The organism is Rhizobium phaseoli (assembly GCF_010668805.1).
Taxonomy (GTDB): Bacteria; Pseudomonadota; Alphaproteobacteria; order Rhizobiales; family Rhizobiaceae; genus Rhizobium; species Rhizobium phaseoli_A.
Map to the genome: position 1 here is coordinate 1 of NZ_WUFT01000017.1, position 55,418 is coordinate 55,418.

Genomic DNA, 55,418 nt, shown 5'->3' on the forward strand with positions numbered 1-55,418 from the left:
GGTGCTATGTTGCGGCGGCGCCGCCAATTCCGCAGGGTGATCGACCACCGGTTCGGCAGGCACCTGCTCGTGGTTCGACGGCGTACCGCCATTCGCGCTACCGGCAGCGCTGTCGAGCTCGGCCTGGGCTTGCTCGAACGTCTTGTTCTCGCCAACAAAGAACGTGTTCTGCGCGGCGATCGCCGCCGGCATCGTCAGCGTCAATACGTCGCTGTCTATAATATTATCATGGAAGGAGCCCGACGCAGGCCGGTCGACCTTAAGCGCCGAAGAGGACAGATCGTCAAAGACGTTGTCATGAACATCGATATTCTCGCGAATATAGACGGGGTTGCCGGCGGCGCTGACCAGAACTCCATACACCCCGCCATGGATATAATTCCCGCTGATGTCATAGTTTTTCGCATCGCCCTGATCGCCAAGGCCGATGCCATAGGACCAGCTGTAGCCGCCATATCCCGAGATATTGTTATCGTGGATGGCTATATTGGTGCCTGCCTGCGCACTCAAGCCGAAGCCGCCGCCGATGAGCGTGTTACCCTCGACCACGGCATCATGAGCTCGGATCAGCACCAGGACACCCTTGGCGCTATTGGTTTGCGTTTGCTCCAGATGATTGTCCTTGACGAGAATGTTGCTGCTGTCGTTGAGCTGAATGGCGTCTGCCGCGCTGCCCTGGGCGTTGGTGACGGTGTTGTTGATCAAGGTGACGCCGTTGACCTTTTCCATCCAAATCCCATCGGAATGGACGCCGGTCAGCGTGCTGTTCTCGATGGTGATGTTCTGGCTGCTTTGGAAACTGACCGATCCCGGCTTTCCGGCAAGGCCCGTATTCGTCACCTCGACATTCCGCACGACCCAGTTGGACACGTTCCCTGCATATATCGCGTTCGCGCCGGTATCGGCGATCTTGATATTCTCGATAACGATATTCGAGGCCTTGGAACCGTGGATACCGTCATTGCTGCTGTGAATGACCGGTGCGTCGCCAAGACCGTAGCTGCCGATCGTGATCGGAGCAGTGACGCTTCCGGAATATTTCAAATCGAATTGCTCATTGAACACGCTTCCGGCAGCGAGCAGCACACTATCGCCGGGGTTCAGCCTTAGGAACTCGACGGCGGACAATGTCGCAAAAGCCGAATTCTCCGCGGTTCCGCTATTGTGGTCGGATCCAGTCGCTGAATTCACGTAGTAGACGGTCATGCTCTGATCTCCCGGAGGTAATGGAAATCTTCTAAGCCCGCCTCTCTCTCCGTCAGCTAAAATGAAACACTAAAATTCTTTCTATTTGTCGATATTCTTGATCGCAGGAGGTACTTTCTTCGTCCTTAAGGTATTTTTCAGGGCGCAAAAGTTGCAACGCACAACAGAAATGTATTTTTACTAGAATTTAAGTTCGATAGCAGTCCATTTTGCGTAAGCCGGCGGGTTGCCGTGATCATGCCGCCCCAACTGCGAAGGTTCTCCCCAGCATATCCTACAATGGAAATGACAGTGATGAACTTGATATGATGTGAGATGGGTATCGAGACAACGCGACAAAATCACCAAAAGAGATTGCTAGCTCAATGTGATTATTTGACAATTTCATCTACGTGGAAGTGAATATCTGTATTCTCATTGATTGCCTCAGAATAAAATTCTGCACATTCCGAAGAAATATATGCAACCCGGCGTTTACGCCGCGTATTCACTTATTATTAATGCACCAAGATGCCGGTGTTGCATCCTATTACTCCGATAGTATGTGTGCCATTATTGCATATAGGGCACTCTAATGTTCATATCATGTTAATCTCAGCCTTGACTCTCTGTATTAATATATCCTTAATCCTACTCGCCGCTAAGGTTTAAATTGGCCAGCGAAGATCAATTCAAGGAGAGACAACAATGGCTATTCACGCAACCGACGATACTGCAACATTCCTGGAAACCGACGTCATCTCGGGAAACCTGCTGAGCAACGATTCATCTGACAACGGCCACCTGTTCCTTCGCGCATTCGACCAGCAGAGCGTTGGCGCCAAGCAAGGCAACAGCCAGGTTACTGAAATCCAGGGCGACTACGGCACCTTCTTCGTCAAGCCGGACGGCAGCTACACCTATGTTCTGAGCGCTGCTGCCAAGGTCAACTTCACCAATGGTGAATTGCTCCAGGAAAAGGTCTCGTACAAGATCTCCGACGGCAGCGGTCATACCGATGTCGGTCTGTTCACCCTGAATATTCAGGGCGTCACCCAGGTTAAGCCGATCGCTGTCGACGACCACTACAGCTTCAACGAAGGCAGCCCCATCGGCGGCAATGCTCTCGACAACGACATTCCCGGCGACAACGGACATCTCTTCCTCCGCCAGTTCGCGGGCACGAACGTCAACGGCAACCCCAGCGCAACCACCGACGTCGCCGGCACCTATGGCACGTTCCATGTCAAGGCCGACGGCTCATTCACCTATGATCTGGCAGCAGATATCGCCCCGGGCGAGCACGTCACGGAAACCATCCAGTATTATAAGATCTCCGACGGCCAAGGTCACACGGATGCCGGCGTTCTGACGCTCAATATCACGGGCACGGATTTTGTCTCGGGCGCCACCGTCTGATCGTATATAGCCGATCAATAAACAACGCCCGCCGCGCAAACGGCGGGCGTTTTTGCCCATCAAGCCTTGTATATGGCCGTCTTGAGTCTCGAACCGTCCTCACAGAAATCTGCCGACGGTTACTTGCTGCAGCGCTGTCGGAATCGCGCTGTCGCTCCGTCCCCAACGCCCGCCCAGGTTCGGTCGAAGATGGGGCGAAGTTGTGGGCTGATGACCTTAATGGTGGCATTGACCCTGCAACGGTCGCCAAGTTTCAGCATTGTCGTGAGATCGCTATCGAGCGCAGTCTTTGCCGCTGAAAGCGTAGCGTCAGTAAAATCGTTCCAGAAATAAAACCGGGTCAGAACCATCGACTCGTCGTAGGGCGCAAGAGCAACCGAACGCTTCATCATTCCGGCAATCGAAATCGGCTCTTCCGCAATCACAGACTGGACGGCGGCGAGACGAAGCCAAAAATTACTGTTCGTTGGCATGCACGAAACCGCATGCTGTAGAAAGTGACGGGCACCCGATGCTGCCGCAGCCCAGGCGTCATAGTCGACATTGATATTCTGCCGATCGAGGTGCGCCAGGACGAGAGTAACGCCAGGAGCCACGATGTCGGATCGGCAATAATGTCCGTCAACCACGGCGACGGTCCGCGCCGCGTATTTGGCGGTGACGTCATTCGCGACGGTATCACCACGCTCAATCCTTTCCGCGACGATCGAGATGCTGGCCGTTCTTATCGAAGCGTACAGCTCCCGACCGGCCAGCATCGCAAAGACGACAGTGACAACAACGAAAGCAATCCTGGCAACAGAAACGAACTGGCCGCGAAGCATCAGCTTTCAGTGTAGTATCGCGAGTAGCGCTTATAATAATACTCGCTGGAGCCGAATGTGCGGTAAAGCTTCATCTGCGACGGGTCGACCTTGGTCAATATCGCACCAACGCATTTCGCATAGAGTTCCGGCTCGGACAGCAGGGTGGACTGCACGACCTTGCGCGATGTTTTCCCCCACTCGATAACGAAAACCACCGCATCAAGCTTCGAGTTGATGGCGCGCGCATCCACAACCGGCGCCAGGGGCGGCAGGTCGACAATAATGTAGTCGAAGCTTTGACGCGCCGTTTCGAGAAGCTGATCCATGCCGCGTGAGGCGAGCAACTCAGAGGAATGCGGGACACGATACCTTGCAACCGTCGGCAGAAATGCAAGCTTGGTTCTCGGATCGAGAAGGATCAGATCCTTGAGCGGACGGCCATCGACGATCGCCTCGAGCAAGCCGGCCTCCGCATGACGGCCGATTGCCCGGGTTGAACCGGGATTCCGCATGTCGCCGTCGATAAGCAGGCAACGGGCGCCCTGCATTGCTAGAAGCTTGGCAAAATTGATGGAAGTCGTCGACTTCCCCTCTCCGGGCAGGCTCGACACCACGCCGATGACCTTGCAGCGCTGATCGGCCGCACTGAGGTCAATCGCGATCTTGGCGCTCCGAAGCGTCTCGGCAAACGCCGAGAGCGGGTGCTCCTCGACATAGGTCGTGGTCTTGCTACCTCTGGCGATGCTTCGCGGATTGCTCGGATCGACGAGGGAGGGATCATCGACGTTATCTTCAACCAGCGGCATGACGCCCAGCGACTCGACATCGAGTACTTCCTTGATGTCGTCGCCGGTGCGGAAGAACCGATCCCGGAATTCCCGGAAAGCGCCTATGCCGCTTCCGACCGCACATCCGAGGAACATCGCAAAAGCGACGACGAGGGCTCTCTTCGGCGCACTCGGCTTCGTTGGAGTTTCCGCCATCGTGATGATGCGGGCAGCCGTGATCGGGAAACTCTGCTGCTGAATTGCTTCCTGATAGCGCGTCAGGAAGCTCTGATAAAGATTCTTGTAGGTGTCGCGCGTGCGCTCGAGTTCGCGAACCTGCACCTGCGTTTCGCCAGCCGTCGCGGCAACGCCCGTCGCCTGTGTGACGCTGTCACGCAAGGAATTTTCCCGGGACTTCGCGACCTGCAACTCGCTTTGATAGCTCTCGGCGATGCGGTTCAACTCATCGAACATGAGTCTCTTATATTCTTCCATCTCGGCACGAAGCCGAACCGCCTGGACGTGATCGGGACCGAGCCGCGCCTCAATTTCGGTTTCGAGCTTGGAAGCCTCCAGATATTTCTTGCGCAATTCGTTCGAAATGGAGCTGTCGAGCACATCTGTGACGATCGCATCGGTCTGCTTGGCGTCGATGATCGATTTGACGCGGTTATATTTTGCCTCTGCCTTCGCTGTCTCGGCCTGGGCATTGATCAATTGCGTGTTTATCTCGGAAAGCTGCTGCTCGCTGATCAGCGTGCCAGCTCCGGCTTCGACAAGCCCATGCTCGCTGCGGAATTTCTGAACCGCAAGGTCGGTATCCAGCGCCTGCTGCCGGAGTTCTTCGATACGCTCCTGCAGCCATTGCCCGGCGCGGCGTGTCGCCTCATATTTCGAATTGAGTTTATCGACCATATAGACGTCGGCAATGGCCGCTGCGATCTCACGCGCCATATCCGGCGACTGCGAGGTATAACTGACATCGAGCACGTAGGATTTGCCGACACGCTCGACATCGATATTGCCGGCCACGGTTTCTGCTGCGTTCCGCCGCAGCATTTTCGGATCCGGCGCTACTGCCGCGTCATCGGCAAACCATGACCTGAAATTCACCAGGGATTTCAGCGTTGCGACCGAAAACAGCGAATTCCGCTGTGCATTGAACACTGGGTCGTCGACCAGTTTCAGCTTATCGACGACGGCATAGGCGATCGTGTCGGACTTCAACAACTCGACCTGACTGAGGACAGTACCTTCGTCATCGTCCATCTGGCCGAAATCGGCCAGCTGCTTGATCACCTGATTGTCGCTGCGGTCGATCAGCACGCTTGTGTCGGCGGTGTAGACCGGCACAGAAGTCAGCACATACACAATGCCGAGAATGGCGAAGGCGAAAGCGCAGGCCGCGACCATCCGCCACTGTCGCCGGGCAATGGCGATCAGCTTGTCGAAATCGATGATGTCAGCTTCGTTTCCCGTATCGCGGGAGGGGTCGATACGTGGCGTAAGTTTATCTGGCGATAGCAATTTCGATCTCCAACTAAGGCGTCAAGCGCCAAGATCTACGGGCAATTCCAGCTATTGTATGACGGGAGTGCTCGGACTGGTCGATCCCGTCGGGTCGGTGGACGACTGCCCTCCCCCATTTACGGTGAGGAATGTCCTTGTGGTCGTCGAGGACGAGTTATCGCCGTCACCGGCGTTCGAGACCAACGAACCGGCAGTCGTCGCGGCGCCCTCGAAGGGCGTGCCATCATCCGATCCAGGACCTGTCTGCCCAATCGACCCCGTATTGCCGATGCCGGCTGCGGCAGACGCACTTCCACCCGGGCCGAGCGCTGCAGTACCGCCTTCGGCGAGGACCTTCGCAAAGGCGGCGAGCAACGGCGCAAGGTTGGGATCGGCACTTGCCGCATCGGCGACAGCCTTTTCGATCGCCAGCTTGAACTGCGGGTCCGTCACCTGGCAGCTGTTTGCCGCCCGTCCGAGACCGGAGCCGATCGCCGCCATCTGTGCGGCATCGGCCTTCTTGGCCTGCTCGATCACCGGCGACAAAGCGTCGTTGCTGCTGCCGACCAGCGCGCGAACACGCGATGACAGAACCAACGGATCGGACATGTCGAGCAGAACCGCGGGGTTAGCCGTGAAACCAGTAACATCGACCGAAGTCAGATTTGCCGGACCCAGGCAAGCGGCCGCAAAGGCGCTCGAAGTCATGCCGGCAAACATCGCGACGACAATTCCGCTATACGCAAGCTTACGATAAACAGCTGACCTTGCCATAACACAGTCCTTCATCAAATCCGCTATATAGGCCGCCGGCATCGATCACTCGCGATCGATGCCGGCTTGCCTATTTCAATCAATTTCCGAGATCCTCGACCGCGTTGCGGGTATCTTTCGCATCGTCGGCCACGCCGGATACAGTGGACGATACCGAGTTTACGATGTCAAGGAACTTGACCAGTTCAACAGAGTCCGAATTGGAAATATAGATAATATCCTTGTCTTCCATCTTGAATTGCTGAACGGCAAACAAGGTTGCCGGATCGCGAAGATTCGCGCGGACGATCACCGGAACCGTCTCGCCTGCAAATCTCGTCGTGTCCACGTGCATCGCCTGAACCGTTTTCTTTGGAACAAGGCGATAGAGCAGGACCTGAGCCGGATCGGCGCGGTCGTCGCGCAGACCGCCCGCCTTGGCAATTGCCTCTCCAAGGGTCAGGTCAGACTCTTCGAAATCAAAGCGGCCACTGGTGCCTGCGGCGCCGAGCATAAGATAGGTGCGGCGCTCATGGTCGATCGAAATCGTATCATCCGGCGCAACATAGATATTTTCCACCGGATTCTTCAGCAGCGTGCTGTAGGCGACGGTTGCAGTCTTGCCGCGGCGCTGCAGCGTCACATTCGTTTCGATATTGTTGGTCGTCAAACCGCCCGCTGCGGAAATAACGTCGAGAACGCGCTCACCGGCCGGGCTGATCTGGACGCGCTGGGGATTATTGACGTCGCCGAGCACAGCAACCTGGCTGGAGCGACTGGTCGTTGTCGTGATAACCACCTGCGGCTCGATCGCACGGCTCGCCAGACGATCCTCGACGTCCTGCTCCACGGTCTCCTTGAGGCGACCGGCAGCCGGAACCCGACCCGCATAGGGGATTGTGATCGTTCCGTTTCTATCGATGGTCTGCTCCGGCAGAGAGATGTAATTGCCGGGTCGGCTACCAGCATCGGACGGAATGAAAAGACCACCGGACTGAGCTTCGAAGATGGCGACCTGAACGACGTCACCGAAACCGAGTGGAATTTCAGGCGCCCCGCCTCGGCCGCCACCAAACCCCTTGAATGAAGTCGGCTGAGGAGCGGTAAAATATGTCAGAACGTTCTTGCTGAGATCAATGAGAGCGTAGTCGATTCCGACACGACGCTCCTTCGTTGTCACTTTCACCGCCGCATCTCGATCAACGTCTTTGTGATCGGGACCGGATCTTGGCAACGAGGTGCAGCTTGCCAATATAGTCGTTAGCGCTACAACAATGGCGACGCGTGTACTACCGATACGAGAACAACCCATAGAATAACCTGTGTTGACGCCCCTGAAGCTACTGCCCCGCAATCTGACAAAATACAAGACAATCCCCGATCTACAATCACTGAAAGCCGATTAACATTCTCTAACTGTGGCAAGCTGGCAACGACCAGCACCTCAAGGAAGCGAAAACGGCCCAATCCCGGCTCTTCTGGCGCCGACAATAATCTAAAGGCTAGACCCGCTATAAAATCTCTTCCGTTTCAGAGTCAACAGCGCGGTACCCGCGCAATCGGCATTTTCGAAAAACCTTCATAAAAAACATCCATTTAAAAGAACCAGCTCATATTGCCGCATCCGCCTCCCCATGGTTGCGCCCAAGGCTAATCGCCACAACCGCACTCAGGAAGGCGGAGAAAAATACGGCGAAACCCGGTATTTGCAGCGAGAAATCGACCGCCGCGTGAAGAGCGACCAAAACCGTCGCCGCCAGGCCGAGAAGAACATAATGCCTGAGGCGTCGCCTTTGAGCGAGCCCCTGCCAGAACACCCTGGCAAGGACAGAGAAGACTAGGATCGCCGCAATCGGAAACAAGATCCCCAGCCCCAGAAATCCTTCGAGATAGAAATTGTGCGCTCGATCAAAGATCCCGAAAATTCCGCAGGCCGGATCGCGGTAGGCAGAAAATACGGTCCGGAAGGTTCCAAGGCCGGTCCCGGTTAACCAATGATCCGAGATGGCGCGCCATATGCCCGGCAGGATGCAGAAACGATCATCATCCTCGAGCCGCCGCTCTTGTGCGCGCAAAATCGCCTGACCGGCAAACACCGTCAGCAGCAGGACGACGAAAACAATTGCCGACAGGAGCTTCAGCATGGAATGCCATCTTGGCGCCGGTCTTAAATGTCGCCTCGAGGCGTTCCAATTGATGACAAGCCACGGAAAATAGATGAGAGCGGCAACAAAGGTCGCAAATATCCCAGCGCGCGAGCGGGTTAGCATCAGCGCGGTGAAACAGGCGCACAACAGCAGGACGTAGACCCACGATTTCAAGACAAGAGTGTTTCGGCCTGGCTCGCCGGGCGGGTGGTTTGTATAGGAACGGGCAATGTCTCTGACCAGGGTCAGCATCAGCAGCGTTCCAAGCCCAAGGAAGGTCGCGGCGGTGTTGCGATTGACGAAGACCGCGGTGAGGCTGTCGAGGTAGGCGTGTTTCTCCACGACAATCAATATTTTGGGAAACAGCGAAAACTGCAGCAGGCAGAAAACAGCAATGCCGCCCGCAGAAAGCCCGAGGAAGGTCAACACTTTCCTCGCGCGCTGATCGGTATCGCATAACAGAAGCCCCGTCAGGAACGTAACGAAGGGCAGCGCCACCGACAGGATCGACGCCAGCGTGTCGGCCGGTTCGACCGAGATTGCCGCGTACTCGACACCTGACAGGTCACGCGCAGCACTCCAGGCCGGATTTGCCAGCCAGTTGGAAGGCAGTTCGATGATCTGGATGAACGCCCAGCCTGTCACCACGACGAGTATCAACAGAGCGCTGCTGAAAACCCATCTGCTTTGTCTTGGCTCTCCGACCAGCAGTGCCGAAATGGCACCGAGGGTAAACATGCCGATCGCGGCAAAGGCAAAGGGAAAGGGCGTGACGCTTCCGAACGGAATGAGCGTCAGTATAACGAGGCCGATAAAGGCAAAGAGAAGAGCCTCTCGCAAGACCTGCCTGTTGATGAGGTTGGATAACATTCGATCTCTTCGCCAGCGAGCGGCAATGGCAGGATTACAACCCGAGCGGTTAATATACACGTACTAACATAAGTTGCATATCAACGGTTTGCGTGTTAAAGTGTAACAGAATTTCACATCGTTTAAAATTGTCCCGAAAGACTTAAGCCAATCGAGACAAGCCCCGGCTATGCTCCGTCAAGCAGCAAGAACGGGATAGACGTTCTGCAGTCAATACTTGGCAGATCACGAAATCGCCATGCCATTGACTGAGAAAAAAGGCAAGCCTGATCTCAATCGGTTGCCCTGAACGGGGATTTAACAGATGAAGAAAACACTCGTTACACTTCTGGCACTGGCCCTTACAGCGGGTAGTACTTGTTCGGCGTTTGCCGCCGGTCCAGCAGGTTTCGCCCGAGGTTTGAACGGCAGTTCGGCGGTCAGCTATATCTCTGAAAAAGGCAAGATCATTCCGCCCTTCGCCCAGGTGTTGTTCTGTGCTCAGAACCCGTCCGAATGCCGAGACAACAACGGTCTGTCGGTCGTCGCGCTCACCGATGAGCAAATGCTGCAGTTGAAGAACGTGAACGGCACCGTCAATCGTACGATGATCGGCCGAAACGATTCCCGCACCGAATTGAACGGTGATGTCTGGAAGGTGAATGTCCGTAGCGGCGACTGCGAAGATTTCGCACTCACCAAGCGCAGCCGGCTGATCGCGATGGGCTGGTCGTCACGCGCTTTGCGAATCGCGACGGCATTTACACCCTCCGGTGAAGGGCATGCCGTCCTGGTGGTCAGGACCGACAAGGGCGACCTCGTGCTCGACAACAGGCAAAGCAGCATCAAGAACTGGCGGGACACAGATTTGCGCTGGGACAAGATTCAATCGGGAACAGATCCCTATGTCTGGTATCGGCTGTGACCGCGGGCGCGCCAAAATAAACTGAACGCACCTTCTTCGAGATCGAAGTCGAGCCGCTCTGACGAACGGCTCGACTTGTCATATTGCCCCCACAGACCTATGTTTTTTGGCATCGACGGGGCCGCCGACAGAAAGCTGCAGTGCTCCAAGTTCGATCTCCGGTGTGGGTATCAAGCGATCTTCGATATTGTCTTTTCGCCCAGATTAAGTATGACGGTCGCCATGCTGCGACGCAGCATGACGTTCTACTCTAATGATTTGAGGGAAATATGCGCATCACGATGATTGGATCAGGCTATGTCGGCCTCGTTTCAGGCGTTTGCTTTGCGGATTTCGGCCACGACGTCATCTGCGTCGACAAGGATCTGAGTAAGATCGAAGCCCTTCGCGACGGCCGCATTCCGATCTTCGAGCCGGGTCTGGAGCAATTGGTCGCCGAAAATACCAGCACTGGCCGCCTGTCGTTTTCGACGGATGTCGGCGAAAGCGTCCGCAGCGCCGATGTCGTGTTTATCGCGGTCGGCACACCATCGCGGCGCGGCGACGGCCACGCGGATCTTTCCTATGTCTACGCCGCTGCGCGCGAAATAGCGACTTACGTGGAAGGCTTCACCGTTATCGTCACCAAGTCGACGGTGCCGGTCGGCACCGGCGACGAAGTCGAGCGCATCATGCGCGAAACCAATCCTGCGGCGGATGTCGCCGTCGTTTCCAATCCGGAGTTCCTGCGCGAAGGCGCGGCGATCGAAGATTTCAAGCGTCCCGACCGTATCGTCATCGGGCTGAATGACGATCGGGCGCGCGAAACCATGACCGAGGTCTATCGGCCGCTTTATCTCAACCAGGCACCCCTGGTCTTCACCACCCGCCGCACGTCGGAACTGATCAAATACGCGGCCAATGCATTCCTCGCCATGAAGATTACCTTCATCAACGAGATTGCCGATCTCTGCGAGCGGGTCGACGCAAACGTCCAGGACGTTTCGCGCGGCATCGGTCTCGATGGCCGTATCGGCGCCAAATTCCTGCATGCAGGGCCAGGTTACGGCGGCTCGTGCTTCCCCAAGGATACGCTTGCTCTTGCCAAGACGGCGCAGGATTTCGACGCGCCGGTCCGTCTCATCGAGACGACGATTTCGATCAACGACAACCGCAAGCGGGCGATGGGACGCAAGGTCATTTCGGCCGTCGGCGGTGATATTCGCGGCAAGAAGATTGCCATCCTCGGCCTGACCTTCAAGCCGAACACCGACGACATGCGCGACAGCCCGGCGATTGCCGTCATCCAGACCTTGCAGGACGCCGGCGCCCAGGTGGTCGGCTACGATCCCGAGGGCATGGAGAATGCCCGCAAGGTGATCGAGAACATCGAATATGCGAGCGGTCCCTATGAAGCGGCCGCTGGTGCGGATGCGCTCGTCATCGTCACCGAATGGAACCAGTTCCGCGCACTCGATTTCAATCGCCTGAAGCAGTCGATGCGCGCCCCGGTCCTGGTCGACCTGCGCAATATCTACCGCAGCGACGAGGTTCGCAAACACGGCTTTACCTATACGGGCATCGGCACCAATCTCTATCAGGAATCGACAAACGCCTGACAGGTTCCGATGAACCGGTAATTGTCCTGACGCCGCGGAGCAAAATCCCGCGGCGTTTGGTTTTTGGAGTACCGCGCCGAAAGCCTGAATGGTCGGGTCACGCCTGCAGATCTAATTGAGGATCCCGACCCGCGTCCCTTTTATCGTCAGCACGGTCAGCCGGCCCGTTGCCGAAACCGCGGTGTCGATACCGATTCGTTGCGGGCCGAATGTCGGGATTCGTGCCGGGGTATGCCCATGGATGACGAGGACGGGAAGCTGCGGTCCTTCATCCAGGAAGGGTTGACGGATCCACATCAGATCGCTGTCTTTCTGCTTCTTGAGGTCGATGCCCGGTTTGACGCCGGCATGGACGAAGACCACCCTTCCCATCCGCAGCATGATCGGCAGCGATTCGAGGAATTCGATGTGACGCTCGGGGATCATGTTGCGAATGACGCGGGCAATCATTTCGCTTCCGGCCGCCGACTGCAGCAGATGCTCGATATCGATACCGTATGAATGCAAGGTCTCCGTCCCGGCAAAACCCAGCCATTCAAGAATGCGCGCCGGTTTGCGATAAAGCTTCACCAGCTCCGCGTCGTGATTGCCGCACAGCGCGAAGCGCTGAAATCCCGGCGGCGGGGTCTTGCTCAGGAACTCCAGCACCGCGCTCGAATCAGGCCCGCGGTCGACATAATCGCCGAGCAAGAGGATAAGTTTCGGCCCCTGAATACGCGCGGCGTCGTCCTCGATGCGGCGATGCGCCTCGACAAGCTCGTTATAACATCCGTGAACATCGCTCATCGCGTACACCGCAGCGAAGTCGCCTTCGGCAAACGTCAGCCGAGCGCGCCCTTTGCGGTTAGCGGCCAGTATCGGTATCTGTCGTCGCCACGGCCCGAGATAGTTAAACATGTAACCCGTTTATGCGATCCGATAGCACACGAGGCTATCGGATAAGCTCCATTCCTTATCCATCCCTGCGTGGGATGAAGCTCAGTGTTCAAAAAGAAGTAGGCCTGATCACGGCCTTTTGGAAATTGTAACCGGAACCGGTTGCGATATTCGAAACGAAATAATCCGTCGCTATTTGCTGCGCCGGCTGGGCCGAGTTGGCGCCTCCATCGCTGCCGAAACCGCCTCCTCCGCACGGGACACCGCACCTTCGCATCGAATCAATCCTCACATCGCCACCTTTGCAGATCGGCTTTCCGAGGCACCCGTTCGCCGCTCACGCGACGCGCCTGCTAGAAACGCCAGTTGTAGTCGGTCATTTTAGAAGGCGTCACGGCTATTATTGCGCAGCATTTTGGTATGCGATGGTTAATTCAGCGTTAAATCAAATTACTGGTTCCGTAAGCGGCTGTGTCAATCACCGGCTCTCCAAGCGAGAGAACTTCTGGCAATCGGATTTCCACAGGCAATGCCGCCTGAAAAGCTGCAAAAATCAACTATAGCGAGAGCCGACGTAAAAAAATAAACGCTTAAGATTATCGTGCTTGACGCTGCCGCGGCGCCGCATAATGATGGCGCATTGCAGCGTGAATGACATCCTTCACCAAATCTCAGATCAAAAACTGCGGGGTGCGAAGTGGAAACTGCGGTTGATTCGAAACTTATCGAGGCGATCACCTACGACGAAGACAGCCGGCATCTACGGGTCTATCTGACAAACGGTCAGAGGCGAGAATATGAAGGCGTCCCCAAGGGCGTCGTCGTCGGATTGACGATGGCGGAATCCCCGGGAAATTTTTATATGACGGCAATCAGAGGTAAATATCCTCCCCGTCCCTAAGGATCTATCATCTCAGCCGAGATGCGGGACCGGCATTTACCGGCCCCGCAATCAGCACCACCGCGTAGCGGCACATTCCATCAATAGCCACTGAAGAAATCGCGAACTGCATTGATCTCGAGCGGCGTAATCTCATGGCCGCCGGGATGCCATACCGTCCTGACATCAGCCCCGCGATCTTTCAGATGCTCCGACAGCGCCTCGGTCACGGGGACAGAAGCGATCGGATCCCGCTGGCCGGCCGTCACCAGCACCTTTCTCCCCGCGAGCGTTGCCTGGGCTTCGGGCTGAAACGGAATGAGCGGGTGCATCAAAACCGCAGCATCGAAGATACCCTTCTCGATCAGCACATTGGCAAGAATGTTTGCGCCGTTCGAAAAACCCAGGCCGAGAATCTGGGAAGCCTGGTGCGCCTCAGCCAATGCCCTGACATAAGCGGCCATCTTCTCCGTCGCCCGTGAAAGGTCGGCCATGTCGTAGACCCCCTCCCCGGTGCGCCGGAAGAACCGCGCCGCGCCATGTTCGGAAACGTCGCCGCGCGGCGAGACAACCGTCGCTTCGGGCAGCAGGCGTCGGCCGAAATCGAAGAACTGGTTCTCGTCGCCACCGGTGCCGTGCAACACCAGCAGAATGGGTTTATCAGGTGCACCGGCATGCAGCCGGTGCACATATCCAGCTTCGGTCATGTCGCCTCTCCTTACGCTTCGAGCGGCTGCAGGTGTTGCTCGAGCAGCGCGCGAAGATGGGCGTGCTGCTGCGGCAGTTTCAGAGCTTCGCCGAGGTGGGCCGTATCCTCATCGCGGTCAAAGCCCGGCTCATTGGTCGCGACCTCGAACAGCACACCGCCCGGCGTGCGGAAATAGATCGCCCAGAAATAATCGCGGTCGATCACCGGGGTAACCTGATAGCCGGTGTCCATCAGCGCCTTGCGCACTTCGAGTTGCTTCTCGCGATTTTCGACGGCGAAGGCGACGTGGTGGACGGAACCGGCGCCCGGAAGAGCGCGGGCAATATTCGGCATGGTCTCGAGATCGATGAGATGCGCGCCGTTGCCGTCAGGCTTGATCAGCCGCTTGACGCCGTCCCGTTCCTCGCCGACCTCGTAGCCCATGAACTTCAGGAGTTCGGCGGTGGCGCCTTCATCCCGCAGGCGCATGGCGACGGAATGGAAGCCGCGAATGGCGTGGTCTTCGCTGATGCCGGCATGTGTCCAGGCTTGACGGGCATCGTCCCTGACCTCGACGAGCGCAAAACCGTCACCGTCGGGGCCGGAAAAATTCAGGCGTTTCTCGCCGAAGCTTTCCTCGGCCTTCAGCCCGCCGATGTTCAACGTGCTGAAACGATCGCTCCAGAAGCCAAGCGAGCCTTGCGGAACGGAAAACACCGTCGTGCCGACCTCCCCTGTGCCCGGACGGCCCTGCGCCATCTTCGGGAATGGGAAATAGGTCATGACAGTGCCCGGCGCACCGGTCTCATCACCATAATAGAGATGATAGACGTCAGGTGCGTCGAAGTTCACCGTCTTCTTGACGCGGCGCAAGCCAAGCGCATTGGTGAAGAACTGGTTGTTGGTACGGGCGTCCTCCGCCATTGACGTGACGTGGTGCAGACCCTTGATCTGATCGAGCATGTGAGACCCCTTTCTTGCCCGCGGTCCGCGGGCTTTCGATGAGGCTAAGATGCGCGCTGAGGCTCACTGCGAACAGACCCGTATACCAAAACGCATTGTCTTCTTTTAGTGAACAAAGACCGCCGCGCGTTCACAGTTCGGCATCGTGGGGATCGACCGGCAATTGCCAGTCGATCGGCTCGCGTCCCCGCGATTGCAGGAAGCCATTCGCCTTCGAAAAATGCCCGCAGCCGAAAAACCCGCTATGAGCCGAAAGCGGCGAGGGATGCGGCGCCCTGAGCACGAGATGCCGCGTCGTATCGACGAAGGCGGCTTTGCGCTGGGCATAAGAGCCCCAGAGCATGAAGACGACGGATTCGCATTCGTCGTTGATTTTGCGGATGACGGCGTCGGTGAAGCGCTCCCACCCCTTGCCCTGATGGGCCGCAGCCTGCCCTTCCTCGACGGTCAGCACGCTGTTTAGCAGCAGCACGCCCTGTCTTGCCCAATGTTCGAGAAAACCGTGACGCGCTGGCGCGATGCCGAGATCCGTCTGCATCTCCTTGTAGATATTGACGAGGGACGGCGGGATGCGAACGCCCGGCCGCACGCTGAAGCACAGCCCATGGGCTTGCCCCAACCCGTGATAGGGATCCTGGCCGAGAATGACGACCTTGACGCTGGAGATCGGCGTCAGGTCGAGGGCGCGGAAATACTCGCTGCCGCGGGGGAAAATCCGTTTACCGGCCTGCTTTTGCGTCACAAGAAAGGATTTGAGTTGCTGCATATAGGGGCTGGAGAACTCCGCCGCCAAGGCGGCCTTCCAGCTCTCTTCGAGACTGACTGACGTATCGCTCATCCAGCAAACCCTTCGCATATGACGAAACAACGGACACACGGTTCTAACAAAATCGATCTACGCTGCAATGCCTGCCCGCTCGGCAATGGGTCTACGCCTTTGGGATAGGCGAGAGAAGATTGCGAGAGGCTGTCCGAGGCACGGTTGTCCGTGTTTAACTATATGACGTCTTCGGTATTTACGCCGGCAGGCGGCCTGAGTAGAACCTTGATCATAAACCGGGGACATGTCTTCAAATGAAATTCGGCACGAGCGGCCTTCGCGGACTTTCAGTGGATCTCAAGGGACGCGCTTCTGCGCTTTATGCGACGGCGTTCGGCAAATATCTGCTGCAGACCGGCAAGGCGAAGGTCGGCGATGCCATTCTGATCGGCCGCGATTTTCGCGATTCAAGCCCCGATATTTCGGGAAATTGTGCCGGCGCACTCGCCACGCTCGGCTTCCGGGTATTCGACTGCGGCAATGTCCCGACGCCCGCCCTTGCCCTCTATGGTCTCGAGAGCATCGCGGCATGTCTGATGGTCACCGGTTCGCATATTCCGGCGGACCGCAACGGCATCAAGTTCTATCGCCCGGACGGCGAGATCGACAAATCGGACGAGGCTCATATCACCACATCGGCGGCCGAGATCGAACGAACAGGCGAGCCCGTTGCAGAGGCACCGGCCATGACCGAAGATCATGAAGCGATCTGCCGGCAGCTCTTTTTCCAACGCAATGCCGCCCTGCTGCCGCAAGGCGCGCTATCCGGTCTGAAGATCGGCGTCTACCAGCACAGCACCGTCGCCCGCGACCTGCTGGTTGACATTCTCGCCCATTACGGCGCCGAGATCACCGCTCTCGGGCGTTCGGAGAGTTTCATTCCCGTCGACACCGAAGCCGTTTCCGAGGAGACGGTGACACTGATGAAGCACTGGGTGTCCGAGCATAAATTCGATGCGATCGTCTCGACCGATGGCGACGGTGACCGCCCGCTGGTCACCGACGAAACCGGCACGCCGTTGCGCGGCGACCTTCTCGGCCTTGTCGCAGCCAATTTTCTCGGCGCCGGCACGGTGGTGACACCGGTTACCTCCAATTCCGGCATCGAGGCGGCGGGCTCGTTCACCGTCAGGCGCACTCGGGTCGGCTCGCCCTTCGTCATCGCGGCCATGGAAGAGGCCGTGGCGGCCGGCGAGGATCATGTCATGGGCTTTGAGGCCAATGGCGGGCTGCTGACCGCAACCCCTTTCGATATCAACGGCCAAAATGTACGCGCCTTGCCGACGCGCGACTGTTTTCTCCCGATGCTCGCGATCCTGTCGCTGGCCGCCGTTCGCCGGCAGCCGCTCTCGGCCATTGCCGCCTCCTATCACCTGCCCTTTGCCGCTGCCGATCGCCTGGAGAATTTTCCGGTTGAGACGAGTGCTGCGCTGATGGAACATCTGCGCGCCTCCAATGAAAACCTTGCCGCCTTCCTGCAGCCGGTCGGCGAAGTAGCGACGAAATCCGACGTCGACGGACTGCGCGTGACGCTGAGAGACGGCAGGATCATGCATTTCCGCCCCTCCGGCAATGCGCCGGAAATGCGCTGTTACGTCGAAGCCAGGAGCGAAACTGCGGCCCTGGATCTGCTGAAGACAGGGCTCACCCAAATAACGGACTGGGCAGACGCCCGCTAAAACATGCCACGAACAAGCTTTTTTTAAGGAACCCGCCTATGACGCAGAAAATCGTTCCCGTGATCATGGCCGGCGGCAAAGGCACGCGGCTCTGGCCGCTTTCCCGTGCCACCGCCCCGAAACAGTTCATCCAGTTCGTCGGCAACAAGACGCTGTTTCAGGAGACGCTCGAACGCGTTTCCAACCCGGAGCTCTATGAGGCCCCGATCATCGTCACCAATGAGGAATTTCGCTTTCTGGTCGCCGAGCAGGCCCGCACGCTAGGCGTCCCGCTCGCCGCGGTGCTGCTTGAACCGGTCGCCCGCAACACCGCCGCAGCGGTGGCCGCCGCTGCAACACTTGCCACTGAGCTTTTCGGCAAGAGCACCATCATCCAGATGCTCGCCTCCGATCACGAGATCCTCGCCGACGACAGCTATTTCGATTGCATCCGCATCGCCCGGAATGCCGCAGCCGACGGCAAGCTCGTCACCTTCGGCATCAGCCCCACCGAGCCGGCGACCGGTTACGGCTATATCGAGATCGGTGATGCGCTCGGAAACGGCGCCCACAAGGTCAGCCGTTTTGTGGAAAAACCGGCATTGGAAAAGGCCGAGCAGATGCTTGCCGACGGCGGCTTCTATTGGAACTCCGGCATCTTCATGTTCCCGGTGGCGGAACTCATCGACGAACTGCAGGAATATGCGCCCGATGTGCTGAAGGCAGCGAGCAAGGCCGTTTCCAAGGCAAGCCGCGACCTCGACTTTACCCGTCTCGACGCCGACCATTTCGCCAAGAGCCCCGATATCTCAATCGACTACGCGATCATGGAAAAGACCTCCAAGGCCGCCGTCGTCCCCTCGCCGTTCAAGTGGTCTGATATGGGAAGCTGGGATGCTGTTTGGAAATCAGGCGTCCGCGACGACAACGGCAATGTCGCCGCCGCAAACACCACCGTCGTCAACACGCGCAACTCGCTGGTCATGACCCACGGCGTGCATCTTGCCGTCCAGGGCATGGAGGATGTCGCCGTCATTGCCAGCGAGGACGCCGTCTATGTCGGACCGCTCAAAGACAGCCAGAATGTCGGGCAATTGGTCAAGATGCTGGCCTCCTCTTCCGCCACGGCGAAATTCACCGAAACCCACCCGACATCCTATCGTCCCTGGGGCGGCTATACCTCGATCTTCAACGGCGATCGCTTCCAGGTGAAGCGCATCTTCGTGACGCCGGGCAAGAAGCTTTCGCTGCAAAAACACCACCATCGCTCCGAACACTGGGTCGTCGTCAAGGGAACCGCCGAGGTGACGGTCGGCGAGACCGTGCGGATGCTGCGCGAAAACGAGAGCGTCTATATTCCGCTCGGCGAAGTCCATCGTCTGGCCAACCCCGGCAAGATCCTCCTCGAACTGATCGAAGTGCAGACGGGCTCCTATCTCGGCGAGGACGACATCATCCGCATCGTCGATGAGTTCGGAAGAACGTAAAGTCGCAGCCAAAACGATGGGGCGCGTCCAAACAATTGGACGCTTCTCCGGCACGACCGCCATCGCTGTTGAATTCGCTATCGGAATTCTCGTAGAATGGGCGTACCGAAAGACATGACTGGAGATATCTCCCTGATGCGCATCTTGCCCGCCCTCGCCGGATTTCTTTCAATCATGGTACCGGGAATGGCGTTTGCCGAAACCGCAAAGATGCGAACCGCAAGCGAAGCTGAAATTCGCGAGCACCTGCCCGGCACGTCGGAACTGAAAGAAAGCAGCAACGGTTACGAATATCGCAAAGGCAACGCCAACGGCTATAAAATAACCAATGGCCAAGTGTGCGTCCGGTTTCCCAACAAGTCGACCGACTGCGTCAGCGTGAAGACCGACGGCGAGAAATTTCAGATGATCGACAAAAAAGGCGGCAGAACGAAATTTTGACTTTCGCCGGCAAGCTTATTTTGCCGGTGAGGTTTCGCCGCCCTTGTCGAGGACGAATTCGGCGATCAGGCCTGAATGGTTCGAGCCAAGACTGTCATCGAGACGTTTCAGCGATGTCAGATGAAGCGGCGCACGCGCAAATATGTGATCGATGGCGATCCCGAGCAAGCCGGCGCCGACCGGCCATGTTGCCGGTTCCGGCACGATCGTCTTCAGCTTCTGCTCGCGCAGGAAACCCTGGATGCTCGGGGCGATCACCGAGGAGTTGAAATCACCTGACAGCACCAGAGGACCGTCGATCGATCCAAGCGTTTTAGCGAGATCTTGCAATTCAGTCATCTGGAAATCGTCGAAATAGGGTTTGGTCAGGTGCGCCGAAACCAGATTGATGGTTTCGCCGCCGAACTCGACGCTCGATATGACCAGCCTGTTTTTTCGCAGACTGCCCATGCTTGCGACCTGTCGGCTGACGAACGGGCGTTTCGACAGAACCAGCGTATCGCACGTATCCTTCCCGCTATCGCAGCCGATGTGATAGGGATAGGCCTTGAACAGTTGCTGCAGATGGAACGTTAGCGGCTTGGCTTCGAGCAAATTGACGACATCGGCATTCGACGCAATCACCATATCGGTGATTGCAGTCGAGTTTTTCCAGTTGTCGATCGCGATATTGAACGACATCAGCCGAAAAAGTGGCGGCCTGTCCGTGCCTGCCTCGTCCTGCGAAAACTCGCGCAGCGCGATGACGCCGTGAACAATGAGAAGAAGCGAGGCAAACAGAAGGACGAAGCCGTAGATCTGTCCCCTGACAGCCAGAATGACAAGGCTGGCGGCAACAAAGAGGACGGCGAAATGAACCTGAAAGCTATAGAGGAAGGACAGCAGCCAGAAATTCGTGACAAAGCGTAGAGACACGATCGCGATCGCAACGGTCAGAAACGCACAGAGAATCCAATAAATTATCTCTCTCATCGATCCTGACCTGCTTGCAGCCGACCGGCCGGCCATAACATGCAGGCCCACATGTCGCAATGCAGCATAATGGCCGATGACCCCGCTAGCCTTCAGATGAGATCGACGACCTCTCCGTCATCCGGCAAGGCAGCCGGCGAATAGGCCGACGACGACGCAGCAAGGGTGGCCGCCGCCTTCTCTTTCAAAGAACTATCGACTCGGCCTCTTCTTATCCTGTAAGGGGTCACATGATACGGAATCGGCTTTTTGCCGTCGGCAGGGAGCCAAGAGAAGGTGGGAATGCGCTACTTCATTACCGGGACCGCCGGCTTTATCGGTTTTCATCTGGCCAGGCGTCTGCTGCAAGAAGGGCATGAGGTCACAGGCTTCGACGGCCTCACTCCCTATTATAATGTCAAGCTGAAGGAGATGCGTCATGCGGCACTCTCCCAGTTTCCGACCTTCACACCCGTCATATCAATGCTGGAGGACCGGCTAACACTGGAAGCGGCTGTTCTTGCGGCCAAACCCGACATCCTGATCCACCTCGCCGCCCAGGCCGGCGTGCGCTATAGTCTTGAAAATCCCGAGGCCTATCTTCGTTCGAACGTCGAAGGCTCGTGGAATATTATGGAAATCGCGCGGCGCGTCGAAATCCGTCACCTGATGCTGGCCTCGACATCATCGATCTATGGCGCCAATGCGACCGTTCCCTTTCACGAGACCGATCGCGCCGACGAGCCGCTGACCATCTATGCCGCGACGAAGAAATCGATGGAGCTGATGGCGCATAGTTATGCCCATCTGCACAAAATTCCGACCACTGCCTTTCGCTTCTTCACCGTTTATGGCCCGTGGGGCCGGCCCGACATGGCGCTGTTCAAATTCACCAAGAACATGCTCGAAGACCAGCCGATCGAGATCTATGGCGAAGGCAATATGAGCCGTGACTTTACCTATATCGATGATCTCGTTGAGGGGATCGTCAGGCTGTCGGCAATTGCCCCTGATGAGGATAACCGTCTGGACAACGCGGCCATCGAAACGCTTTCGCGCCAGGCGCCCTTTCGGGTCGTCAATATTGGCGGCGGCCAGCCGGTCAGCCTGATGGATTTCGTCGAGACCGTCGAGAAAGCGCTCGGCCGTCCTGCCATCCGCAAGATGCTGGCGATGCAAAAGGGTGACGTGCCGCGCACCTTCGCAGCCCCGGATCTGCTCGTCGCGCTGACGGGTTACAAGCCGGACACGACGTTGGATATCGGCGTCAAGGCCTTCGTCGACTGGTATCTCGATGCACGAGCCGAGCTCGACGCCTAATTGGGTAACCCCCAGCGCCGACCCGAATTGTGTTTCCTATGACCCGGAATATCAGCGGAGAAACGTCACCGCTTCAACCGCGTCGACCGCCTTCGAAAACACATAGTCGACGACAACCGTCAGCTTCTGCGAATAGGCCTTGAGCTGATAACCCTCGCCCTCGATTTCAGCCGGGCTGCGCAGCACGAAAGGAACGCCCGGGCGCACGAAACCGGCGCGTGTCGTCAAAGGAATCTCGGGTGAATGGCCTATGGCGGAGGTGTACATCAGGTCGCGGCCAAGGCTGGCGGGGCCGATGGCGAGCGCCGGGCCGGCAGCGCCGGTGATGGTCAGAGTGAAAGCCATGGCGGCAAGAATTTTGTGCATGTCGAAGTCCCCGTTTGCGGATCGGCGGGCTTTACTTCGCCCGTCTCCAAACGATCGACGCGTCTGTCCACGCTTCGGTCGCTTTCATGAGACCACTCTATACATCAGTATTTGCAGGGCTTTTAAGCAGATAAGTCAAATTTTACGGAATTTGATTTTCTCTGGAAGGGCTCAACTCACAAGAAAAATAGGTTCGCCGGTCCGCAAGGCCGGAATGCGACGTCGGCCAAATAAGCCAATGATTTCCACGCTGATCGCGATCTAAAGAACGCGATCCAGCCGCTTGTTGAGATGCAGGTTCGGCATCAATCCCGCACTTTGCGCAGCATGATAGGATTCACGCGCCGCGTCGAACGAGATCGACCACATGATGGCGCTCAAGAGCAGCGCAATAATATAAATTTGGATACGCATCTCATCGGCGATACGGAAAGAGCAAGGCAGATTTGTGTCAAAAAATGACCGTGAAAATAGAAAAAATCGGCGGACTTTTGCTCACCGCGTTTGGAGCCAAACATTGGTATCGCGTAAATTAGCGTTGGTGTAGCTATCTGTCAGAAGCCAACCCCGAGGCTTGGTTTCCTTCCACCCTAACGAACCCTCAGAGGTCCGTCGCCACGGGCCTCTTTGCTTTTTTTACCGACATTTACCGCAGGCGGCTGACATCCCCCGATACATCGACCCTGCGAAAAGCCCACAGCCCGGCCCATTTCCCCAAAAACATATCAATCGATTGACTTATTACGCGTTCGACGTTATAAAGCCGCCATGAACCAGGAACGCGACACCCAAACCCCGCTAGCATCCGCCCGCGCCGAGATCGCGCGGCAGAAGATGCTTTCCGCCGCCCTCGACGTCTTTGGCCGCTACGGCTTCGACGGTGCCTCGACACGTCAGCTGACCGAGGCGGCCGGCGTCAACCTGCAGGCGATCCCCTATTATTTCGGCAGCAAGGAAGGCCTTTACATCGCCACCGCCGAGTATCTGATGGCCCGCATCGATACGCATGTCGGTGACATGAGGGCGCGTATCGGCACACATCTCATGACGCTCGATGCCGCTGGCAAATCGCTCAGCGAAGCCGAAGCCCGTCGCTTCCTCACAGAAATTCTCCAAACAATGGTGACGCTTTTCGTCGGCAAGGAATCCGAATCCTGGGCGCGTTTCCTGGTCCGCGAGCAGATGGAGCCGACCGAAGCCTTCGCAAGGGTCTATCAGGGCATCATGCGGCCGATGATCGAGATGGGCCGGCGGCTGATCGGCGTCATCCTCCGCGAAGATCCGGCCTCGGAACATGTGCGCCTGCGCACCTTCACCCTAATCGGCAGCATTCTCGTCTTTCGCGTCACCCATGCCGCCGTGCTTGCCCAGATGGAATGGGACGCCGTCGGCGCGGAACAGGTGGAAATCTTACGCGGCCTCGCCGCTGAACTGGTCGATGTGCTCGGCCCGTCAAAGGCAGGTGCGGCATGAAACGCATCCTTCCCCTCGCCCTCCTTCTCCTCGTTGCGGCAGGCGCCGCCGCCTGGTGGTACGGCCTGCCCGAAAAACTCGGCTGGCTCCCCGAGGTCCGCCGCGAATTCGTCCTGTACGGCAATGTCGATATCCGCCAGGTCTCGCTCGGCTTCCGTGTCAGCGGTCGCCTTTCCGAACTTCAGGTCGACGAGGGCGATGTCGTCAAGAGCGGAACGGTTCTGGCCAAGCTCGATGCCGCACCCTATGAATTCGCCGTCCGGTCCGGCGAAGCCAATACCGCAGCTCTGCACGCAACGCTCGACAAGCTGAAGGCCGGCCCACGCCCGACAGAGATCGCCCAGGCGCGCGCCGCCTATGATGAAAGCCTGGCAGATCTCGAAAATGCCAACCTCGCTTATGACCGCGCCCGCCAGCTTCGCCCGCAAGGCACGATTTCCGAGGCGAGCCTTGACCAGGCGACCGCCGCAAGGGCCATGGCCGCCGCCCGCTCGGATTCCGCCAGCGAAGCGCTGAAGCTGCTGCAGGAAGGCTCGCGCGTCGAGGATATCGCCGCCGCCGACGCGCAGGTGAAGGCTGCCGAGGCGAGCCTTGCCTCGGCCCGCACCTCGCTTGCCGATACCGAGCTTCACGCCCCGAACGACGGCGTCATCCTCTCACGCGTACGAGAAAATGGTGCGATCGTCTCGCCGGCGGATACCGTTTTCGTCTTGTCCCTGACCGAACCAGTCTGGGTGCGCAGCTATGTCGCCGAACCCGATCTCGGCCGCCTCCATCCCGGCATGAAGGTTTCCGTCGCCTCCGATACGGCCCCCGACAAGCCCTATGAAGGCACCATCGGCTTCATCTCGCCGGTCGCCGAATTCACCCCGAAATCGGTGGAGACGCCGGAGCTGAGGACTGATCTCGTCTATCGCCTGAGGATCGTCATCGACAAACCCGGTCCGGATCTGCGCCAGGGCATGCCGGTCACCGTGCGGCTTCCAACCCCTGCGGCGGGTGGACAATGACTGCCGAACCCGACCGGGACGACAAGCCGCTCGTCCGGATCGACGGCGTCACCAAACGCTTCGGCGATGCGCCCCCTGCCCTCGACGCCGTCTCCGGCATCATCGGCGGCGGTGCGATCACCGGCCTCGTGGGTCCCGACGGCGCCGGCAAGACGACGCTGATCCGGCTGATGACCGGCCTGATGCTGCCTGATACAGGAACGGTGGAAGTTCTCGGCTTCGACACCAGCAAGAATGCCGCCGGCATCCAGGCGGCCATCGGCTACATGCCCCAGCGTTTCGGCCTCTACGAGGACCTGTCGGTGCAGGAAAACCTCGATCTCTATGCCGATCTGCGCGGCCTGCCGAAGAGCGAACGCGCCGGCGCCTTCGACGAGTTGCTGACCTTCACCGATCTCAAGCGCTTCACCGGCAGGCTAGCCGGAAAACTCTCCGGCGGCATGAAGCAGAAGCTCGGCCTTGCCTGCGCGCTTTTGAAGAAGCCGCGCCTGCTGCTGCTCGACGAGCCCGGCGTCGGCGTCGACCCGATCTCGCGCCGCGACCTCTGGAAGATGGTCGAGAACCTGACCAAGGAAGGCATCGGCGTGCTCTGGTCGACCGCCTATCTGGATGAGGCTGAGGCCTGCGACCACGTGCTGCTGTTGAACCAGGGAAAGCTGCTGTTTTCGGGCAAACCGGTTGAGATGACCGGCCGCGTCAGCGATCGGGTCTTCCGCGTCTCGGGCATATCGGGGCGCCGCCGGCAAGTGCTTGCCGGGCTTCTGCAGGCCGATGGCGTCATCGACGGCGTGATCCAGGGCGAGACGATCCGCCTCGTCGCCGCCAAGGATCAAAAACCGGATATCGGATCGGCCGGCGATGGCGCAACGCTCGCCCCTGCCCCGCCCCGCTTCGAGGATGCCTTCGTCGACATGCTGGGCGGCGGTCCCGGCGGCCGCTCCAGGCTGGCGGAAGCGCAGGAGCCGCTGAAGGCTGAAGGCGACCGGCCGGTGATCGAGGCCAAGGGCCTGACCAAGCGTTTCGGCGATTTCACCGCTGCCGACGATATTAGCTTCGATATCCGCCGCGGCGAGATTTTCGGCCTGCTCGGCCCGAACGGCGCCGGTAAGTCCACCACCTTCAAGATGCTCTGCGGCCTGCTGAAGCCTACTGGCGGCGAAGGCCGGGTGGCAGGTTTCGATCTTCGCCGCGATGCTGCTGAAGCCCGTAACCAGCTTGGTTACATGGCGCAGAAATTCTCGCTCTACGGTGACCTCACCGTCATCCAGAACCTCGAATTCTTCGCCGGCGTCTATGGCCTTCGCGGCCAGCACAAGCGCGAGCGCATCGAACTGATGGTCGGCATCTTCGATTTCGGCCGCCACGCCCGCGAGCCCGCCAAGGACCTGCCGCTCGGGCTGAAGCAGCGCCTGGCGCTTGCCTGCGCCGTCATGCACGAGCCGCGCGCCCTCTTCCTCGACGAGCCGACATCGGGCGTCGATCCGATCACCCGGCGCGAATTCTGGACGCATATCAACGCGCTTGTGGAAAAAGGCGTCACGGTGCTCGTCACGACCCACTTCATGGACGAGGCGGAATATTGCGATCGCATCTCGCTGATCTATCGTGGCCGCTCGATCGCACTCGGCTCGCCCGACGAGTTGAAGGCCCGCGTCGCAACCAAAGATCTGCCCGACCCGACGATGGAGGACGCCTTCATCGCCCTGGTGCAGCAATCCGAAGCGGAGGATGCCGCATGAGCGCCTCCCCCCATGAACCCAAACTTGGCCGGCTTCGGCGTCTTTCAGCCCTGGTGCGCAAGGAAAGCTACCAGGCGATCCGCGATCCGAGCAGCATCCTCATCGCCTTCGTGCTGCCGCTGATCCTGCTCTTTCTCTTCGGCTACGGCGTGTCGCTCGACACCACCCGCACCCGCATCGGCCTCGTGACCGAGGAAATGACGCCGCTGACGCAGGATCTGTCGGCAAGTTTCCAGGCGTCGCGCTATTTCGAAGTCGCCGTCGGTCGCGACCGGCGCCGGTTCGAGGAAGATCTCGTGCTCGGCAAGGTGCGCGGCATCGTCGTCATCCCAGCGGATTTCACCACGGACTATATCGCCGGCAACCGTCCGGATATTCAGGTGATCGTCGACGGCTCCGATCCGAACACGGCAAATTTCGTGCAGAATTATGCACAGGGCGCCGTCGCCAATTGGGAGCGACAGCGTCAGGCCGATGTCGCCTCACATAGTCCGGCCATCTCGGTCGAACAGCGCTTCTGGTTCAATCCGGAACTGACCAGCCGCAATTTCCTCGTGCCCGGTTCGATCGCCATCGTCATGACGCTCGTCGGCACGCTTCTGACCTCGCTCGTCGTCGCCCGCGAATGGGAGCGCGGCACCATGGAGGCGATGATGGCGACGCCGGTAACGGCGGTTGAATTGCTCATCGGCAAGATCCTGCCCTATTTCGTGCTCGGCCTCACCTCGATGACGCTCTGCGTGCTGCTTGCGGTCTTTCTCTTCGGCGTGCCGTTCCGCGGATCGGTCGCAGCCCTTTACGCCCTGTCGGCCGCTTTCCTGATCCCGGCGCTCGGCCAGGGCCTGTTGATCTCGACGGCAACGAAGAACCAGTTCCTCGCCTCGCAGCTGGCACTGATCTCCGCCTTCCTGCCGGCCTTCCTGCTGTCGGGCTTTCTGTTCGAGATCAATTCCATGCCTGTTGTCATCCAGTGGATCACCTTCATCGTGCCGGCGCGCTACCTGATCCCCAGCCTGCAGACGGTGTTCCTCGCCGGCGACATCTGGCCGATGTTCCTGCAGGCGATCGGCGTGATGCTGACGATCGGCGCCGTCATGTTCGTGCTTGCGGCGCGCAGCACCCGAAAGAGGATCGGCTGATGTGGACAAGGCTCTACGCCCTCATCGTCAAGGAACTGCTTGCCGTCCTGCGCGACCCCAAGGGCCGCGCCATCCTGATCGGCCCGCCGATCGTCCAGCTTCTCGTCTTTTCCTATGCCGCGACGCTCGAAGTGCGCAATGTCGACGTCATGATCCTCAACCGCGACAGCGGCCATTGGGGCCAGGAACTGATCGAACGCATCGGTGGCTCGCCAACCTTCCGCCGGATCGAGATGGCGGGAAGCCAGGCGGATATCAGGGTGGCGATCGACAATCAGACGGCCATCGCGGCGATCGAGATCGGCCCGGACTTTTCGCGCAATATCGAGGCGGGAACGCCTGTTGATCTACAGGTGGTGCTCGACGGCCGCCGTTCCAACGCCTCGCAGATCGTCGCCGGCTATCTCCAGCAGATCGGCGGCGCCCTTGCCGCCGAGACGCCAGCCGGCAGACGCGCCGGCGCCGGCGCTGTCTCGACCGTGCCGCGCAATTGGTTCAACCCGAACCTCACCTACCAATGGTTCATGGTGCCGAACCTGATCGCCAGCATCGCGCTGCTGATCGGCCTGATCGTCACGGCTTTGTCGATCGCCCGCGAGCGCGAGCTCGGCACCTTCGATCAATTGATGGTCTCACCGCTGCGCATGCACGAAATCCTGATCGGCAAGCTGATCCCGCCGATGATGATTGGCCTCTTCCACATCACCGTCTATATCCTGGCCGCAGTCTTTCTTTTCGACGTGCCGCTGCGCGGCTCGCTCTTCCTGCTTTACGGCAGCGCGGTCTTCTATCTCGGCTCGATCGCCGGCCTGGGCCTCTTCATCTCGGCGCTGTCGATGACCCAGCAGCAGGCGATCCTCGGCGCCTTCCTGTTCATGGTCCCGGCCATGTTGCTCTCCGGCTTCGCGACGCCGATCGAGAACATGCCGGCATGGCTGCAGCCGGTGACCCTGATCAATCCGCTGCGCTATTTCCTGGTGATCGTCAAAGGCGTTTTCCTCAAGGATATCCCTTTGAGCGAGGTGGCGAACCAGACGATCCCGCTGGCGCTGATCGCCGCCGTCACACTCAGCGCCGCCGCCTGGCTCTTCCGCCGGCGGCTGGAATAGCGCAACGCGACAAACGCTTCGGCCACCTCACAGAATGTGAACCGGTCTCCCAAAGCGTGACTCTCTCCTGCCGGAACCTCGGATTGGCGCGGTCGTTACTCAAACGCAACCCCAGCAAAGGAGAAGCAAAATGTACAAGATTCTACTTGTCTCCAGCGCCCTTGCGCTGTCGTCACTTGCAACCAATGCGCTCGCTGATGGCGCCGTGACCGGTGCAGCCGGCGGCGCCATCACCGGCGCGATCGTCGGTGGCCCCGTGGGTGCCGCCATCGGTGGCGTGGCCGGCGGTGTCGCCGGTGCCGTTGTCGATCCGCCGCCGCGCGAGGTCGTCACCTATGTTGAGCAGCAGCCGGCCCCGACCGCCTCGGTTGTCGTCCAGGAGCCGATCGTCGTCGGCAAGCCGCTTCCGGCCGAAGTCGTCGTCACACCGGTGCCGGACAACCCGAAATACGCCTATACGGTCATCAACAATCAGCGTGTGATCGTCGAACCGCGAACCCACCGTGTGGTGCAGGTCATAGAATAAACCACCGAAAAATCAGATCGCCGTGCCGCCTGCTGCGGCTCGGCAACTCCGGCCTCGCTTCGGCGGGGCCTTTTTTCGTGTGTTTGCGGCATCTGCCGATCAGCGCGAACAGGGCAACCAGCCGTCGCGGCAGGGCGAACCCTTGCGGCAGCTCCTCTATCGGGATCCGGTCGCCGTAAAGCCTGCCCTGTTTAAGGGATAGAATATGCATGCTGGAAAGCATGGGCCGATCCTCCATCGATTGATGGGATCAGCATGGCTGAAGCGACGGGGCCGGGTCCTTAATACTCCGGTTAAAAGCTGCTAAAACTTCCAAATGCCTGTCAGCGCGGCCGCATCCCGGCGAGCGCCAGCCCTTCCAGAACCGGCGCAAAACGCTGGGGATTCTTGGCCGGCTGACCCGCCAGAACACCTTCCAGTGTCACATCAGGCGCAATCGCCTCCAGCGCGCGCAGCAACTGCCGCGCCTGCTCGATATTGCCGAGATGCGCGTGTGCGGCGATCAGCATCCAGTAGGTCGGGTCGAAATGGGCATTGAGCGCCAGCGATCGTGACGCAAACGAAAGAGCTGCCTCGTAATTGCCGCGGAAGATCTCGGCCATCGCGATGCCTGTCAGGGAAAAACGCGCATCCGGATCGCGCGGCCCCAGCCTCACCGCGCGGTGCAGACGCTCGAGCGCTTCATCGATATCGCCGCAGTGCAGCGCCGCAATGCCGGAACAGGCAGCAACGCGAAGATCGTTGGGATTGGCAGCCGCGGCGGCCTCCAGCACGGCCATGCCGCCGTCATAATCCTTGCCCGTCTGCAGCAGCGCCATGCCGCAATGGACCATCACCCGGGGATCGCCGGCAGAATGTTGAAGGCCGCGGCGTGCAAGCCTGAGGCATTCCGCCTTGTCGTCCTCTCCGAGCGGCGGCCAGCCCATGGTCGTACGATGTTCGAGCGCCCAGGCGGCAAGTGACAGGATCAACGCATTTTCCGGCTCCATGGCAAGGGCCTCGCGCAGCAGCGCATAGGCGACGGCATTGTTTTCGATCGACTCGTCGGTGATCGCCGCAAGCGCGCGCAGATAGAGATCATAAACCGCCGGACTGTTCGGCCGGTCGCGCCGCGATCTCCGGATTTCGGCGATTTCGATTGCCGGTTCGACAATCGAAGCGACGTGCTCGGTAATATGGTCCTGGAAAGCGAAGATGCCGCTGATGCCGTCTTCGAATTGATCGGCCCAAAGATTGGTCGCCGTCACGCCATCGACCAATTCTACGTGGATACGCACCTGCCCGCCTTCCCGCCGGATGCTGCCTTCGAGCACGTAGCGGACCCCCAATTCCCTGGCCACCTCTCGCACATCAATGCTGCGTCCCTTGTAGACGAAGGCGGAATAGCGCGAGACGACCGAAAAGGAGCGGAAGCGCGCAAGGGCCGTGATGATCTCCGTCACCACGCCATCGGCAAAATAATCCTGGTCGACATCACCACCGAGATTGGCGAAGGGAAGAACCGCGAGAGAAGGCGGCTGCGGCGCCACCGACGCCACCCCGGCATCGTCCTGACGCGGCAAGCGATAACCCACCCTCGGAACGGTGACGATCCACTCCGTGCCGTCAGGCCTCGGGCCGAGAAGCTTCCTGAGCGTGGCAATCTGAACGGTGAGGTTGCCTTCCTCGACGGCAAGCCCCGGCCAGGCCCGCTCCATCAGATCCGCTTTGGTGACGACGCGACCCTCGACCTCCAGCAACATGCCGAGCAGCGCTGTCGGTCGTGGTCCTATCGCCACGGACTTGCCCTCCCGCCACAGGCTTCCTGTCACGGGATCGCAAAGGAACGGACCAAAGGAGAGCGTTGAATTGCCCATGCGGAAGCATAACGCGAAAATATCGCAAACTGAAAGCGGCTCGACGTGCCCACGAATTTATGATCGTAGGACTCGATCCGCGGCTTCATGCCCGGTAAGCGACGAGCACGGCTCCTCCAGCAATCATCACGACGCCAAGCCAGTTTGGAAGCGTCAGGCGTTCACCCAGGAACAGCACGGCAAAGACGGCCACGAAGACGACGGATAGCTTGTCGATCGGCGCGACGCGGGCGGCATCACCGAGCTTCAGGGCGCGGAAATAGCAAATCCACGATGCGCCGGTGGCAAGGCCCGAGAGTCCCAGGAAGAGCCAGCTCCTGCTCGACACCGAAGACGGTTCCTGCCAGTTGCCGGTGACATAGACCATCATCCCCGCCGCCAGCAGGATGACGATGGTGCGAATGAAGGTCGCGAAGTCGGAATTGACGTTCTCGACGCCGACTTTGGCGAAAATCGCCGTGAGCGCTGCGAAGCCGGCGGAAAGAAGCGCCCAAAGCGGCCAGCTTGTCAGAAGGCTTTTCATGCGGCGTTCCTTGTCCCGTTACACCTCGATCTCAAGGACGATCAGACCTTCAACTCGCGCCGTTCGCGCTCGGTGACCATCGCAAGGTCGAGCACCTTCTGCAGGTTGGCGGCGTGGCGGAAGTTCGGGTCGGGCTGGACGCCGGTTGCCACGGCCTCGGCAAAACGCTCGTAGTTGGTCGCCACCGGTTCAACTTCGATCTGCGTCCAGGTCGCAGTTTCGACACCTTCGCCGAGGCAGCCGTGCAGCTCGGAACCGCTGGGACGGTGGATAACCTCAAGGCTGCCCCTCTCGCCGTAAATGCGCAGCTTCAACTCGTTCAGATGCCCTGTCGCCCAGCGGCTGGCATGGACGACGCCGAGCGCGCCATTGGCGAAATCGACGGACATGGTGAAGCTGTCATTGGCATCCAGCAGATATTCGCCGATCTGGCCGCCCGGCGCCTTGTTGAAGGTCTTCAGCCGCGCAAAGACGTGGTCGATATCGGTCGCCGCACCATAGGCGGCAAAATCGAGAATATGGATGCCGACGTCGCCGAGCACGCCGTTCGAGCCGTGGCCAGTGGAAAGCCGCCACAGCCAGGTCGATTCCGTGCGCCAGTCGCCCCAGGCACGCGACACGAGCCAGCTCTGGAGATAGGAGGCTTCGACGTGCCTGATCGTGCCGAGCTCGCCTGATAGTACCATCTCGCGGGCGCGCTGCAGCGGCGCGACATTGCGATAGGTCAAGTTCACCATGTTGACGACGCCGGCCTTTTCGGCGGCCTCCGTCATCTCCAGCGCCTTCGCATAGTTCTCCGCCAGCGGCTTTTCGCAGAACACATGTTTGCCCGCGGCGATCAACGCCATCGTCGTCGGGTGATGGATCCGGTCGGGCGTGACGTTCGTCGCCGCATCGAACTCGCCCCAGGCGATCGCCTCCTCCAGTGAAAGGAACCGTTTTTCGATGTTGAACTTGTCAGCAAAGGCCGAAAGCCGCTCGGGATCCGTGTCAACGGCACCGACCACCGTCACGCCGTCGATGAGGGGGAAGCGGGCGAGCTGGTTTTTCGCCATCACTCCCGTGCCAAGAACGAGTAGTCGCATGGAAGCTCCTCAGCGGTAACCGGCTTCGCCGGCCTGGTGCAGTCTCGGGCCGCGTTCGACGATCGGCTCCAGTGCTTTTTCTACCGGCACATTTGGGGCATCGGTAATGCTCGTCAACGATCCCTCAGGATTATAGGCCCACTTCACGCCGTTGATCAGCACCTTCTGGACATTCGCGTCGTGATAGGTCGGATAGGTCTCGTGGCCGGGGCGGAAATAGAAGATGTTGCCGGCGCCGCGCCGCCAGGTCAGACCCGAGCGGAACACTTCGCCGCCCTGGAACCAGGAGATGAACACCGTTTCGAGCGGCTCCGGCACCGAAAACTGCTCGCCGTACATTTCCTCGTTCTCAAGCTCGAAATGTTCGCCGATGCCGGCGGCAATCGGATGGCGCTGGTTGATCGTCCATAGACGCTCGCGCTCGCCCGCCTCGCGCCATTTCAGCGCGCAGGGCGTGCCCATCAGCCGCTTGAAGATCTTGGAGAAATGGCCGGAATGCAGCACAAGCAGCCCCATGCCCTCCCAGACGCGCTTGGCCACCCGCTCGACGACGACGTCGGAGACCGCGCCGTGATCCTTATGGCCCCACCAGGTCAGCACATCGGTTTCGGCAAGCCGGGCTTCGCTGAGGCCGTGTTCCGGCTCCTGCAGCGTTGCCGTCGTTGCCGAGATACCGGGATCCGTATTCAACGCGTTGGCGATCGTCGTGTGCATGCCTTCGGGATAGATCCCACGGACGATTTCATTGGTAGTCTCGTGGATATTCTCTCCCCAGACGACGGTGCGAATGGCCATGATGTGCTCCTGTAGAAACTGGAAGTATCGGTAGGCGGGAAAGGCAGAATTCAAAGCGCTTTGGAAAACAGCGATGGCTGCGCCTCGTTTCCTCCACGTCTAAGCAACACATAGACCTTTGTCAGGAATTTGACAAAGGGGAAAATTTACCGGCAGAAGGCGGAAATTCTACTCGGCAATATAGCAGCAATATCAATGCGAAACCGACTTTGAGAATAGGTTGACGACCACGACGCCTGAAATGATCAGCCCAAGCCCGACGATCGCCGGCAGGTCGAGCCGCTGCTTGAAGAAGACCAGACCGACCGAGGAAATCAACACGATTCCCAAAGCGCTCCAAATTGCATAGGCGATGCCGACGGGGATGCTTTTCAACGTCAGCGACAGGCAATAGAAGGCGGCCGCATAACAGGCGACGACAAGTGCGGTCGGCCCGATGCGGGTGAACTGCTGCGACAGCTGCAGCGCTGTCGTGCCGATGACCTCAAGCACGATGGCGGCAAACAACAGCCCGTAGACGGCAGCCTGGCTCATGGCGAATTCCTTTTCGGATTACTTCCCGGTCAGTTCGACAAGGCGATTGATAAGATCCCGTCTCAGAACGCCGTCGATATCATGGCTTTCCAACGTATCCGCAAACCACAATCCGTCTGCGGCAAAACGCACGACCTGTGCGTCGAGGGAGGAGTCGGTGCCGATATATTCCTCCGCCCGCACCTGCACCCATTGGCGCCATCTGAGGCGCAACCGGGGTTCGGCAAGAAGCGCGATCGTTACCTGCGTCCAACTCCTGGAATCGTCGGGACGATCCTTGAGACCGGCTACCGCTCTGAGATAGGCGCGGGTGAAGCGGCCCTGCGGCAGCGGATCGCCGCGCATCAGCTCCTCTATATCCGCGTCGAACTTTTCGAGCAGGCTCTCGAACAGGGCGTCAAGCAGCGCATTCTTCGTCGGGAAGTGATGAAGCAGCCCACCCTTGCTGACGCTGGAGGCGGCCGATACCGCATCGAGCGTGACCGCGGCCATGCCTTCGCTGGCAGCAAGGCGCGCCGCAACATCCAGCAACTGCTGGCGCACGACTACAGGCTGTTTCTTGCGATGATGAGCGTTCGACATGCAAGAATAAAGATACCGTCTGGACGGTTTTGTCAAGATGAATCGGCTGAAACTCCTGCCCGCCCGGCAATATGCGCGAATTGCCGCGTCGCTTTGATGACAGTTGCGATCGTTTTCCGCCCGGTGCATGAAGGACCGGGGTAATCGATGGGCATCGGGGATGGTTTCGTGACGGAGAAGGTCACCACTCTATATCAAGCGATCGGCGGCGATCCTGTCGTGCGGGCGCTGACGCAGCGTTTCTACGAACTGATGGACAGGCCGGAGGCAAGCAACGTGCGCGCCGTGCATCCGCTCAGCCTTACCGGCAGCGAAGAGAAATTCTACGAATATATGAGCGGTTATCTCGGCGGCCCGCCGCTCTATACCGACAAACGCGGCCATCCGCGCCTGCGCAGCCGCCATTTCGTCGCCGAGATCGGCGCCGTCGAGCGCGACGAGTGGCTGCTCTGTTTCCGCCGCGCCCTCGACGAGACGATATCAAGCCAGGCGCTGCGCGATCTCATCTGGGCGCCGGTGGAGCGGCTCGCCTATCACATGCAGAACAAGGCCCCACCGGACAAGGAAACACCATGAGCCTGAACGCGCGTCTGGAGCCAGTGCTCTACCTTTTTGCCGGCCTGTTCGGCGTCGCCGGCGTGGCTCTTGCGGCTCTTGCCGCCCATGGCGGCGGCGAAGCCAACCTGGCGGCATCCGCATCGGCGATGTGCCTCGCGCACGCCCCTGCCCTGTTGGCATTGGCTCTCGGCACCGCCAAGCTCAAAACAGCCTGGCTGGCCGGTATTCTGATGATTGTCGGAACCCTGCTCTTTGCCGGCGACCTCGTGACCCTGCGTTTCACCGGCGCCGGCCTCTTCCCCTATGCGGCCCCGACCGGCGGCTGGGCGATGATGCTTGGCTGGCTGGCCGTTGCCGCCGGCGCCGTGTTTCGGGTTCGGGCGTAGAGTTTGGCAATCGCCGCCGGTTCCTCGGGCAAACAAGAGTGGCATGAGGGGGCTGCACGCGCCGAGCTAACGTCGGCAGCTATACGCCCTCGACGACGTTAAAGCCTTCGAAAACAGGCGGCCCCTTGTACATGGCTTTGCGGTCGCCGGCATTGCGGTGCGCCGCGCGAAAATTCTCGGACTTCGTCCAGTTCTGAAAATCCGCTTCGCTGTTCCAGACCGTGTGCGAGGAATAGAGCGTGTAGCCTTCCTCTTCGTTGGCCTTGCCGCGCAGCAGGCGGAATTCGACGAAACCGGGCACTTCGGCCAGACTGGAATCGCGATTGCGCCAGACCGTCTCGAAATCACCTTCGTTCCCAGCTGCCACCTTGAAGCGGTTCATTGCGATATACATGCGATCTCCTTACGCCTTCCTCTTGCCGGCCCTTGCCGCATAGGAGGGAAAAGCGAGTACATTATTGCCGTTTGCCACCGCCGGGCCAAGCGGTCTCGTCGTCGCTTCTCCAGGCATGCGCGCCTCCCAGGTCGGGAACAGCACCACATTCTGGTAGATCCGACGTTCGGCATGCTGCTGGAAAAGTTCGTAGAGTTCGGGCACGAGGCCCTCGCCTGTCTGCGCGGCAAGCTTGTGCAGGCCGATCATTGTGAAGCCGTCGGGACGCTGGTCGTTCATCGGGAATTGTCTCGTTCGCTCATCGTCTGCAGCGCACGTTCCAGGCTGGACTTGCTGCCGTTGCGAAGTGGGATGAAGGCCTTGCCAAATTTCTTGCAGCCGGTTTTCACGCGCAGGCAGGCATCGTGGCTGATACAGTCGATGGGGCAGAACACGCAGTCGACCGACGGCAGCACGGTATCGATGCGGGATACCGCTTCGCGCAGCCCGCCGTCATGATGCAGGAGTTCAGCACCGAAATTGCTGGCGATCTGGCGAAGATGCGCCACCTGGCAGTCACGCCCGCCGACATAGAGGAAACTGCGGCCATCCAGTTTGGATCGCCCGGCGGATAGCTGGTTAGCGTCCTCGGTCGCGCTGTCGCGGACCTCCCGGTTCGATCCCTTCTTGCCCTTGCGAGCCATATACCACCCGTTTGCTCGTTGATCGTCACACGATTCCTGCGTGTGCGGGTGGACCTTATTAAACTTGATTTTTAGAGTAAAGTATAAAGTTGATTATTTTTATCATATTTACCGCGGAGTGACCTGAACCGGGAAGGTGTAGCTACGCGAAGATGCCGGTATGGCATCCGGCATAGCCGGAAGATTGCATGAAGCCACCCTGGCAAGAGCGGCGCTGTCAACCTCGGGAAGGCTTGAGCCACGGACAATGCCCGATGCAGTGACATCGCCGTCACGACTGACCGTGATGCGAACAGTCAAGGTTACGTGAGCCGTGCGATACCGCGATTCCATCCGGTCGACGCAACGGAACAATCGCGCAACCAGCTTACCTTTGTAGTTGGCTTCCGACGCACCACCAGCTCCACTCCTGCCTCCCGACGTGCGCGAATTATCATTCGAATTGGCGTCTGCCTGCCCGTCGGCAGCCCCCCTGCGTGCCTCCTGTTTGGCATCTCCCTCCGAACCTTGCGCCTTCTTCGGCGGCTGTTTTCTTTCCGCCGGCTGCTTTTCCGCGGGCTTTTCCCGCTTCGGCTTCAGCTGTGGCGTAACCGTCTCTGCCGACGACTCAGGTTCAGGAGCAATTGCAGCCGTCTCGACAGGTTTGATCTCTTCTGGCTCGGGTTGTACCGCGGCCGTGAGGGGCGGCTCCGCAGATGTTGTCGGCATCTCCGGAGATTGCTCCGGCACTAAAGTTGACATTGGCTGCGCAACTGCAGTTTCAGCAGGGGTTTCCGATACGAGCACTTCTGGTTCCGCAGCGATCACGGTCTCCGCCGACTGGCGCGTAACCTCCTGCATCGGCTGAAGGGCCTCGACTGGCTTCGCGTCAGCCGGCTGAATGGCTTCCGGCTGTACTTCCGCTGTCTCGACTGGTGTGACCGTGTCAGGTTCAACCGCTTCTGGAACCACTTCTTCCTCTATGGTCACTTCGGTCTCCCCGGCCGCGCTCTGATCGGCGTCGGAACTACCGAGCATGACGATGCTGATCGCTTCGCCTGCCTCCATCAGCGTCTCATCGGACGGTTTGGGCATAACCATAAACAGCGTGGCAGCCAACGTCGCATGAAAAATCAACGAGCCGGCACAAGTCAGCGCCAGCCGCCGCCGCACCGGTTTCTTCTGGTCCTCCTGCTTTTCCACCGTAGCATCCATCGGCGGCGCGGAAACGGGAGCCGCCGATATGATTTCCGGATGGTCGGGAAAGGAGGATATCTGCGCAAAACGTGTGTAGTGGATTACCGCCTCGCCCGCCGGCTGCGGCGGCGCATTGCGCAGTTCCGAAAGCTCATGGCCAGGATGCATGCCGGGCGTATTATCGTTCAGGCTACTATCGGCGTCCGCCTCCCCGATGAGCACCTGTCTCGATCTGGTTTTCGCTGAAATCGCCATTGTCTACGCCTCGGACAGCCTGAAACATGTCCGCCGGGGGTTATCCCCGGCGTATTTAGCCCTCGAAGGGAACGGAAATCTGCGAGCGGGTGACCAGAGCCTTCATGCATTCGCCCGCCGCCGGCCCGTCGCAGACCGGCGTGTCGTTGATGAGGATGCGCGTCACGCTCTCGCATTTGACATTCGGCATATCGAACTGGCGCACGCGCTTCTTGCCCTGCGGCAGATCGCGGAAACCGAGCACGGTGATACGGTCGACCGCATTCTTGTCGTTGAAGAAGGCAAGCTCGAAGGAGATCTTATTGATGGCGGCAGGCAGTCGGTTCAGCGCCACGAAGGTCATCATGCAGCCCTTCTGCGAGGGCGCCAGCGCATTGAGTTCGACATCGAGGGAAGCTGCCGGTTGTGCCTCCTGCGCCTGGCATACGCTTGAAACCGCCAACGCCATGCCGGCCGCAACAGCCGCAAACCTACCTGTCATAAAACCTTCTCCGTCATCGTCGCGAGCCGCCCGCAGGCAGCTCGTATCAGCAATTTCGAAAACTTGACCGTAATAGTCTCCTATTGCGTCTTTAAAAAACTATGAGTAAGAAAGTCAAGATAAATGTCATCACAACCGGGGGCCAAGATCCCCGGCCTCACGGAATTGCCAACCGAAATGATGGTTGAAAAGCCAGATAACTTTAAGCACGTGCCGCTGCCGAACGAGCCTGCGGCGCAGCACCGGATCGTCGAAAGCGCGGATCTTTTTCGCGGCACGAACGAGATCATGATCAGACACGACGGTTTGACCTATCGCCTGAAGATCACCCGTCAGGGCAAGCTCATTCTCAATAAATAGGGCCAATAGTAGGTAACACATGACCGAGCAGACAAGACCGGCGCCAGCCGAAATCCGTGCGTTTCGCGCCGAAAACCCGAAGATGCGCGAGCGCGAGATCGCTGCCCAGCTGAAGATTTCCGAGGCAGCCCTCGTTGCCGCCGAAACCGGCATCAGCGTGACCCGCATCAATGGCAGCGCGCTGAAGCTCCTCGAACGCGTGGCCGGCCTCGGCGAAGTGATGGCGCTCTCGCGCAACGAAAGTGCCGTACACGAAAAAATCGGCATCTTCGAAAACATCAAAAGCGGCGCGCAGGCCGCAATCGTTCTCGGCGAGAATATCGACCTGCGTATCTTCCCGAGCCGCTGGGAACATGGCTTCGCCGTATCCAAGAAGGATGGCGACCAACTGCGCCTCAGCCTGCAATATTTCGACAAGACAGGCACCGCCGTGCACAAGCTGCACCTGCGCCCGAATTCGAATGTCGAGGCCTATCACGCGCTGGTCGCCGAGTTGAAGCTGGAAGACCAGTCGCAGGACTTCGTCGAGGCCGAGACCTCGGATACCGTCGATGAAAGCGCCGACGTCAACCGCGACGAGCTGCGCGACAACTGGAGCAAGCTCACCGATACCCATGAATTCTTCGGCATGTTGAAACGCCTGAAAATCGGCCGCCAGGCGGCCGTGCGCAGCGTCGGCGACGACTATGCCTGGAAGCTCGACAGCAGTGCGACGGCGGAGATGATGCATGGTTCGGTGAAATCCGGCCTGCCGATCATGTGCTTCGTCGCCAATAACGGCATCGTCCAGATCCATTCCGGCCCGATCTTCAACGTCCAGGCCATGGGTCCGTGGATCAATATCATGGACCCGACCTTCCATCTGCATCTGCGCGAGGATCACATCGCCGAGACCTGGGCCGTGCGCAAGCCGACCAAGGATGGGCATGTCACCTCGCTGGAGGCTTACAATACGCAAGGCGAGATGATCATCCAGTTCTTCGGCAAGCGGCAGGAAGGCTCCGACGAACGCGCCGAGTGGCGCGAGATCATCGAAAATCTGCCGCGGGCAACAAGCGTTGCCGCATAAGGATCGCTGTGATGACGATGCGTAACAATCTGCGAGGGATTCGCCCCTGGCAACTCGCCCTGACGGCGGCCGTCATGGCACTGCCGCTGATCCCGTCGGCACCGGCGGTCAAAGGCCTGGCCTTCGTCCGCGCCGCCCATGCCGAGGAAAACAAGCTCGACACCTCGCGCCTGGTTTCGGTCGGCGGTGATATCACCGAGATCGTCTATGCGCTCGGCGAGGAAAACCGGCTGATCGCCCGCGACACGACGAGCATCTATCCGGAGGCGGCGCTGAAGCTGCCCAACGTCGGTTACATGCGGGCGCTCTCGCCGGAAGGTATCCTCGCCATGAACCCGACGGCGATCATCGCCGTTGAGGGTTCGGGCCCGAAGGAGGCGCTGGCTGTGCTGAAGAGTGCCAGCGTGCCCTTCGAAACCGTGCCGAGCCCCTTTACCCGCGACGGCATCATCGCCAAGATCGACCGGGTGGGCTTGCTGCTTGGCGTGCCCGACAAGGCGAAGGCGCTTGAAGAAAAGGTCGCGGCCGATCTCGACGCGGCGATTGCCGATGCCGAAAAGCGCCCGGAGGCGGAGCGCAAGCGCGTTCTCTTCATCCTCAGCGCCCAGAACGGCCGGATCATGGCATCGGGCACCGGCACGGCGGCCGATGGCATCGTCAAGCTCGCCGGCGCCATCAATGCCGTCGGCGCGTTCCCGGGCTACAAGCCGCTGACCGACGAGGCGATCATCGAGGCCAAGCCCGACATCATCCTGATGATGAACCGCGGCGATGGCGCCGGCACCAAGAACGAGGACCTGCTGGCCCAGCCGGCGATCGCGCTGACGCCGGCTGGCGAGAAGAAGGCGATCATCCGCATGGACGGCATCTACCTGCTCGGCTTCGGCCCGCGCACCGCGGCCGCCGCGCGTGAGCTCAACACGGCGATCTACGGGGGCTGATCATGGTTCTGCCGCAAGCCATGATGGAACGAAGGCGACTATTCCCGATGGCGGAGACCCGCAGAAATCGGCAGGCGGGCGACAGGGCGCGGCTCGCCTTGCTGGTCGTCGCGCTGCTCGTTATCGGGGCGATCTTCTCGATGCTGTTTTCGGTGACGACAGGCGCCTCGGACGCTTCTATCCTCGACGTTATCGGCAACATCGCCGGTTCCGAGACGGCGCTCAGCACGCGTGACCGGATCATCATCTTCGATATCCGCCTTCCCCGGGCAATCCTCGGCTTCCTGATCGGCGCCTCGCTGGCCGTTTCCGGCACGGTAATGCAGGGCCTGTTCCGCAATCCGCTGGCCGATCCCGGCCTTGTCGGCGTCTCCTCCGGTGCAAGCCTCGGTGCGGTCACGATCATCGTGCTTGGCGGCGGCCTTGCCGCTCCGCTTCAGGCGCTTCTCGGCATCTATGCCCTGCCGGCGGCCGCCTTTGGCGGCGGTCTCGTCACGACGCTGCTGCTCTACTGGATCGCCACCCGTCACGGTCAGACCTCGGTGGCGACGATGCTGCTGGCCGGCATCGCCCTTAGCGCGCTCGCCCTGGCGATGACAGGACTGCTGATCTACATGGCCAACGACCAGCAGCTGCGCGACCTGACATTCTGGAGCATGGGCTCGCTGGCCGGCGCCACATGGACGAAGATCGCCGCCGCCGGCCCGATCATTCTCCTGTCCTTCACCGCCCTGCCCTTCATGGCCCGCGGCCTCAATGCCATGACACTCGGCGAGGCCGCGGCCTTTCACATGGGCGTGCCGGTGCAGCGGCTGAAGAATGTCGCGATCGTCGGCGTCGCCGCGGCGACCGGTGCGTCCGTCGCCGTCAGCGGCGGCATTGGTTTCGTCGGCATCGTCGTGCCGCATATCCTGCGCATGGCAATCGGCCCCGACCATCGTTTCCTGCTGCCGGCCGCAGCTCTTCTCGGCGGTTCTCTGCTGATCTTCGCCGACGTCCTGGCGCGCACCCTGGTGGCGCCTGCCGAACTGCCAATCGGCATCATCACCGCGGCGGTCGGCGGACCCTTCTTCCTGTGGATCCTGCTCAAGCAGCGTTCGCGTCTTGCCCTGTGAGTAACGTTTAGATGATCGAAGTTTCCGGCGTCTCGGTGCGCCTTTCCGGCAAACCCATCATCAGCGACGTCGCCTTCACGGCGAAAGCCGGCGAGCTGACGGCGATTGCCGGGCCGAACGGCTCCGGCAAGACGACGACGATGAAGGCGATCTCCGGCGAACTTGCCTATGGCGGCTCGGTGCGCATCGGCGGCGACGAGGTCAAAGGGCTGTCTCCCTGGCAGCTTGCCGCCGTTCGTGGCGTGCTGCCGCAGGCAAGCACCATCTCCTTTCCCTTCACCGTGTGGGAGATCGTCCGCATGGGCCTGACATCGGGCCTCAACCTCAATCCCGACAAGGCCGAGCAGACGGCCGCCGCCGCACTTGCCTCCGTCGACTTGACCGGGTTCGAAGGCCGTTTCTATCAGGAACTCTCCGGCGGCGAGCAGCAGCGCGTGCAGCTTGCCCGCGTGCTCTGCCAGATCGCCGAGCCTGTCGTCGACGGCAAACCCTGCTGGCTGTTGCTCGACGAGCCGGTCTCGAGCCTCGACATCAGCCACCAGCTGGCGATCATGACGCTTGCCCGCAATTTCTGCGAACGGGGCGGCGGCGTCATCGCCGTCATGCATGATCTCAACCTGACGGCGCTCTTTGCCGACCGCATCGTGCTGATGAAATCCGGCCGCCTCGCTGCCGCCGGCAGCATCGGTGACGTATTGACGGATGAAACGATGCTGTCGGTATTCGGCTGCGCGCTGCGGATCAACCAGGTGCCAGCCGACGGCACGCCGTTCGTGCTCGCCCACAGCGCCATTTCCGAGCGCTAACCGCCGCATGCGGCGGAACTTTTGATCGCCCGGCACGTTTTCGGCAGTGATCTGGGTCAATGCCGGGCGATATCATTCATGCAACGAACGGTGGCGACCACAGTGCGAAATAGGCGGGCTTGCGCGCGCCCCAGCCAATGGAGACAGCCATGAGCTATTCTATCTTCCAATCCGGCCGCAGCCGCCGCAACGGCACCTTCCACAATCTGGAATCCGGCATCGAGGAGCAGGTCGAGGCGCTGCGCGACGAACTCGCGGAACTGACCCGCCTCGTCGGCAAGAGTTCACGCCAACAGGGCGAAAAAATCCGCAGCCAGGCCGGGGCCGGTTATGAGGAACTGCTCGGCCGCAGCGAAGATCTGCTCCGCGAATTACAGCACGGCTATGAGCGCGGCGCGACCGAAATGCGCGATACCGTCCGTAAACATCCGCTGGCAACGATCGGCGCCGCTGCCGCTTTCGGCCTGGCTATCGCCTTCCTCGCCCGGCGTTGAGGGCGCGCGATGCTGTTTTCGATCCTGAGCCTGCTGACGGGCGCAAACGTGCAGCGGACCGTTGCGCACGCCAAGCGCAATAGCATCTTCATCGCGCTTGCCGCGCTCTTTCTTCTCACCGCCTACGCGCTGGCAGTCACCGCCGGCGCCATCTGGCTCGCCGGCATCTACGGCGCGGTCGGCGCCGCCCTCTTTCTCGCCGCCTGCGCGCTGCTCATCGCTGTCATTGCACTGGTGGTGATGGCGGTTATCAATACTCGCGAAAAACGTCGCGCCCGCGAGCGCCGCGCCGCACTGGAATCGATGGCAGCAGTGGGGATCGGCTTGATCCGCTCTCAACCGCTGCTGACCGCGGGCGTGCTGGCGGCCTTCGTCGCGGCCAATCTGGTGGGGTCGAAGCGGGAGGATTGATTCCCATTCGACTCTCTGCTCGTTCTGCCACGGAGTGAGAGACGTGGGTTATGCCCTTTCCGCGGATGGGGTAGGACGCCCGCCCATCCGCCCTCATTCCTGTGCCTGTCACAGGAATCCAGCCACGGCGCGTCCGCGCCGTGAATGACTCTCATCAAAACAAAGTAGTCTTTCGCGCCCAAGGACTTGGGCGCACTGGATTCCTGTGACGAGCACAGGAATGAGGGAGGAGAGGGAAGCGCCGGAATGACAAACCATCACTGGGAGCGTCCTCGCCTATGCGTAGAGCGCCGACGCCCCAACAGGCAGCCGGCGCCCCAATCATAACTTTCTCAGAACGCAAACGCCTTCGACGTCAGCGGCGCCGAGGTGGCGTCGGGGCCGAAATCGGCCTCGCCGGATATCTGGAGCAATTCCTGCAGCCGCTGGCGGGCGCGGTTGACGCGGCTTTTGATGGTGCCTACGGCACAGCCGCAAATCTCGGCTGCCTCCTCATAGGAGAAGCCCGAGGCGCCGACGAGGATGATTGCCTCGCGCTGATCCGGCGGCAGCTGGTCGAGTGCTTTTTTGAAGTCCTGCAGATCGAGCGCGCCGTATTGCGAGGGGTGCATCGCCATCGATTCCGTGAACAGCCCGTCGCTGTCCTGGACCTCGCGGCCGCTCTTACGCATCTGGCTGTAGAGTTCATTGCGCAGGATCGTGAAGAGCCAGGCCTTCATATTCGTGCCCATCTCGAAATGATCCTGCTTGGCCCAGGCCTTCATGATCGTGTCCTGGACGAGATCGTCGGCACGATCATGCCGCCCGATGAGCGATATTGCGAAGGCGCGGAGACTTGGGAGGGCCGCCAGCAGTTCCCGCTTGAAGCTGGGTTGCGCTTTTTCTTCCATGCGCATGATCCTATTCGGCCATCTTGGCAGAAGCCATCATCTCGGCATGGTCGAGCTTTTCGAGAAGATCGAGAAATCGATCAGGGATCGCTTCCTCCTGCGCAGAGGCATAGAGCGACCGCAACCTGACGCCGATCTGATTGTTCGGGTCCAGGATATCGCTTGCCCGCAGCTCCAGCTTGCGCTGGTCGGCTGCTTCTTTTTTGCGTGTCGTCATCAATTCGTCTTCTCGTCGGTTGTCTGTTGGGGCGTGCATGGGATCGATCAGGATTTCAACCATCGACACCGACCCTCCGTTTGTCGACGTCGCTGGCATCTGTTGCTGCATGGGTCAAAACGCTACGCCCTTTCCTTGTCGGCTGGAATAATGCGGCGCGACAAAAAAAGTTCCTGCCGTTCCGGAACTTTTTTATCAAGGTGACGTTTACCGCTCATTGAAGCCAATGACCGGCCTGCATACGGGAGCCCTTAATGACACTTTCCACTCGAATTGCGCCGCACCTTCCTTATCTGCGCCGCTATTCCCGCGCCCTTACCGGCACTCAGACTTCGGGCGATGCTTATGTCGCCGCCGTTCTCGAAGCCATCATCGCCGATCTCACCATTTTCCCGGATACGGCGAATGACCGGGTGGCACTCTACAAACTGTTTACGCAATTGTTTGGTTCCACCGCAGTCCAGATTCCAGAACCGACCTCGCCCTATGCCTGGGAACAGCGCGCCACGCTCAACCTTTCCAAGGTTTCGCCAGGCGCCCGCCAGGCCTTCCTGCTGGCATCCGTAGAGAATTTCCGCGTCGCCGAGATCGGCGAAATCCTGGAACTCGACGAACAGGATGTCATGCGTCTGCTCGACATGGCCTCGCAGGAGATTTCCCGTCAGGTCGCAACCGACATCATGATCATCGAGGACGAACCGCTGATCGCCATGGATATCGAGCAAATGGTCGAAAGCCTTGGCCATCGCGTCACCGGTATTGCCCGCACGCACGCCGAGGCCGTTGCGCTCTACAACAAAACCAAACCGAGCATGGTTTTGGCCGACATCCAGCTGGCCGACGGCAGCTCCGGCATCGACGCTGTCAACGACATCCTCAAGACATCAAGCGTGCCGGTGATCTTCATCACCGCTTTCCCAGAAAGGCTTTTGACCGGCGAGCGGCCAGAACCGACATTCCTCGTCACCAAACCCTTCAATCCAGATATGGTCAAGGCATTGATCAGCCAAGCTCTTTTCTTCAACGAATCGACCAGAGTGGCCGCCTGAGACGCAATTTTCCGGCCTCCGGAACCAAATCGCCAAACCAGGCGTTCCGGTGCTACCGGGACGCTCCGGTGGCTTTAACGGTTTTTGCAGCGCTTTGATCTAGAGTTGACGAGCGGCGTCTCTAAGGGCGCTTCCTTCAGCGACGTTCAAGATGTCACAAGGAAAGGCGGCCGAGTGAATACGACTGAACCATTGTCCGGCATGCCTTTTACCTTCGAAGGCAAAGCCGCAATGATGGAGCGCGCGCTCGGTAGTGCCGGGATTTCAATCCTCTGTCAGGACGCCCGGCTTTCAATCTTCTACGCCGAAAATCTGCCACCGCATTTCGCAGCGCTCTTCATGCCGGGCGGCGGCGATGCTGCCCTCTTCGGCGACGCGCACGGCCGGTATCTGACGGCACTGAAACACAAAGTGTTGGAATCCGGCATCCCCAACAATGCCGAGGTTGAGATCGACGTCGACGGCGAAATGCGCACTTATGAGCTGAAGATCCAGCGCACCGGCGAACGCGGCGCACATGGACTTTTGTCGGTTATGGCTGAAGTCACCGAAAGCCGGCATCGTGAAAAAGTGTTGAAATCGCTGCTGCGCGAACTCTCGCACCGCTCGAAGAACCTTCTCGCCATCATCCAGGGCATTGCCACCCAGACGGCACGCAATACGCTGTCTCTCGACACCTTCCTCCTCAAGTTCCGCGGACGGCTGCAATCCCTTTCCAATTCCCAGGATCTGATTACAGATTCGAGCTGGCGCGGCGCCTATCTCTTCGAACTTGCCGAAAAGCAATTCGCCCCCTACTGGCCGGAAACGGCCGGCTCCATGCCGATCTACGGCATCAACGCTCACCTGACGCCGAATGCCGCTGTGCATCTCGGGCTCGCCCTCCACGAACTCATCGTCAACTCCGCCTCCTACGGCGCGATATCAGGTGGCGCCGCCTCGATAACGCTAAATTGCCGCGACGCCATGATCGGCGACAGGAAGGCGATCGAAGTAACCTGGGTAGAGGTTTTGCAGAACCATTCGGAAGTCCACGAATTCAGCGACAACAGCTTCGGCCGTACCGTGCTGGAGCGTGTCGTGCCCTCGTCGGTCAACGGCAAGGCTGAACTTAACCTCGTTCCTGGCCGCATCGAATACCGCCTGACCATTCCGGAAAGTGAATTCGAAATCTTTAAGCGCGTGTAAAAGCCCGGGAAAGCCAACCAGAAAACACACCGTCGCAAGCGGAAAAACAGCCGGTGCGAGGGCGGCGCACCAGCTGTCTTCACTCACCGGGAGGGGACCGTGAGTACGTCCGGATAGTGGGTTGGGGGCGCGCATGTTGGGTCGATGCGGTCACCATCCGGATATCGCAATAACGACGGCATCCAACATTGGTTCCCTCCTTCCAACAAAAAAATCCGACTTTTTCGAATCTTTTCTTGAACGGCCTGAAGCTGATGCACACCCCGTCATTTCCCCAATATCCACCATGACAAATTAGTATAAAGAAACAAATAGTTACGCCAAGAGAGACAAGGGAAGACTCTCAAAATTTTACCGTTTGATAAATTTTTAAACCTGAGTTACGCTTTCCCTCACAGGCCGTTTACCAATAATGAGGGAACTTCAATGGAACGACTGGAAACCGGGATTCATGCCGGCCGGCTTTCGCCCGCCGAGTATGAGGCTAATTTTTCCGATCTTCATCCGCGCCTCGACAATCACGAGGCACTGGTCGCCGCCGACCGCTGTTATTTCTGTTACGACGCGCCGTGCATGACGGCCTGTCCCACCTCGATCGATATTCCGCTGTTCATTCGGCAGATTTCGACCGGCAATCCGATCGGCTCGGCAAAGACGATCTTCGACCAGAATATCCTCGGCGGCATGTGCGCCCGCGTCTGTCCCACCGAAGAACTCTGCGAACAGGCCTGTGTACGCAACACTGCCGAAGAGCGGCCCGTCGAGATCGGCCGGCTGCAGCGTTATGCGACCGATGCCGCCATGCAGGCCGGCAGACAGTTCTATGCCAGGGCCGAGACGAGCGGAAAGACGATCGCCGTCGTCGGCGCAGGCCCGGCAGGCCTTGCCGCCGCCCATCGTCTGGCCATGAAAGGCCACTCCGTTACCATTTATGATGCCAGGGAAAAATCCGGCGGCCTCAACGAATACGGCATCGCCACCTATAAGACGGTCGATGATTTCGCCCAGCAGGAGGTCGACTATGTCCTCTCGATCGGCGGCATCGAAGTTCGCCACGGCGCCCTTCTCGGCCGCGATTTTTCGCTTGCCGATCTGCAGGCGCAGTATGACGCCGTCTTTCTCGGTATCGGCCTTGCCGGCGTCAATGCGCTGCGCATCGATGGCGAGAACCTTGCGGGCGTCGACGACGCCGTCGATTTCATCGCGGCACTCCGCCAGGCTGAAGACAAGAGCGAAATCGCCATCGGCCGCCGCGTCGTCGTTCTTGGCGGCGGCATGACGGCGATCGACGCTGCCGTGCAGGCCAAGCTGCTCGGCGCCGAAGAGGTAACGATCTGTTACCGCCGTGGCAAGGAGCAGATGAACGCCTCGGAATACGAGCAGGATCTGGCAAGCTCCAAGGGCGTCATCATCCGCCACTGGCTGGCGCCGAAATCGATCCTGTCGCAGGACGGCAAGGTCGCCGCCATCGAGGTGGAGTACACGCGGATTGTCGAAGGCCGCCTCATCGCCACCGGCGAGACCGGCGTGATCGCCGCCGACCAGATCTTCAAGGCGATCGGCCAGAGCTTTGATGCCTCGGGCCTCGGTTCGCTGCGGATCGAATCCGGCCGTATCGCCGTCGATGTCGAAGGCCACACCTCGCTCGATGGCGTCTGGGCCGGCGGCGACTGCGTCTTCGGTGGCGACGATCTCACGGTTTCCGCCGTCGCCCATGGTCGCGACGCAGCAGAATCCATCCATCGCACCCTGTGCGCAGCAGCCGCTCCGGCTGTCGCGGTTGCTTGAAGGGGAGAATGAACAATGGCTGATCTCCGCAATAACTTCGTCGGCATCAAATCCCCGAACCCGTTCTGGCTGGCGTCCGCGCCGCCGACCGACAAGGCCTACAACGTCGAGCGCGCCTTCAAGGCCGGCTGGGGCGGCGTGGTCTGGAAGACGCTGGGCGAAGAAGGCCCGCCCGTCGTCAACGTCAAAGGCCCGCGCTACGGCGCGATCTGGGGCGCCGACCGCCGCCTGCTTGGCCTCAACAATATCGAGCTCATCACCGACCGCGACCTCTACACCAATCTCAGGGAAATGAAGCAGGTCAAGATGAACTGGCCGGATCGGGCGCTGATCGCCTCGATCATGGTGCCCTGCGAGGAGGAGGCGTGGAAGTCGATCCTGCCCTTGGTCGAGGAAACCGGCGCCGATGGCATCGAGCTCAACTTCGGCTGTCCGCACGGCATGTCGGAGCGCGGCATGGGCTCCGCCGTCGGCCAGGTGCCGGAATATATCGAAATGGTCGTACGCTGGTGCAAGCAGTACACCCGCATGCCGGTCATCACCAAGCTGACGCCCAACATCAGCGATATCCGCCGCCCTGCCCGCGCCGCCAAGGCCGGCGGCACCGACGCCGTCTCGCTGATCAACACGATCAATTCGATCGTCTCCGTCGATCTCGACAACTTCGCTCCGAACCCGACGGTCGGCGGCAAGGGCAGCCATGGCGGCTATTGCGGCCCGGCGGTCAAGCCGATCGCGCTGAACATGGTGGCCGAAATCGCCCGTGATCCCGAAACCTACGGCCTGCCGATTTCGGGCATCGGCGGCATTACCACCTGGCGGGATGCCGCCGAATTCCTCGTTCTCGGCGCCGGCAACGTTCAGGTCTGCACGGCGGCGATGACCTATGGCTTCAAGATCGTCGAGGAGATGATCACGGGCCTTTCCGACTGGATGGACGAAAAGGGCCATCGCAGCCTCGACGACATCACCGGCCGCGCCGTGCCCAACGTCACCGACTGGCAGTATCTGAACCTCAACTATATCGCCAAGGCGAAGATCGACCAGGACGCCTGCATCAAATGCGGCCGCTGCTATATCGCCTGCGAGGACACCTCGCACCAGGCGATCACCAATGTCGTCAACGGCCTTCGCCATTTCGAAGTGATGGATGAGGAATGCGTCGGCTGCAATCTCTGCGTCAGCGTCTGCCCCGTCGAAAACTGCATCACCATGGAGCAGCTTCCCACCGGCACCCTCGACAAGCGCACCGGCCGCGTGGTCGACCCGAACTACGCCAACTGGACGACGCACCCGAACAACCCGATGGCCCGCCAGGCGGCGGAGTGATCGGTCTGCAACGCCGCGGAAAGCATCGATCCGCGGCGTTGCACTGAGCTGGCACGTTCGCAGCGTCAGCCCCGTCTATCCGCCAAATGACTTCCGATAGGCGTGCGGGCTCGTGCCCAGCCGCCTGCGAAAATGATGCCGCATGGTCGCCAGCGTGCCGAAACCGCTGGCGACGGCGATGTCGTCGAGCGACACCGCAAGCTCCTTCTCGAGAAGATCGCGGGCATGCCGTATCCGCTCCTTAAGCAGCCATTCGCCGACACTGAGACCCGTTGTCGCTTCGAAGCGGCGCTGGAAGGTGCGCATGCTCATGCCCGCTCTTTTGGCAAGCAGCCTGATCGGCTGCTCCTCAGAAAGGCTTCCGCGCATCCATTCTATCAGCGGGCTCAGGCGAACGCCCTCGCGTTCCTCCGGAACCGGCGCGTGGATAAACTGCGCCTGCCCGCCTTCGCGGTGCGGCGGCACGACGAGGCGGCGGGCGACGCTGTTTGCGGCTGCCGAACCGAAATCGCCGCGCACCACATGCAGGCAGAGATCAATGCCGGCGGCACTGCCCGCCGCCGTCAGCAGGCTGCCCTCGTCGATGTAGAGAACGCCGGCATCGAGTGCGATGTCTGGATAACGCGCCGCGATCGAGGCGACATAGCGCCAATGTGTCGTCGCCCTGCGATTGGCAAGCAATCCCGATCCGGCAAGAACCGCAACGCCGGAGCAGAGGGACATGATGCGCGCGCCGCGTTGATGCGCTGCCCTGAGCGCTGCGGCGAGCGGCTCCGGCACCGGCGCGTCGATCGCCCGCCAGCCGGGCGCGACGATCAGATCCGCCTCGTCAAGCACCTCCAGCCCCCTGTCGACCGCGACCGTCAGCCCTCCGGCGGCGCGAAGCGGCCCGGGTTCGATGCCGCAGACCGAGAAGCGATACCAGTCTTCGCCCATCTCCGGGCGTGGCAGGCCGAAGACTTCGTAGGCGATCCCGAATTCGAAGGTGCAGAGCTCATCATAGGCAAGAGCTGCGACCAACGGTCCTTTGGTCTGCTGCAGTAATGCGTTTGGCATGATCTTTACGCTGTCGGTCATGATGGCCAGTTTCGCAACGTTCTAACATCGCCGATACCAGGCGACAATTGCACTATGAAAGGAAAAACGATGCCAAGCCCCGTCGCCGAATTGCCTGCCGCAGCCCCCGATACTGCCGCCGCCCATTATGCCGGCAAGCTCGCCTTCGAAACCGATTGCTCGGATGTCCAGGCCGCCTTTGCCGGCGCCAAGGTCGATTTCATCCTCCTCGACGTGCGCTCGCCGGCACTGTTTGCGCAGTCCCATGTACCGGGCGCCATCAACCTGCCGCATGGCAAGATGACGGCGCACCGCATGTCGGAATGGCCGAAGGATACTCTGTTCGTCGTCTATTGCGCCGGTCCGCACTGCAACGGCGCCGATAAGGCCGTCTTCCGTCTGGCCAAGCTCGGCCTCCATTCCAAGCTGATGATCGGCGGTATGACCGGCTGGGCCGACGAGGGTTTCGCCTTCAAAAGCGCAGCTGTTGCCGCCGAATAGCAGGGCGCCATCGCCCCTCATGCGAAGAGACGTAAAAAGAAGGGAAGCCCATGTTTTCCTATGGGTTTCCCTGGAAATACCGGGATGCTGCAATATATCGCTAATTTGCCATCCCGCATGAACGGCATCCAATGCCATTTACTTAGAACACGGTCCGCATGTCACTTCGCAGCGTGCTCCGCGCACAAACAGCAGATTGCCACGCCGAGGTCGACAAGCTTTTCGGCACGTTCGATCTCTCCAATAGACAGCAGTATAGAACATTCCTGCGCGCCCATGCCCGGATCGTGCCGGCGGCCGAAGACGCCCTCGAGGATGCGGGAATTGCCAGCATGCTGCCCGACTGGCCGGAACGACGGCGCACGCAACTACTGCTCGCCGATATCCGGGAGCTTGGCGATTCGTTGCCCCAGCCTCTTCTGCCACCGGCATTGCCCTGCGAGGCAGCGCTCTGGGGCGCCCTCTACGTGCTTGAAGGCTCCAAACTCGGCGGCGCCCTGCTTGCCAAGTCCGTGCCCGATCACCTGCCAAGCAGCTACCTCAGCCTTCAAGGCCCGAAGGGCGCCATGAGGAGCTTCATGGATCGTCTCGATGCCAGCGATCTGGACGATCCGGCCGCGGCCATTTCCGCGGCCCGCAGCATCTTCGACCTCTTCCTCAAAGCCGGGCAACTCGAACTGGAAGCCGTCCCATGAGCGGCACGTTCGAACCCGTCGATCTCACCAATTGCGACCGTGAACCCATCCACCAGCTTGGATCGGTTCAGCCCTTCGGCTTTCTGCTGGCGATATCGTCGGACTGGATGGTCACGCGCGCCTCCGCAAATCTGACGGAGTTCCTCGGAATTGCACAAGCCGACGCGCTTGGCCGCCCTGTCACCTCGCTGATCACGCCTGAGGCACTCCACACGATCCGCAACAAGCTGACCACGCTGCGCGGTTCCGATGTCGTCGAGCGCATTTTCGGCCTCGCGCTGATGCCCGATCAAAACCGGTTCGACCTTGCAGTGCACCTGAACGAAGGTCAGGTGATCATCGAAGGCGAGCGCTGCCAGGAAGACAGGCACGACTCCCCTTCGCTCTCCATGCGCAGCATGATGTCCCGCCTCGATCACACGGAAACGATGGAGGCTTTCTTTCGCGAGGGAGCAAGGCAGGCACGCGCTTTGACCGGGTTCGATCGGGTCATGGTGTATCGCTTCGACGAAGGCGGCTCGGGCGAGGTGGTGGCGGAAGCTGCTCGGGCCGGCATCGGTTCGTTCCTCGGGCTGCACTATCCGGCTTCCGATATTCCGGTGCAGGCGCGCGCGCTTTATCTTCGTAACCTGTTCCGCTTGATTGCCGATGTCGACGCCGTCCCGGTGCCGATCCTCCCTGAACTCGACGAGCACGGACAGCCGCTCGATCTCTCCATGTCGGTTCTGCGTTCGGTCTCGCCGATCCATATCGAATATCTGAAAAACATGGGCGTCGGCGCGTCGCTCTCCATATCGATCGTCGTCGACGGCAAGCTCTGGGGCCTGTTTGCCTGCCATCACTACGGCCCGCGTCTTCCCTCGGCGCAAAGCCGATCCACCGCCGAACTTTTCGGCCAGATGTTTGCTTCGCGCCTTGAGAGCCGCGAACGGCGCCTCGCTCTTGACTACGAGACCAAGGCGCGCCGCATCGCCGACCGGCTTCTCACCTCCGTCGCAGACAATGCCAGCCTGCTCGATGATCCCGCTTGGCTGATCGAGGCGCTCGCCGACGCCATTCCCGCCGATGGCATCGGCGTCTGGATCAACGGCCGGCTGGCACTGGCTGGCATCGGGCCGGATGAGAAGAGTTTCGCAGCCCTCGTCCGTCACCTCAACCGAAATACCGCCGGCCGCATCTATGCCGTGGGCGGGCTCGCCGAGACCTATCCCGATCTCAAGCTCGACGATGCGGTGGCCGGCATGCTCGCCATCCCGATCTCGCGTTCGCCGCGCGACTATGTCGTGCTTTTCCGCCAGGAGCAGGTGCGCACCGTCCGCTGGGCTGGCGACCCGCACAAGCCGGTGGAATATGGTCCAAACGGTCCGCGGCTGACGCCGCGCAAGAGTTTCGAGGCATGGTCTGAACTGGTGCGCGGTCGCTCGCTCCCCTTTACCGCGGCCGAGCGCCGTGTCGCCGATACGATCCGCGTCACGTTGATCGAGGTGGTGCTGCGCCTCACCGACGAGGCCAGCATGGCGCGCCAGACTGCAAACGAGCGCCAGGAACTGCTGATCGCCGAGCTGAACCACCGCGTCCGCAACATATTGAGCCTGATCACCGGGATCATCCGGCAATCGCAGGGGACCTCGGTCAGCGTTGACGACTACATTCGCCAGATCGAGGGCCGCGTCCAGTCGCTCGCGCGTGCCCATGACCAGATCACCCGCGATCATTGGGCGCCCGCTTCGCTGCGCCAATTGCTGCTGGCGGAGACCGCGGCCTATCTCGGGAAAAATGCGCAACGCATCCAGATGAGCGGCGAGGACGTGCTCTTGGAACCGCAGGCCTTTTCCACCGCCGCCCTAGTTTTCCACGAGTTGATGACCAACAGCGCCAAATATGGCAGCCTTTCCGGTGCCGGCAGCGGCACGGTGCAACTCGGCTGGCACTGCGACGACGAAGGCAATCTGCGCATCGCCTGGCGCGAAAAGGATGGTCCGCCCGTTGTCGAACCCAAACGCCATGGCTTCGGTTCAACGATCATCCGCCGTTCGATTCCCTATGACCTCAGCGGCAAGGCCGAGGTCCGCTACGTCAAGGATGGAGTCGAAGCGGATTTCTGTATTCCGGCACGATATGTCGTCAAAGCGACGAGCGAACGGTTGGATTCGGCGCCGGATGGCGCGGCCGACCGTAAGACAATCCCCGACGATCATCAGCCGCTCTCCGGCCTGAAGGTGCTGCTGGTGGAAAACAATCTAATCATCGCCATGGATGGGGAAGACATCCTGCGCCGACTGGGCGCTGATGTGGCAACGGCGCCAAGTGTCGCCGAGGCGATGGAAATCCTCGCCGGCCAGTCGTTTGATCTGGCGCTTCTCGATGTCAATCTTGGCGACGAGACGAGTTTCGGCATTGCCGACCGACTGGCAGCAGACGGCGTGCCCTTCGTTTTTGCCACAGGCTACGGGGAAGGCATCGCCCAGGCGAACAGCCATTCTGGCGCGCCCGTGTTGCAGAAGCCCTATACGATGGAAGGCGTGACGGACACCTTGGTCCGGGTGCCGCTGCACAAAAGGCAATAAACCTCAGGCTTCGGAGCGATCCGGTCGCAGCCCGCCGATAAAGAGCTGTTCCAGAAACCGCGCCGCATCCTCGAAGCGTCCCTCGCCGGAATGTTCCTGCCCGAGCACCGCACGGACCTGGACGTCGAAATCCGCGTAGTGCTGCGTCGTCGACCAGATGGAAAAGATCAGGTGGTAAGGATCGCATTTGGCGATCTTGCCTGATTTCGCCCAGGCGCGGATCACCTCTG

59 protein-coding genes (1 of these 59 running past the window's edge) are annotated in these 55,418 nt (G+C 60.0%); 30 read left to right on the top strand and 29 right to left on the bottom strand.

All coding sequences use genetic code 11. The annotated features are described in order from the left end of the window. Positions 1–1,206: right-handed parallel beta-helix repeat-containing protein (locus GR197_RS23545; protein WP_164013906.1), on the bottom strand; the 1,206-nt coding region annotated here is incomplete at its 3' end. 687 nt (positions 1,207–1,893) lie between these two features. On the opposite strand from GR197_RS23545, the gene GR197_RS23550 reads away from it, so the two are divergent. Further along, positions 1,894–2,604: an Ig-like domain-containing protein gene (locus tag GR197_RS23550; protein ID WP_164013907.1), complete on the top strand. Its 711-nt coding sequence runs from the start codon at positions 1,894–1,896 to the stop codon at positions 2,602–2,604. Between the two features lie 119 nt (positions 2,605–2,723). Here the strand turns inward: GR197_RS23550 and GR197_RS23555 are convergent, their stop codons facing one another. The 5 genes from GR197_RS23555 to GR197_RS23575 all read right to left on the bottom strand — a co-directional run bounded on the left by GR197_RS23555 (position 2,724) and on the right by GR197_RS23575 (position 9,456). Next, positions 2,724–3,428: a hypothetical protein gene (locus GR197_RS23555; RefSeq protein ID WP_164013909.1), complete on the bottom strand. Its 705-nt coding sequence runs from the start codon at positions 3,426–3,428 to the stop codon at positions 2,724–2,726. Next, entirely contained in the window at positions 3,428–5,704 is a 2,277-nt protein-coding gene (locus tag GR197_RS23560; protein ID WP_164013911.1) for a polysaccharide biosynthesis tyrosine autokinase, read from the bottom strand. Before GR197_RS23560 ends, GR197_RS23555 begins: the two co-directional genes overlap by 1 nt. Before the next feature lie 51 nt (positions 5,705–5,755). After that, on the bottom strand, positions 5,756–6,460 hold the full coding sequence (locus tag GR197_RS23565) for a sugar transporter (RefSeq protein ID WP_164013913.1): 705 nt from the start codon (positions 6,458–6,460) through the stop codon (positions 5,756–5,758). Between the two features lie 79 nt (positions 6,461–6,539). Continuing rightward, the gene (locus tag GR197_RS23570) at positions 6,540–7,751 is read right to left on the bottom strand and encodes a polysaccharide biosynthesis/export family protein (RefSeq protein ID WP_164014128.1); all 1,212 of its coding nucleotides are present in this window, start codon (positions 7,749–7,751) and stop codon (positions 6,540–6,542) included. A 298-nt stretch (positions 7,752–8,049) separates the two neighbouring features. Beyond that, a complete protein-coding gene (locus GR197_RS23575) occupies positions 8,050–9,456 on the bottom strand; it encodes an O-antigen ligase family protein (RefSeq protein WP_164014131.1) in 1,407 nt (468 codons plus the stop codon). Between the two features lie 304 nt (positions 9,457–9,760). Here GR197_RS23575 and GR197_RS23580 point away from each other — a divergent pair, with 304 nt between their 5' ends. Next, on the top strand, positions 9,761–10,360 hold the full coding sequence (locus GR197_RS23580) for a transglutaminase-like cysteine peptidase (RefSeq protein ID WP_164013915.1): 600 nt from the start codon (positions 9,761–9,763) through the stop codon (positions 10,358–10,360). 269 nt (positions 10,361–10,629) lie between these two features. Further along, positions 10,630–11,958 carry a UDP-glucose dehydrogenase family protein gene (locus GR197_RS23585; protein WP_164013917.1) on the top strand — a complete coding sequence of 443 codons (1,329 nt, stop codon included), beginning with the start codon at positions 10,630–10,632 and terminating at the stop codon, positions 11,956–11,958. Between the two features lie 111 nt (positions 11,959–12,069). On the opposite strand, the gene GR197_RS23590 is transcribed toward GR197_RS23585, so the two are convergent. After that, positions 12,070–12,855 carry a metallophosphoesterase gene (locus GR197_RS23590; protein ID WP_164013919.1) on the bottom strand — a complete coding sequence of 262 codons (786 nt, stop codon included), beginning with the start codon at positions 12,853–12,855 and terminating at the stop codon, positions 12,070–12,072. Between the two features lie 676 nt (positions 12,856–13,531). Between GR197_RS23590 and GR197_RS23595 the strand changes: the two genes are divergently transcribed. Beyond that, complete coding sequence (locus GR197_RS23595) at positions 13,532–13,735, top strand: KTSC domain-containing protein (RefSeq protein WP_007630795.1); 204 nt, start codon at positions 13,532–13,534, stop codon at positions 13,733–13,735. Positions 13,736–13,815: 80 nt separating this feature from the next. Here GR197_RS23595 and GR197_RS23600 read toward each other — a convergent pair whose 3' ends face one another. From GR197_RS23600 to ung, 3 genes are all read right to left on the bottom strand, one after another. Beyond that, entirely contained in the window at positions 13,816–14,421 is a 606-nt protein-coding gene (locus GR197_RS23600; RefSeq protein WP_164013921.1) for an alpha/beta hydrolase, read from the bottom strand. Positions 14,422–14,432: 11 nt separating this feature from the next. Continuing rightward, positions 14,433–15,365: a VOC family protein gene (locus GR197_RS23605; protein WP_164013923.1), complete on the bottom strand. Its 933-nt coding sequence runs from the start codon at positions 15,363–15,365 to the stop codon at positions 14,433–14,435. 130 nt (positions 15,366–15,495) lie between these two features. Further along, the gene (ung, locus tag GR197_RS23610; RefSeq protein WP_164013925.1) at positions 15,496–16,203 is read right to left on the bottom strand and encodes a uracil-DNA glycosylase; all 708 of its coding nucleotides are present in this window, start codon (positions 16,201–16,203) and stop codon (positions 15,496–15,498) included. Between the two features lie 236 nt (positions 16,204–16,439). Between ung and GR197_RS23615 the strand changes: the two genes are divergently transcribed. The 3 genes from GR197_RS23615 to GR197_RS23625 all read left to right on the top strand — a co-directional run bounded on the left by GR197_RS23615 (position 16,440) and on the right by GR197_RS23625 (position 19,771). After that, on the top strand, positions 16,440–17,864 hold the full coding sequence (locus GR197_RS23615; RefSeq protein WP_164013927.1) for a phosphomannomutase: 1,425 nt from the start codon (positions 16,440–16,442) through the stop codon (positions 17,862–17,864). Between the two features lie 38 nt (positions 17,865–17,902). Further along, positions 17,903–19,330: a mannose-1-phosphate guanylyltransferase/mannose-6-phosphate isomerase gene (locus tag GR197_RS23620; protein WP_164013929.1), complete on the top strand. Its 1,428-nt coding sequence runs from the start codon at positions 17,903–17,905 to the stop codon at positions 19,328–19,330. 135 nt (positions 19,331–19,465) lie between these two features. After that, positions 19,466–19,771 (top strand): hypothetical protein, encoded by a 306-nt coding sequence (locus GR197_RS23625; RefSeq protein ID WP_164014133.1) that lies wholly within the window; start codon positions 19,466–19,468, stop codon positions 19,769–19,771. Positions 19,772–19,786: 15 nt separating this feature from the next. Here GR197_RS23625 and GR197_RS23630 read toward each other — a convergent pair whose 3' ends face one another. Further along, positions 19,787–20,743, bottom strand: a complete 957-nt coding sequence (locus GR197_RS23630) for an endonuclease/exonuclease/phosphatase family protein (RefSeq protein WP_164013932.1) — start codon at positions 20,741–20,743, stop codon at positions 19,787–19,789. Between the two features lie 282 nt (positions 20,744–21,025). On the opposite strand from GR197_RS23630, the gene GR197_RS23635 reads away from it, so the two are divergent. Then, complete coding sequence (locus GR197_RS23635) at positions 21,026–22,042, top strand: NAD-dependent epimerase/dehydratase family protein (RefSeq protein WP_164013935.1); 1,017 nt, start codon at positions 21,026–21,028, stop codon at positions 22,040–22,042. Between the two features lie 51 nt (positions 22,043–22,093). On the opposite strand, the gene GR197_RS23640 is transcribed toward GR197_RS23635, so the two are convergent. Both GR197_RS23640 and GR197_RS32095 read right to left on the bottom strand, forming a co-directional pair. Next, positions 22,094–22,408: a hypothetical protein gene (locus tag GR197_RS23640; protein WP_164013937.1), complete on the bottom strand. Its 315-nt coding sequence runs from the start codon at positions 22,406–22,408 to the stop codon at positions 22,094–22,096. A 261-nt stretch (positions 22,409–22,669) separates the two neighbouring features. Then, positions 22,670–22,822 (bottom strand): hypothetical protein, encoded by a 153-nt coding sequence (locus tag GR197_RS32095; protein ID WP_204330362.1) that lies wholly within the window; start codon positions 22,820–22,822, stop codon positions 22,670–22,672. Positions 22,823–23,176: 354 nt separating this feature from the next. Here GR197_RS32095 and GR197_RS23645 point away from each other — a divergent pair, with 354 nt between their 5' ends. From GR197_RS23645 to GR197_RS23670, 6 genes are all read left to right on the top strand, one after another. Then, entirely contained in the window at positions 23,177–23,881 is a 705-nt protein-coding gene (locus GR197_RS23645) for a CerR family C-terminal domain-containing protein (RefSeq protein WP_164013939.1), read from the top strand. After that, on the top strand, positions 23,878–24,891 hold the full coding sequence (gene hlyD, locus GR197_RS23650) for a secretion protein HlyD (RefSeq protein ID WP_164013941.1): 1,014 nt from the start codon (positions 23,878–23,880) through the stop codon (positions 24,889–24,891). The genes GR197_RS23645 and hlyD overlap by 4 nt, the downstream gene beginning before the upstream one ends. Then, positions 24,888–26,630, top strand: coding sequence for an ATP-binding cassette domain-containing protein (locus GR197_RS23655; protein WP_164013944.1), 1,743 nt, complete (start codon positions 24,888–24,890; stop codon positions 26,628–26,630). Before hlyD ends, GR197_RS23655 begins: the two co-directional genes overlap by 4 nt. Then, the gene (locus GR197_RS23660) at positions 26,627–27,769 is read left to right on the top strand and encodes an ABC transporter permease (protein ID WP_164013946.1); all 1,143 of its coding nucleotides are present in this window, start codon (positions 26,627–26,629) and stop codon (positions 27,767–27,769) included. Before GR197_RS23655 ends, GR197_RS23660 begins: the two co-directional genes overlap by 4 nt. Further along, a complete protein-coding gene (locus GR197_RS23665; protein ID WP_164013948.1) occupies positions 27,769–28,878 on the top strand; it encodes an ABC transporter permease in 1,110 nt (369 codons plus the stop codon). Before GR197_RS23660 ends, GR197_RS23665 begins: the two co-directional genes overlap by 1 nt. 130 nt (positions 28,879–29,008) lie before the next feature. Then, the gene (locus tag GR197_RS23670; RefSeq protein WP_164013950.1) at positions 29,009–29,404 is read left to right on the top strand and encodes a DUF1236 domain-containing protein; all 396 of its coding nucleotides are present in this window, start codon (positions 29,009–29,011) and stop codon (positions 29,402–29,404) included. Here GR197_RS23670 and GR197_RS23675 read toward each other — a convergent pair. The 7 genes from GR197_RS23675 to GR197_RS23705 all read right to left on the bottom strand — a co-directional run bounded on the left by GR197_RS23675 (position 29,394) and on the right by GR197_RS23705 (position 34,779). Then, entirely contained in the window at positions 29,394–29,627 is a 234-nt protein-coding gene (locus GR197_RS23675; protein ID WP_246724674.1) for a hypothetical protein, read from the bottom strand. The two genes, GR197_RS23670 and GR197_RS23675, sit on opposite strands and share 11 nt — an antisense overlap. A gap of 100 nt (positions 29,628–29,727) precedes the next feature. After that, positions 29,728–31,260: a tetratricopeptide repeat protein gene (locus GR197_RS23680; protein ID WP_164013954.1), complete on the bottom strand. Its 1,533-nt coding sequence runs from the start codon at positions 31,258–31,260 to the stop codon at positions 29,728–29,730. Positions 31,261–31,345: 85 nt separating this feature from the next. Then, positions 31,346–31,783, bottom strand: coding sequence for an EamA family transporter (locus tag GR197_RS23685; protein ID WP_164013956.1), 438 nt, complete (start codon positions 31,781–31,783; stop codon positions 31,346–31,348). Positions 31,784–31,824: 41 nt separating this feature from the next. Continuing rightward, positions 31,825–32,868 carry a Gfo/Idh/MocA family protein gene (locus GR197_RS23690; protein WP_164013958.1) on the bottom strand — a complete coding sequence of 348 codons (1,044 nt, stop codon included), beginning with the start codon at positions 32,866–32,868 and terminating at the stop codon, positions 31,825–31,827. Positions 32,869–32,877: 9 nt separating this feature from the next. After that, positions 32,878–33,663 (bottom strand): ThuA domain-containing protein, encoded by a 786-nt coding sequence (locus GR197_RS23695; protein ID WP_164013960.1) that lies wholly within the window; start codon positions 33,661–33,663, stop codon positions 32,878–32,880. A 192-nt stretch (positions 33,664–33,855) separates the two neighbouring features. Beyond that, the gene (locus GR197_RS23700) at positions 33,856–34,197 is read right to left on the bottom strand and encodes a DMT family transporter (protein ID WP_027683409.1); all 342 of its coding nucleotides are present in this window, start codon (positions 34,195–34,197) and stop codon (positions 33,856–33,858) included. A gap of 18 nt (positions 34,198–34,215) precedes the next feature. Beyond that, complete coding sequence (locus tag GR197_RS23705; RefSeq protein ID WP_164013962.1) at positions 34,216–34,779, bottom strand: TetR/AcrR family transcriptional regulator; 564 nt, start codon at positions 34,777–34,779, stop codon at positions 34,216–34,218. Between the two features lie 168 nt (positions 34,780–34,947). Here GR197_RS23705 and GR197_RS23710 point away from each other — a divergent pair, with 168 nt between their 5' ends. Both GR197_RS23710 and GR197_RS23715 read left to right on the top strand, forming a co-directional pair. Continuing rightward, positions 34,948–35,355, top strand: a complete 408-nt coding sequence (locus GR197_RS23710; RefSeq protein WP_164014135.1) for a group II truncated hemoglobin — start codon at positions 34,948–34,950, stop codon at positions 35,353–35,355. Then, positions 35,352–35,723 carry a DUF423 domain-containing protein gene (locus tag GR197_RS23715; RefSeq protein ID WP_164013964.1) on the top strand — a complete coding sequence of 124 codons (372 nt, stop codon included), beginning with the start codon at positions 35,352–35,354 and terminating at the stop codon, positions 35,721–35,723. The genes GR197_RS23710 and GR197_RS23715 overlap by 4 nt, the downstream gene beginning before the upstream one ends. Before the next feature lie 79 nt (positions 35,724–35,802). On the opposite strand, the gene GR197_RS23720 is transcribed toward GR197_RS23715, so the two are convergent. From GR197_RS23720 to GR197_RS23740, 5 genes are all read right to left on the bottom strand, one after another. Then, positions 35,803–36,117, bottom strand: coding sequence for an antibiotic biosynthesis monooxygenase family protein (locus GR197_RS23720; protein ID WP_164013966.1), 315 nt, complete (start codon positions 36,115–36,117; stop codon positions 35,803–35,805). A gap of 9 nt (positions 36,118–36,126) precedes the next feature. Next, positions 36,127–36,396: a hypothetical protein gene (locus GR197_RS23725; RefSeq protein ID WP_164013968.1), complete on the bottom strand. Its 270-nt coding sequence runs from the start codon at positions 36,394–36,396 to the stop codon at positions 36,127–36,129. Beyond that, on the bottom strand, positions 36,393–36,800 hold the full coding sequence (locus GR197_RS23730) for a DUF2325 domain-containing protein (RefSeq protein ID WP_164013970.1): 408 nt from the start codon (positions 36,798–36,800) through the stop codon (positions 36,393–36,395). The genes GR197_RS23725 and GR197_RS23730 overlap by 4 nt, the downstream gene beginning before the upstream one ends. 108 nt (positions 36,801–36,908) lie before the next feature. Next, a complete protein-coding gene (locus GR197_RS23735) occupies positions 36,909–38,231 on the bottom strand; it encodes an energy transducer TonB (protein WP_164013972.1) in 1,323 nt (440 codons plus the stop codon). 55 nt (positions 38,232–38,286) lie between these two features. Beyond that, positions 38,287–38,712 carry a hypothetical protein gene (locus GR197_RS23740; RefSeq protein WP_164013974.1) on the bottom strand — a complete coding sequence of 142 codons (426 nt, stop codon included), beginning with the start codon at positions 38,710–38,712 and terminating at the stop codon, positions 38,287–38,289. Between the two features lie 177 nt (positions 38,713–38,889). On the opposite strand from GR197_RS23740, the gene hemP reads away from it, so the two are divergent. The 7 genes from hemP to GR197_RS23775 all read left to right on the top strand — a co-directional run bounded on the left by hemP (position 38,890) and on the right by GR197_RS23775 (position 43,908). Next, positions 38,890–39,072 (top strand): hemin uptake protein HemP, encoded by a 183-nt coding sequence (hemP, locus tag GR197_RS23745; protein WP_164014137.1) that lies wholly within the window; start codon positions 38,890–38,892, stop codon positions 39,070–39,072. A 19-nt stretch (positions 39,073–39,091) separates the two neighbouring features. Next, the gene (locus tag GR197_RS23750; protein ID WP_164013976.1) at positions 39,092–40,141 is read left to right on the top strand and encodes a hemin-degrading factor; all 1,050 of its coding nucleotides are present in this window, start codon (positions 39,092–39,094) and stop codon (positions 40,139–40,141) included. An 11-nt stretch (positions 40,142–40,152) separates the two neighbouring features. Continuing rightward, the gene (locus tag GR197_RS23755) at positions 40,153–41,082 is read left to right on the top strand and encodes a heme/hemin ABC transporter substrate-binding protein (RefSeq protein WP_164013978.1); all 930 of its coding nucleotides are present in this window, start codon (positions 40,153–40,155) and stop codon (positions 41,080–41,082) included. A 2-nt stretch (positions 41,083–41,084) separates the two neighbouring features. Next, positions 41,085–42,197: a FecCD family ABC transporter permease gene (locus tag GR197_RS23760; RefSeq protein WP_164013980.1), complete on the top strand. Its 1,113-nt coding sequence runs from the start codon at positions 41,085–41,087 to the stop codon at positions 42,195–42,197. Positions 42,198–42,208: 11 nt separating this feature from the next. Further along, positions 42,209–43,003, top strand: coding sequence for a heme ABC transporter ATP-binding protein (locus GR197_RS23765; protein ID WP_164013982.1), 795 nt, complete (start codon positions 42,209–42,211; stop codon positions 43,001–43,003). Between the two features lie 149 nt (positions 43,004–43,152). Beyond that, a complete protein-coding gene (locus tag GR197_RS23770) occupies positions 43,153–43,497 on the top strand; it encodes a DUF883 family protein (protein WP_164013984.1) in 345 nt (114 codons plus the stop codon). 9 nt (positions 43,498–43,506) lie between these two features. Further along, complete coding sequence (locus tag GR197_RS23775) at positions 43,507–43,908, top strand: hypothetical protein (protein ID WP_164013986.1); 402 nt, start codon at positions 43,507–43,509, stop codon at positions 43,906–43,908. Positions 43,909–44,240: 332 nt separating this feature from the next. Here the strand turns inward: GR197_RS23775 and GR197_RS23780 are convergent, their stop codons facing one another. Continuing rightward, positions 44,241–44,798 carry an RNA polymerase sigma factor gene (locus GR197_RS23780; protein ID WP_164013988.1) on the bottom strand — a complete coding sequence of 186 codons (558 nt, stop codon included), beginning with the start codon at positions 44,796–44,798 and terminating at the stop codon, positions 44,241–44,243. Between the two features lie 10 nt (positions 44,799–44,808). After that, positions 44,809–45,015, bottom strand: coding sequence for a NepR family anti-sigma factor (locus tag GR197_RS23785; protein WP_007630755.1), 207 nt, complete (start codon positions 45,013–45,015; stop codon positions 44,809–44,811). A gap of 254 nt (positions 45,016–45,269) precedes the next feature. Here GR197_RS23785 and GR197_RS23790 point away from each other — a divergent pair, with 254 nt between their 5' ends. The 4 genes from GR197_RS23790 to preA all read left to right on the top strand — a co-directional run bounded on the left by GR197_RS23790 (position 45,270) and on the right by preA (position 50,369). Further along, positions 45,270–46,064: a response regulator gene (locus tag GR197_RS23790; RefSeq protein ID WP_003581798.1), complete on the top strand. Its 795-nt coding sequence runs from the start codon at positions 45,270–45,272 to the stop codon at positions 46,062–46,064. Positions 46,065–46,256: 192 nt separating this feature from the next. After that, positions 46,257–47,252: a sensor histidine kinase gene (locus GR197_RS23795; RefSeq protein ID WP_204330366.1), complete on the top strand. Its 996-nt coding sequence runs from the start codon at positions 46,257–46,259 to the stop codon at positions 47,250–47,252. A 426-nt stretch (positions 47,253–47,678) separates the two neighbouring features. Beyond that, entirely contained in the window at positions 47,679–49,040 is a 1,362-nt protein-coding gene (locus tag GR197_RS23800; RefSeq protein ID WP_164013990.1) for an NAD(P)-dependent oxidoreductase, read from the top strand. Positions 49,041–49,055: 15 nt separating this feature from the next. After that, positions 49,056–50,369, top strand: coding sequence for an NAD-dependent dihydropyrimidine dehydrogenase subunit PreA (gene preA, locus GR197_RS23805; RefSeq protein WP_164013992.1), 1,314 nt, complete (start codon positions 49,056–49,058; stop codon positions 50,367–50,369). A 75-nt stretch (positions 50,370–50,444) separates the two neighbouring features. Here preA and ftrA read toward each other — a convergent pair whose 3' ends face one another. After that, positions 50,445–51,446, bottom strand: coding sequence for a transcriptional regulator FtrA (gene ftrA, locus GR197_RS23810; protein ID WP_164013994.1), 1,002 nt, complete (start codon positions 51,444–51,446; stop codon positions 50,445–50,447). A gap of 69 nt (positions 51,447–51,515) precedes the next feature. Between ftrA and GR197_RS23815 the strand changes: the two genes are divergently transcribed. From GR197_RS23815 to GR197_RS23825, 3 genes are all read left to right on the top strand, one after another. Beyond that, positions 51,516–51,926: a rhodanese-like domain-containing protein gene (locus GR197_RS23815; protein ID WP_164013996.1), complete on the top strand. Its 411-nt coding sequence runs from the start codon at positions 51,516–51,518 to the stop codon at positions 51,924–51,926. 158 nt (positions 51,927–52,084) lie between these two features. Next, the gene (locus GR197_RS23820) at positions 52,085–52,621 is read left to right on the top strand and encodes a biliverdin-producing heme oxygenase (protein ID WP_164013998.1); all 537 of its coding nucleotides are present in this window, start codon (positions 52,085–52,087) and stop codon (positions 52,619–52,621) included. Next, complete coding sequence (locus tag GR197_RS23825; protein ID WP_164014000.1) at positions 52,618–55,188, top strand: HWE histidine kinase domain-containing protein; 2,571 nt, start codon at positions 52,618–52,620, stop codon at positions 55,186–55,188. Before GR197_RS23820 ends, GR197_RS23825 begins: the two co-directional genes overlap by 4 nt. A 3-nt stretch (positions 55,189–55,191) precedes the next feature. Here the strand turns inward: GR197_RS23825 and GR197_RS23830 are convergent, their stop codons facing one another. Further along, positions 55,192–55,418, bottom strand: the end of a protein-coding gene (locus GR197_RS23830; protein WP_164014002.1) for a TetR family transcriptional regulator C-terminal domain-containing protein. The gene runs 451 nt beyond the window's last position; 227 of the gene's 678 nt are visible here — the last part of the coding sequence; its start codon lies beyond the right edge, outside the window — the gene reads right to left on this strand; the stop codon is at positions 55,192–55,194.

Excerpts from the sequence above, each read along its gene's own strand:
- GR197_RS23655 (WP_164013944.1), top strand. The coding sequence starts at position 24,888 with ATGACTGCCGAACCCGACCGGGACGACAAGCCGCTCGTCCGGATCGAC.
- GR197_RS23785 (WP_007630755.1), bottom strand. The coding sequence starts at position 45,015 with ATGACGACACGCAAAAAAGAAGCAGCCGACCAGCGCAAGCTGGAGCTG.
- GR197_RS23630 (WP_164013932.1), bottom strand. The coding sequence starts at position 20,743 with ATGAGAGAGATAATTTATTGGATTCTCTGTGCGTTTCTGACCGTTGCG.
- ung (WP_164013925.1), bottom strand. The coding sequence starts at position 16,203 with ATGAGCGATACGTCAGTCAGTCTCGAAGAGAGCTGGAAGGCCGCCTTG.
- GR197_RS23760 (WP_164013980.1), top strand. The coding sequence starts at position 41,085 with ATGGTTCTGCCGCAAGCCATGATGGAACGAAGGCGACTATTCCCGATG.
- GR197_RS23750 (WP_164013976.1), top strand. The coding sequence starts at position 39,092 with ATGACCGAGCAGACAAGACCGGCGCCAGCCGAAATCCGTGCGTTTCGC.
- GR197_RS23590 (WP_164013919.1), bottom strand. The coding sequence starts at position 12,855 with ATGTTTAACTATCTCGGGCCGTGGCGACGACAGATACCGATACTGGCC.
- preA (WP_164013992.1), top strand. The coding sequence starts at position 49,056 with ATGGCTGATCTCCGCAATAACTTCGTCGGCATCAAATCCCCGAACCCG.
- GR197_RS23820 (WP_164013998.1), top strand. The coding sequence starts at position 52,085 with ATGTCACTTCGCAGCGTGCTCCGCGCACAAACAGCAGATTGCCACGCC.
- ftrA (WP_164013994.1), bottom strand. The coding sequence starts at position 51,446 with ATGACCGACAGCGTAAAGATCATGCCAAACGCATTACTGCAGCAGACC.
- GR197_RS23555 (WP_164013909.1), bottom strand. The coding sequence starts at position 3,428 with ATGCTTCGCGGCCAGTTCGTTTCTGTTGCCAGGATTGCTTTCGTTGTT.
- GR197_RS23625 (WP_164014133.1), top strand. The coding sequence starts at position 19,466 with ATGCGCATCTTGCCCGCCCTCGCCGGATTTCTTTCAATCATGGTACCG.
- GR197_RS23605 (WP_164013923.1), bottom strand. The coding sequence starts at position 15,365 with ATGCTCGATCAGATCAAGGGTCTGCACCACGTCACGTCAATGGCGGAG.
- GR197_RS23730 (WP_164013970.1), bottom strand. The coding sequence starts at position 36,800 with ATGGCTCGCAAGGGCAAGAAGGGATCGAACCGGGAGGTCCGCGACAGC.
- GR197_RS23680 (WP_164013954.1), bottom strand. The coding sequence starts at position 31,260 with ATGGGCAATTCAACGCTCTCCTTTGGTCCGTTCCTTTGCGATCCCGTG.
- GR197_RS23715 (WP_164013964.1), top strand. The coding sequence starts at position 35,352 with ATGAGCCTGAACGCGCGTCTGGAGCCAGTGCTCTACCTTTTTGCCGGC.
- GR197_RS23600 (WP_164013921.1), bottom strand. The coding sequence starts at position 14,421 with ATGACCGAAGCTGGATATGTGCACCGGCTGCATGCCGGTGCACCTGAT.
- GR197_RS23615 (WP_164013927.1), top strand. The coding sequence starts at position 16,440 with ATGAAATTCGGCACGAGCGGCCTTCGCGGACTTTCAGTGGATCTCAAG.
- GR197_RS23685 (WP_164013956.1), bottom strand. The coding sequence starts at position 31,783 with ATGAAAAGCCTTCTGACAAGCTGGCCGCTTTGGGCGCTTCTTTCCGCC.
- GR197_RS23635 (WP_164013935.1), top strand. The coding sequence starts at position 21,026 with ATGCGCTACTTCATTACCGGGACCGCCGGCTTTATCGGTTTTCATCTG.
- GR197_RS23670 (WP_164013950.1), top strand. The coding sequence starts at position 29,009 with ATGTACAAGATTCTACTTGTCTCCAGCGCCCTTGCGCTGTCGTCACTT.
- hemP (WP_164014137.1), top strand. The coding sequence starts at position 38,890 with ATGATGGTTGAAAAGCCAGATAACTTTAAGCACGTGCCGCTGCCGAAC.
- GR197_RS23690 (WP_164013958.1), bottom strand. The coding sequence starts at position 32,868 with ATGCGACTACTCGTTCTTGGCACGGGAGTGATGGCGAAAAACCAGCTC.
- GR197_RS23815 (WP_164013996.1), top strand. The coding sequence starts at position 51,516 with ATGCCAAGCCCCGTCGCCGAATTGCCTGCCGCAGCCCCCGATACTGCC.
- GR197_RS32095 (WP_204330362.1), bottom strand. The coding sequence starts at position 22,822 with ATGCGTATCCAAATTTATATTATTGCGCTGCTCTTGAGCGCCATCATG.
- GR197_RS23725 (WP_164013968.1), bottom strand. The coding sequence starts at position 36,396 with ATGAACGACCAGCGTCCCGACGGCTTCACAATGATCGGCCTGCACAAG.
- GR197_RS23640 (WP_164013937.1), bottom strand. The coding sequence starts at position 22,408 with ATGCACAAAATTCTTGCCGCCATGGCTTTCACTCTGACCATCACCGGC.
- GR197_RS23550 (WP_164013907.1), top strand. The coding sequence starts at position 1,894 with ATGGCTATTCACGCAACCGACGATACTGCAACATTCCTGGAAACCGAC.
- GR197_RS23775 (WP_164013986.1), top strand. The coding sequence starts at position 43,507 with ATGCTGTTTTCGATCCTGAGCCTGCTGACGGGCGCAAACGTGCAGCGG.
- GR197_RS23620 (WP_164013929.1), top strand. The coding sequence starts at position 17,903 with ATGACGCAGAAAATCGTTCCCGTGATCATGGCCGGCGGCAAAGGCACG.
- GR197_RS23565 (WP_164013913.1), bottom strand. The coding sequence starts at position 6,460 with ATGGCAAGGTCAGCTGTTTATCGTAAGCTTGCGTATAGCGGAATTGTC.
- GR197_RS23790 (WP_003581798.1), top strand. The coding sequence starts at position 45,270 with ATGACACTTTCCACTCGAATTGCGCCGCACCTTCCTTATCTGCGCCGC.
- GR197_RS23585 (WP_164013917.1), top strand. The coding sequence starts at position 10,630 with ATGCGCATCACGATGATTGGATCAGGCTATGTCGGCCTCGTTTCAGGC.
- GR197_RS23735 (WP_164013972.1), bottom strand. The coding sequence starts at position 38,231 with ATGGCGATTTCAGCGAAAACCAGATCGAGACAGGTGCTCATCGGGGAG.
- GR197_RS23665 (WP_164013948.1), top strand. The coding sequence starts at position 27,769 with ATGTGGACAAGGCTCTACGCCCTCATCGTCAAGGAACTGCTTGCCGTC.
- GR197_RS23770 (WP_164013984.1), top strand. The coding sequence starts at position 43,153 with ATGAGCTATTCTATCTTCCAATCCGGCCGCAGCCGCCGCAACGGCACC.
- GR197_RS23695 (WP_164013960.1), bottom strand. The coding sequence starts at position 33,663 with ATGGCCATTCGCACCGTCGTCTGGGGAGAGAATATCCACGAGACTACC.
- GR197_RS23700 (WP_027683409.1), bottom strand. The coding sequence starts at position 34,197 with ATGAGCCAGGCTGCCGTCTACGGGCTGTTGTTTGCCGCCATCGTGCTT.
- GR197_RS23580 (WP_164013915.1), top strand. The coding sequence starts at position 9,761 with ATGAAGAAAACACTCGTTACACTTCTGGCACTGGCCCTTACAGCGGGT.
- GR197_RS23740 (WP_164013974.1), bottom strand. The coding sequence starts at position 38,712 with ATGACAGGTAGGTTTGCGGCTGTTGCGGCCGGCATGGCGTTGGCGGTT.
- GR197_RS23575 (WP_164014131.1), bottom strand. The coding sequence starts at position 9,456 with ATGTTATCCAACCTCATCAACAGGCAGGTCTTGCGAGAGGCTCTTCTC.
- GR197_RS23755 (WP_164013978.1), top strand. The coding sequence starts at position 40,153 with ATGACGATGCGTAACAATCTGCGAGGGATTCGCCCCTGGCAACTCGCC.
- GR197_RS23705 (WP_164013962.1), bottom strand. The coding sequence starts at position 34,779 with ATGTCGAACGCTCATCATCGCAAGAAACAGCCTGTAGTCGTGCGCCAG.
- GR197_RS23675 (WP_246724674.1), bottom strand. The coding sequence starts at position 29,627 with ATGCTTTCCAGCATGCATATTCTATCCCTTAAACAGGGCAGGCTTTAC.
- hlyD (WP_164013941.1), top strand. The coding sequence starts at position 23,878 with ATGAAACGCATCCTTCCCCTCGCCCTCCTTCTCCTCGTTGCGGCAGGC.
- GR197_RS23780 (WP_164013988.1), bottom strand. The coding sequence starts at position 44,798 with ATGGAAGAAAAAGCGCAACCCAGCTTCAAGCGGGAACTGCTGGCGGCC.
- GR197_RS23800 (WP_164013990.1), top strand. The coding sequence starts at position 47,679 with ATGGAACGACTGGAAACCGGGATTCATGCCGGCCGGCTTTCGCCCGCC.
- GR197_RS23645 (WP_164013939.1), top strand. The coding sequence starts at position 23,177 with ATGAACCAGGAACGCGACACCCAAACCCCGCTAGCATCCGCCCGCGCC.
- GR197_RS23825 (WP_164014000.1), top strand. The coding sequence starts at position 52,618 with ATGAGCGGCACGTTCGAACCCGTCGATCTCACCAATTGCGACCGTGAA.
- GR197_RS23765 (WP_164013982.1), top strand. The coding sequence starts at position 42,209 with ATGATCGAAGTTTCCGGCGTCTCGGTGCGCCTTTCCGGCAAACCCATC.
- GR197_RS23570 (WP_164014128.1), bottom strand. The coding sequence starts at position 7,751 with ATGGGTTGTTCTCGTATCGGTAGTACACGCGTCGCCATTGTTGTAGCG.
- GR197_RS23720 (WP_164013966.1), bottom strand. The coding sequence starts at position 36,117 with ATGTATATCGCAATGAACCGCTTCAAGGTGGCAGCTGGGAACGAAGGT.
- GR197_RS23660 (WP_164013946.1), top strand. The coding sequence starts at position 26,627 with ATGAGCGCCTCCCCCCATGAACCCAAACTTGGCCGGCTTCGGCGTCTT.